Genomic DNA, 55,624 nt, shown 5'->3' with positions numbered 1-55,624 from the left:
TGCGTCGGGCCCGGCCCGCCGTATCGGTGACGGCAAGGGCGGCGGGAGCAGGCGTCCGGTCATGGCCAGCGCCGCGGCGCCGATGGGCACGTTCACCAGGAAGCAGGCCCGCCAGCCCAGTCCCAGGTGGTCGGCGGCCACCAGCGCACCGCCGATCACCTGGCCGCTCACCCCGGCCAGGCCGACGGCCGTGCCGTACCAGCGGAAGGCCGTGGCCCGGTCGGCGCCCCGGTAGAGCTCCCCGAGCAGCGTGAGGACCTGCGGCGCGAGCAGCGCCGCCGCGACGCCCTGCGCGACCCTGCCGGCCACCAGCCAAGCCGCCCCGCCCGCGAGCCCGCACCCCGCCGACGCCAGTGTGAACAGCGCCAGCCCAACACGGAACACCCGGCGATGCCCATACAGGTCGCCGAGCCGCCCGGAGACGATCAGCCCGGCCGCGTACGCCAGCCCGTACCCGGCGATCACGAACTGCACCGAGGCGTGGCCCGCCCGCAGGTCGGCGCGGATGGACGGGAGGGCCAGGTTCGCGACGAAGAAGTCCAGCGTGGTCACGAACACCGCGACCAGCAGCACGGGTAGGGCCGCCCAGCGGGTAGTCATGAGGGCTCCAAAGACCGAGGAAGGTAAGGGGAGGAACGTCGGCAAGAACACCGCAGCGCGGTGAACGGTTGCCCCTCACGCTGGAGCGCCGGAGGGCGGGAGATGCGAATCGGGTAATGTTGCACAAGTTGGTCAGGTTGTACAACATCTCCCGCCGGCCGCGTATCGTAGAGCCGTCCGGGCAGAGCGACCCCGGTGCAAAGCAGGAGAACACCCCGGAGGATCCACATGACCATTGAGGCGCTGGGCATCGCCGAAGCCCGCACCCAACTCGGCACCCTGGTATCCCGCGCCGTACACGGCCACCAGCCCACCACCATCCGCCGTTCCAACAGCGAGCGCGCCGTCCTCATCTCCGAGCAGGATTACGAGGAACTGCTACGCGCCCACCGCGAACTGGAGGCCGCCCGCGTGGCGGAGGCGATCGCCGCCCACGAGCGAGGCGAGCGCGAGATGATGACGTACGACAGCAAGGCCGCCCTGTACGCCGACCTTGACCTCCCAACCCCCGGCGAGCGCTCTTGAAACGGCTCCTCCACGTAGATGTCCCGGTCCGCGAGATCCTGAGTCATGCCGCGCCCGGCCTGCGCCTCATCATCGCGGACATCATGTTCGACCTCGCCGAGGACCCTGAGCCGCTCGCGGCCGTGCCGTATGGCGGCATTCCCCACGCGTTGGAGTTGCGGACCGACACTTTCCGCGTGGTCTACACCCACAGCGCGGATCACGTCTCCATCTGGGTCCTCCAGATCAACACCTGAGCCCAGAGCAGCCAAGAGCCCCCAGGAGCCTCCATACCGCTCCCCTGGATCTCACGAAGATCGCGAGACGCGTGACGTGCTGTCGGGCCGCGTGGAACGGTGAGCGGGCATACCGCGAATATCTGGCACGGGGACGGAAGCGTTGTTGGGTGGCTCCGACGATGGGCGCGGAGACCAGCGGGTCGCGCAGCACCCAGGCGAGAGCGACCTGGCCATGGTCACGCCGCGGGTTTCCGCGACCTGCTGCACGGCGTCGATGACAGGCTCGTCGTACGGACTGTCGAAGGACCGCACGACGTGGTCGGTCCGCCCGAACCACAAAACGCGGCCGCGATCCCCGGGCCGAAGGCATGGTCATCCGGCTGAATGTCGAGCACCTACCGGGTGGCGGCGAACCGAAGCCGGTCTGGCCCGCGCCGACGCCGTGCTCCGCGTCCTGCCCGACTCAGGCACCCACCGCCACACCGTCGACGTGGTCTACTGATCAGCGTGGGCGGCTGAGGGCGGCCTCGGCCAGATCCGTCCATGTCTCGGCCGAGGAGTGGGGCACGACCACCCAGTCCTTTACCGCCCTGCCCTGCCCCGAGGGGTCGAACAGCGACGCCCCGGGCAGCTCGAGCGCGGCCGTGTGCTCGGGGGTATCCCTGACCAGCCGGAACACCATCGCGCCGTCGCGCTGCAGGCTCGCGAACACCTTCCCCACCTGATCTTTGAGCGCGGGACTCCCCATCATGCTGGAGATCCGTACACCCAGGTCGGCCAGCTCGGCGCCGACCTGCTGGAAATCCTCTTCTGCGGTCATCGTCAGTCGGTCCCCAACTCCATGGCGGCGTGGTCGAGCAGGCTAGTCGTCCTGACGGCACCGATCAAGGCCGGATGCGGGGTGCCGACCATGCCGAGTCTCGCCGCCGGTCCTCGACCATACGCGATAGATCACCATCAGCGCCGGCCAGGGCAATTGTGAAAATCAGCGGTAAAAGACAAGCTTAAGGATCTGCAGCTCCAGGGTGGTCAGCCCTTGCCGCGCGCCTCGAACCGGAGGTAGAGGTCCTGCTTCTTCGGCACCTTGAGCAGGGTCTCGACGACCTTGCCCTTGAGGTCCACGATGCCCACGCCCTCGCGGGTCGGCGCGAGCAGATGGCGCTCGTCGTACCAGCCCACCACGGGACTCCAGACGGGGCTGAAGGCCAGCTTGATCCTGGTGACGGCCTTGCCGGTGGCCGTGTCCCACACGCAGGCGGACTTCTCCAGCGGCATGCAGGCGGTGACGAAGCGGCGGCCCGACGGGGTGAAGGTCCCCTGTCCCTGGGCCGCCGGGCGTCCGCGTACGTGCCAGGTCCGCTTGACGGCGCCTGTGAGGTCGTACTGGCGGATGGCGGATTTGCCGTTCTTGCCCCAGCGCACCACGACACCCTCGCCGTCGCGGGTCCACTGGAAGCCGCCGACGGTGATGAGGGCGTTCTCGATGCGGACGAAGCGGGCCTTCAGCGTGGGCACGTCGATCAGGACGATGCCCTCGGAACGAGGCTCGTACCCCGGCTCGAACACGTTGAGCAGCAGGTGACGGCCGTCCGGGGACCAGGTGGGCCAGAGCGTGCGCAGGTACTGGCCCTCCTGCTCGGGATCGGCCGGGACGGGCAGCTCCACGTTGGTCCTGTCGCCGGACTCGCGGTCCACGAACGCCATCCTCGGCGCGCCGGGGGGCCTGGCGTCGAGGGTCGCCGTCCAGCGCTCGTCGGGCGACACGGCGACCTCCCCCTCGGTCTCGACGAACGCGCGCTTGGCCGGATCCCAGACCCGCTTCTTGAGCGACGGCGTCGAGTAGGAGGTGAACTGAATCGGCCGACCGGCCATCTTGGCCACGACCTTGGCCGAGGTGCCCGGCAGCTTGCCGACCGGCGGCTGGGCGGGGGCGGGGGCCAGCGCGGCGGTCATGGCCAGGGCGGCGGCTAAGTTCGTGATCATGTCTGCTCCTGGAAGCTCGGGCGCGTCAGCGGATCCTACAAGATCACGGGGAAGCCGGAACGCGGATCAACGCACAGGCGTCGGAGGTCCCATCAGGACACCCCGGAGCCGTTCGCGGAGCACTGGAGAGGCGAACGGTCCGCCGGGCTCCTAGGGTGCGGTGCGGTAGAACTCGGCTGCGGCGACGGTGGCGGGGACGCCGAGTTCGGCGGCGACCGCGGTGATCGCGGTGGCGCCGACGGTGAGGTCGGCTTGGCCGTCGGTGGTGAAGTACGGTGCGATGAACTTCTCGTAGTGCGCTCGTATTTCGTCCGCGGTGTGTCGGCCGAGGAACGTCTGGAGATGCCGCACCGTGGTGTCGGGTTCGTTCTGGATCACCTGCAGGGCGCGCCGGTGGGCTCGTAGGACGGCCTGGACCGCAGGGTCGTCCGGCTGGATGTAGGTGGGGTCGACGGCCACGCCTACGGTGGGGATCTGGAAGTGGTCGCCGACCCAGGCCAGCACCTGCCAGCCGTGTTCGGCGGCCACCGCCTCCGGTGCCATGGTGCTGCCGACCAGGGCGGCGTCGATCCTGCCGTCGTGCAGCCGGCGCAGGTCCATGCCGTAGTCGCCGGGCGGGCGGACGATGGTGTGGATGTCGCGGTCCGGGTCGAGGCCGGCCTGGCGCAGCACGATCCGGGCGAAGCACCCGGGTGCGGTGCGGGGGGCGTGCACCGCAAGCCGTCGGCCGGCCAGGTCGGCCAGGGAGGTCAGGCCGGGGCGGGCGAGGAACCAGAACAGCGGGCGGTGGGTGTTGACATTGAGTGCGACCCAGGGGATGCCATCGGCCAGCCGGGACAGCAGCGCCCGGCCGAGCCCGATGGTGGCACCGTGGCGCAGCCGCTCCTCGTCCCAGGAACAGCCGTCGCGCAGCGCGACGTGCACGCCCTCCTCGGCGTCGTAGCCCTGCTGGTCGGCGATGTAGGCGACCAGTTCCTCGTGCAGGCCCCGCCCCACGTAGGCGAGATCGATCGTGTACATGGACGTTTTCCTTGATCGTGTCACCGCCATGCGCCCGCGCGGATCCGCGGGCCCGGCTGCTGAGGTGACGGCGTGCCGGGACGTATACGTCAGTACATGGACATCCCGCCGTTGACCGCCGCCGAGGTGCCGGTCATGAAGGCGTTGTCCTCGCCGGCGTAGAAGGCGACCACTTGGGCGACGTCGCCCGGGTGCGCCAGGCGGCCCAGAGGAGTAGCGGCCACCTGCCGCTGCTTTTGCCGCTCGTCGAGCACACCCGCCATGCGGGTGTCCTCCACCGGGCCGGGCTCGACGATGTTGACCGTGATGCCCCGCGGGCCCAGTTCCTGAGCGAGGTAGCGGGCGAACTGCGCCAGTGCGGCCTTGGCCGTGCCCAGCGCGATCATGCCGTCCCGGGGCGCGCGGCTGAGGCCGGTACCGAGAAAGATGATGCGTCCCCAGCCCTGTTCGGTCATAGCGGGCAGGACGGCTTTGGTGACCGCGAACGCCGCACGCATCTCGTCGTCGAGCTTGCCGCCCAGTTCTTCCCACGTCATGTCCTGGAACGGCTTGATCACATACGGGGTGAGCGCGTTGTGCACGAGCACGTCGATGCCGCCCCATGTCGCCTGGACCTGCTCGATCAGGCTCTCGACCGCGGCTGCCTCGCGCACGTCGGCCTGCACGGCCATGGCCTGGCCGCCTGCGGCCTCGATGCCGGCCACGACCTCCTTGGCCGCCGGGGCACTGCGGAGGTAGTTGACCACCACCCGCATCCCCCGCGCGGCCAGAAGGCGCGCGGTGGCCGCACCGATTCCGCTGCTGGCCCCTGTCACCAATGCCACCCTGCCGGTCGCTCCAGTCACGGGCCCACCTCCTTGGCTCCCTCACTCCTACGCTACCAAGGCACGCTTTCCGGGCACGTGGGGCTACGTGCCCGGATGCCGTGAAGCCCGATCGAGCGCCTGGCGGGCGAACTGGCCGGTCTGCCGCAAACCGCGCCCTCACCAACGCGACCAGCCGCCGTCACCTACAGTCAGGGGCGGCGACTACTGATCGCGCGTCAGGTACTGCCATTTGGTCATGCGGTTCCGCAGGTCGAGGGTGTCGGCGTTCGCGGAGAAGGTGCCGTTGCCACGATGATGGAACTCGCCCGCTCCTCGTTTGCCGGCATCGAACCAGGCGCGCTCGCCGCGGAGAATCCACAGGTTGTAGTCGTCGACGAGCCTGTCATCGGCCACGGTGCATTCGATGTTGGCGAAGCACTCCTGGACGAGAGGCGCCCGGACGACAGCCGCAGGTGCGGGAGTGAAGCCGAACTTATCCCATTTGTCGATGTCGCGGCCGGAGACGTTGCCGACGTCGGTCACCTGTTCGGCCAGGTCGATGGAGGGGACGGCGATGACGCACTCGCCGGTGGCGCGCAACGCGTCGAAGCTGTGGTCCCACGGGCCGAGGATCAGCCCGATGAGGGCCCCGTGCGCGATCGGCATGTTGAAACCGTTGGTCATCAGGTTGGCGCGCTCGCCGTCGAAGGTGGACACCATGATGACCGGTCCGGGCTCGATCAGCCGGTGCACGAGGTCCAGCGGGTATTCGGCGAATCCTGTGGGGCTCATGTCGGGCCTTTCCTTGTGCGCTAGTGGGGGCCGATGGCTGGTCGGTGCTCAGGCATCGGCCTCCCTTCTCAGGGTCGCCGCTTGCGCTAGATGGCCTGGGCGGTGGGCAGGATGGTGATCTCGGTGAGGTTGACGTGGCGGGGCACGGCGGCCATGAAGGCCACGGTCTCGGCGATGTCACTGGACTGCAGGACGTCGACCTGGTCGATCAGGTCGGCCATGAGCTTGCCGGCGTCGGTGACCACGGCCACGCGGCCGGCGAGCGGAGTGCCGATGAGCAGAGCAGACATGTGTCGTACCTTCTTCTGGCGATTGACTTCTTGAGATCGGCAACGGTCGGTAGTGGCGTCCGGCGCCACGGATGAGCTCAGCTGATGCGCGGGTCAGGCGGCGTCGGCGTGCGCGGTGGCCGCCGACTTGGCCCGCCAGGCGTTCAGGTCGTGGTGGATCTGCTCGAGCTTGACCTGCAGCCGATCGATGGTGTCGGGCCCGAGGTAGAGGTGCCGGGGCAGGATGCTCTGGCCGGTGACCTCGTAGATCAGGGCCGCGCTCTTGATGGGGTCGCCGAGCTGGGTGTGGTTGGCGTCGTCGACCCAGTCGAGGGTGACGTGCGCCGGGGTGCCGTCGTAGTCGGCGATCCGCTCGCGCGCCAGCGACAGCGAGCTGGCGTCCAGGAAGTCGGTACGCAGCACGCCCGGTTCGACGACCATGGACTGGATGCCGAACGGCGACATCTCCGCGGCGAGGGCTTCGCTGATCCCGGCGACGGCGAACTTGGAGGCGCTGTACAGGCTGACTCCCGGCTCGCCTTCGAAGCCGGAGCGCGAACCGATGTTGACGATCTTGCCTGAGCCCTGGCGGCGCATACCGGGCAGCACGGCCCGGGTCATGTTGATCAGGCCGAACACGTTGAGGTCGAACAGCGAGCGGGCCTCGTCGTCGCCGATCTCCTCCAGGGCGCCCAGCAGGCCGCGGCCGGCATTGTTGACCAGCACGTCGATGCCGCCGAAGCGATCTGTCGCGGCCTGGACGGCGGCGGGGATGGCGCCGCTGTCGGTGACGTCCAGGGCGACGGCGAGAACCTGGTCGGAGGTCTGCAGGTCACCGGGCAGCCTGTCGGGGTTGCGCACGGCGACGACCACGTTGTCCCCGCCCTTGAGCGCGGCTCGGGCGATCTCGGCGCCGAGTCCACGAGAAGCGCCGGTGATGAACCAGGTAGTCATGATGATGTCTCTTCCTTGTGCGTCTCTTGTCGAGAGTTCCGGCGGAGTCGGTTCCCGCCGCTGACAGATTCGAGTCTGTGCAGCTCACGGGGAGAGAAGAAGGCCGGGACTTTCCTGGGAGGAGCACACCTAGGAAGGGAACGTCGAGCGAGGGCCGGGCACGAACAGGAGGCGGCAGCGGTCAGGTGGCGTCGTTGTTGTGCAGCGTCCTTGCCATCGGCCGCGCAACTGAGGAGCGCAGGTGCTCGAACGCGGTCGCGGTCGAAGAGGCGGGCTGGGCCTGGTAGACGACGAGTTGCTGGTGCGGGGCGCCGTTGACGGTGAAGGCGGAGAACTGGATGTGCAGGTCGCCCACGCGGGGGTGCCGCAGGTGCTTGCCCTCCTGCGTCTTCGACTTCACCTCGTGGCGGGCCCACAGCTCGGCGAACGCGGGGGTGGCCGAGCAGAGCTCGTCGACGAGCTGGTTGACGCGCGCGGACTCCGGGTCGTGGCCGTAGGCGGCCCGCAACTCGGCCACGCAGGAGTGCGCGGCCCGCTCCCAGTCCCGATAGAACTCCCGCCCTGCGGGGTCGGTGAACACCATGCGGGCCAGGTTGTCGGTGGCGCTGAACCCTTCGTGCAGGGCGGTGGCCATCGTGTTGGCGGCCAGGATGTCCAGAGCGGGGCCCAGCACGAACGCCGGCGAGGTGGGCCAACTGTCCATCAACTGCAGCAGTTGCGGGCTGACCTGGTCATCGGCGGCGGCCCGGCGCTGAACAGGCGGCCGGATCAAGCGGTGAAGGTGCTCGGTGGCCTCCTCGTCCAGGCTCAGGGCGCGCGCCACCGCCTCGACCACCTGCGGCGAAGGGCTCGACTCCCGGCCCTGCTCGAGCCGCACGTTGTAGTCGCTGCTCATGCCGGCCAGCATCGCCACTTCCTCGCGGCGCAGGCCCTTGACACGGCGCCGCCCGTACTCCGGCAGGCCGACGTCCTGCGGTTTGAGAGCCTCGCGACGGGCTCGGAGGAACTCTCCCAATGGCGTGCTTTGCGGCATTTCGCCAGGCTAGATGATGAATGACCGATGAGCCATGACGTGTCTGGGTGGTGGTGGTTTCCTAGGAAAAGTTCGCCCTGGCAGTGGTGATCCCTTTGCTGCCGCTCTCGCCTAGCCTCGGTGCCATGGACGGTGCCGACACGAGCAACGCCTTGGGGCGCTTCCTACGCCGCCACCGCGCGTTGACACGCCCTGAACGGGCAGGGCCGCAGACAGCGGGCCGCCGCCAGGTGCCCGGGCTACGCCGTGATGAGGTCGCCAGGCTGGCCGGGCTCAGCACCGGCTACTACGCGCGCCTGGAGCAGGGCAGGCAGCGAAACCCCTCGTGGCAGACGGTGGCCACCCTGGTGCGGGCTCTGCGGCTGGACGAGCCGGCCGCGGCCGAGCTGTACCGGCTGGCCCGACCGGTCGTCGGCCGCCGGCGCCCGGCGCGCGTAGAGCGGGTAGCCCCCGAGGTGCTCCGGCTCATGAACGGCTGGACGGACGTCCCCGCCTACGTTCTGGGCTGGTCGCACAACGTGCTGGCGCGCAACCCGCTCGCCGCTGCCCTGCACAGCCGGTTCGCCCACGACGACAACATGCTGCGCATGATCTTCCTCGATCCCGCAGGGCGAGAGTTCTTCCGTGACTGGAGCGCGACGGCCCGCGCGGCCGTGGCCGAACTGCGCAAGATCGCGCTCAACGCGCCCGACGAGCGAAGCCTGGCCGAGCTGGTGGGCGAGCTGTCCATCAAGAGTCCCCAGTTCCGGCGCTTGTGGGCGGAGCAGAAGTCCGGAGAAACCGTGCGCCGCACGATCCGGCTCTCCCACCCGGAGGTCGGCGAGTTGTACCTGATCAGGGCAGTCTTCCTGATCGCCGGCGCGCCCGGCCAGCGCCTGGTCACCTACCAGGCCGAACCCGGCTCGGCGTCCGCGGACGCACTGGCCCTCCTGGCGACCCTGGCCGCGTCGGACCTCGGCGAGTGCGGCCCGTCCGCGTAACTCCTCACTCATGGCCCGCCCTTGGTCTCGCGCTTTACGCGCCTCCATCCTAGGCATGGCGCTCCCAGGAAATCAGCGGCCTTCTTCGCCCCGGGAGACGTGGACAGACTCGGATCTGTCAGCGGCGGAACCCCGCCGCGACCCACGGAGAGAAGGCCCCATGAACACCGACATCACCCTCGACCAGCTGCGCCGCCAGGACACCGATCGCGACCGGCGCGTTCTGCTGACCGGCGCCACGATCGTCACCATGGATCCAGATCTCGGCGTTCTGCCCAAGGGCGATCTGCTCATCCAGGGCAGCACCATCGCCGCCGTCGCCCCTGACCTGCGCACCGCCGGCGCTGCCGCGGGCGCGGTCGTCATCGACGCCACCGGCTCCATCCTGGCCCCCGGCTTCGTCGACACCCACCGGCATGCCTGGGAGGCGCAACTGCGCCGGATCATGCCCGACGTGAACGACCTCGGCGAGTACGTCATGTCCACCCTGTCCGGCATCGCTCCCGCCTATCAGCCGCAGGACATGTACATCGGGACGAAGCTCGCCGCCCTGACCGCCATCGACAGCGGCATCACCACCATGCTCGACTTCTCCCACAACTCGCGCACCGCCGCCCACTCCGACAGCGCCATCGAGGCCCTGATCGACACCGGCATCCGAGGTGTGCATGCCTCCATGCGGCCGCACTTCGGAGACTGGGACGGCCAGTGGCCGGCTGACCTGACCCGGCTGCGGGACAAGTACTTCGCCTCCGGCGACCAGTTGCTCACGCTGCGCCTGGCCACCCTGGCCACCGATGAGATCGCCGGCCCCGATCTCGCCTACGGGCCCGCGCTCGCCCGCGTCGCCCGCGAGCTCGGCATCGGCGTCAGCGTTGACGCCGTCTTCGGCATCCCCTCCTCCCAGGCCATTCTGCGCTGGTCGGCCGATGGGCTGCTCGGCCCGGACGTGACGCTCATCCACAGCACCGGCTTGACCGCCGACGCCTGGCGGGCCATGGGCGACTCGGGCACCACGGTGTCGCTCGCCCCCACCTCCGAGGCGCAGATCGGCCTGGAGACCGCGGTCCCGGCCGTCGACGAGGCGCTCGCGTCCGGCATCCGCCCCGGTCTGAGCATCGACGTCGAAGTGGCTCTGGCCAGCGACATGTTCACGCAGATGCGCGCCTTGCACGCGATCCAGCGGATGCGCGCGGTCCATGCCGCCTACGGCACCGGCGCCACCCCCGTTCGGATCGGCGTGGCCGACGTCTTGGACTTCGCGACCCTGCAGGGTGCCAGAACCGTCGGCCTCGGCGACGTCACCGGCTCGCTCACCCCCGGCAAGCAGGCCGACTTCCTCATCGTCGGCGCCGAGGACCTCAACAACATGCCGCTCAACGACCCGATCGGCACTCTCGTTCTCGGCTCAGACCCGCGCAACATCCAGGCCGTCTTCATCGCGGGCCGGGTGCGCAAGTGGGCCGGCACCGTCCTCGGTGTCGATCTGGCCGAGCTGGGTCAGGACGTGCGCGAGTCCCGCGACCGCGTCCTGCGCCAGAGCACCACTCACCTACTCGATCACTGAAGGAAAGTGTCCTGACATGCGTACTCCGGAACAGCTCAAAGTCATCACCGACGACAACGTCCGCCCCCTCCTGCTGACCGGCGGCACGGTCATCAGCATGAACCCGATGCTGGGTGACTGGGAACGAGCCGACATCCTGATCGGCGGTCCCACGATCGTCGGTGTCGGCCCCGGCCTGCTCACCGCCGCCGAGGACGACGGGATGATCATCATCGATTGCGCCGGCCGTCTCGTACTCCCTTCCCGCGCCGACTTCACCGGCACCGGCACCACCGGCACGCTGACCCCAGGCAACCGCGCCGACATCGCGGTGATCAGCATCGCCGACCCCGAGGGCACCCCGGACGGCCCGGCCATCGCCCGCGACGGCCATCTGGACGTTCTCCTGCACGACGGCCGCGTGACCGTATGGGACGGACGCCCGGCCGGCGACCCCCAGCCCGTCTCCGAGACCGCGCCACCTGAGGCCGGCGCCGACCACTCCTGCCTCGGCCTGTGGGTGGATGAGAACGACTTCGTCCGCCAGCGGCTCCTGCCCGACGGCCGCTACGACGAGGCCCGCGGCGACCGCCCCAGCGCCTACCGGGGACGGTACTGGATCAACGGAACCCGCATCGACTATCTCGACGACCTGGGTTTCTGGGCCTATGGAGAATTCCGGGACGGCGAACTGCACCACGCCGGCTACCGGTTCACCCGCCACTGACAGCCAGATGAGCTGTCGTCCGTGATCCTGATCGCCGTGCCCGGGTCGGCGATGGGCGGGCCGCCATCCGGCTACTGTTGCTCCGCATGACCCACACCGAGATCGAGATCACCGCGGACTTAGTACGGGATCTGCTGCGCGACCAGCACCCCGACCTGGCCGATTACCCTGTGAGGCTCGGCGCGCGTGGCTGGGACAACCAACTGTGGCGGCTCGGCGACGACCTCGCCGTCCGGTTGCCTTGGGCAACGGAATCCGCGGATGAGATGCTGCTCAAGGAGCACACCTGGCTGCCCGCCCTCGCCCCGCGCCTTCCCTTGCCGGTTCCCGTTCCGCAACGCCTCGGCGAGCCCTCGCCGCAGTTTCCGCGCCCCTGGATCGTCACCACCTGGGTGCCGGGCGAGCCCGCCGACCGCGCCCCCGTCACGCGCGGTGCGGAGGCGGCCGACGCCTTGGCCGCCTTCCTGACGGCACTGCACCAACCCGCCCCCGAACAGGCACCCGCCGGCCGGGACCGCGGAGGGTCGCTGGCCGACTACTCCGAGGGGTTCGTCAAGGGGCTCGCCTCGGCCACCGAGATGGGGCTGATCCCCGACCCGGACGCCGTCCGCGCTGTCTGGGACGACGCCGTCGCCGCGCCCGACTGGACAGGGCCGGCGCTATGGCTCCACGGCGACCTGCATCCGGCCAACGTCCTCACCGCGGACGGCACCATCTGCGGCGTGATCGACTTCGGCGACCTCTTCGCCGGCGATCCGGCCGGCGACCTCGCCGCCGCCTGGAACCTGCTGCCGGACGGCGCCGCCGACCGCTTTCATGACGCCTACCAGCCGGCCCCAGACGCCGCGACCCTGCGCCGCGCACGCGGATGGGCGGTACGCCGCGCCCTCGGCGGCATCCACGTCGGCGAGGCCGGTGTCCACGGCCGGCCAGGCGGCAAGGCCACATGGGGCCCACCCGCCCGGGCCGCCCTGCGACGCCTCATCGCGACGGCCCATCACTGATCCGCCCGGTCGAGGTGCTCGTCCAACCGGCGGGCCGCGCGGACGAGCCCGCTCGACCCCTTGCGGGTGGCGATGCCGGCGACCTCGGGGATCGTGCCGCGCGCCTCGGCCCAGCGGGCGAGACAGACGGCGAGCTCCAACGCCCGGGTGTGGGCGGCGTTGCCCCGCTCCCCCGGCCCCGGCAGGAACACCGGCAGCAGCCCACGCATGATCGCCCAGGCCTCCCGGTGTGCTCCCTTGCGCGCTATGTCCTCCAGGCCCGCGCAGACCTGGCTCATGGGGATCCCGATCCTGCGCAGGCACAGGCCGAGCTGCCGGCCGCACTCCTCGGCGGGCAGACACTTGGCGGCGGCCGCCCGCAGCAGCAGTTCCCGGCAGCGTTCGGCGTGCCAGCCGCGCTCAGCCAGCAGCATGCCGAACAGGAACGCCATCCCCTCCCCCGCGGGGCCGTCCTGGTAGCACAGCGCGGTCACGTACGTGTGCAAGTAGCCCGGGTGCTGCCAGCTGCGGACCATGTGCGGGACGAGCTGCATGGCCACCGCCTCCCGGTCGGAGGGCAGCACCAGCGGCCCCGAAGCCAGATTGCCGCCGGGCACGCTCCACGTCATGAGGGGCGGGTCGGACAGCAGCGCGTCCACCAGCGCCATCCCCGTCGGCTCCAGCCGGACGACGGCGCGCGGGAAAGGCGCCGGCCACCCCCGAGCCCCGAGAGGCGCATCAGCCCGCGGCCATTCCAGCCGCGTCTCGGGTTCGGGCCGCTGCCTCAGCCAGCGCTCCAGCGCGGCGCCCGCCTCGGAGTGGCGGGCCAGCCGGCCGGCGCGGGCGCTCACCTCGGGATCCACCTCGCGTGGCAGCCGCAGCAGCGCCTGCTGCAGGTCGGCGGGCAGGGGCCGCACACCCGCGTTCTGGTAGCCCTCGATACGATCGGCCAGCTCGGCGGGGTCGATGTGGCCGGAGATGCGCGTCGGAGTGGCCAGGAGGTACGGCGGCAGCGTCTCTTCCTTCAGCGCGCTGTGGATCTCGGCGCAGCGCAGGAGCATGGCCCAGTGCGACGGTGATACCAGCTCCCTGTGGGGCAGCCGTTCGTGCGGCTTGGCCTCCCGCGCACTCGGCTCGCGTTCGCGCACCGTGGTCCCCCGAGCGGGGAGACGCGGTTCCCGTCCGGGGTCGGTGGCCTCACGCAGCAGCGCCTCGGTCCAGTCGGCCAGGTTCGACCACTCCTGTCGGGTGTACAGGTCGGTCGAGCGGCGCGGATGCTTCCTGTTGTGGGGGTTGCGGACGAAGCCGTCGAGCCACCGATCGAGCGCGTATTCATGATGGAACTGGTCGAAATCGCCGGCGAGGTCTTCGATCGGGCCGGGGAAGGTCCGGCGGCTCGGCGCGCTGAACGCCGGCAACCCGACGGCCTCGAAGCCGCCGACATCGGCAGAGCTGGGCGGTGTCACGGCGGCGGCGCCGTACGCCTCGGCCAGGCAGGCCGCCAGATCCGGGGGCAGCACGCCCGCCGCCTCACGCACCGCTTCGGCTCCGGCCGGTGTGAACCGTCCCGCGTGCTTGACCGCCAGCCGGACCGACCGCTCCCTGACCTCGTAGGACTCACACAGGAACGCCGAGGCCAGCGCGGGCGCAAGCTGGTCGAGGTCATCGCCGGCCGCACGGGCTGCCTGGTCGAGCAGGGTGAGCCCGGCGCGCACGAGCTTGCCTTCGGGGCGGAACAGGAGCGCCGCCACCGCGTCGTTGACGTCCTCGCCGCTCAGCCCGCCCGCGCCGCTCAACTGCCGCAGGGCCAGCTCGGCGACCGGACCCGGAGCGGCGGGCAGCAGCCGCAGGTAGTCGCGCACACGTTCCGGGCCGTGCCCGGGCTCCAGCAGCTCGTGCAGGCGGACGAAGAACCGCAGGTCCGTCGCGCTGCCGCCGCGCAGGAACCGGCGCACGCACCCCTCGACCAGCGCCTCCCGCTCGACACGCCCGGCGTCGGCCAGGTCGCGCAGCGCGTGCAGCCAGGACCGGCGGCCGCCCTGCCCCTCTTCGCCTCGGTCGTCGCGCAGCACCCGGCCCACGCCCTCGGCTTCGAACAGCCGCGGGATCAGGTGCTCGGCCAGCGGATCGCCTTCGAGGTCGGGCGTTGTGGACACCCAGGCGGCCACCAGCGGCTCGTGGTCGGGAAGCGGGGCTCCGGTGCGGCGCAGCAGTTCCAGCGCCAGCGCGACGGTCCCGTCCCCCCACCCTCGGGGGGTGCCGCGCAGGCGTCCTGCCACGCGTACGGCAAGGTCGGCCTGCCACTCAGGTGGGCGCGCGGCGATGACCCGCAACAGCGGCTCCACGGGGAGGCCCCCGTTCCGGCCGGCGAAGTCGCGGCGGAAGATCCAGGTGGCGACCGCGGCCGCGCCGCCCAGCGTGCCCGCGCCCGCGACCATCATGGGGGCGATCCAGTCGTCGCGCATCGTCCAGTCGACGTCGCGGTGGTGGGCGTGGTAGGAGCCCGTCGACCACCATCGGTGGAACGCCTCCTCCTCGGACAGGCCACGGGCCACCTCAGCCGCGATGAACGTCTTGCGACCCTGCTGTTCCTCGGCTGTGGCCTGTTCCCGTAGACGGTCGAAGCGCTCGTGCGTGGCCTGCCGGGCAGAGCCGATGTGGCGGGGCAGCCGGCGGGCCACCTCGCGGCATCCGGCCGTATCCAGGCGTAACACCTCGTCTGCCGACCTGGACGCGTCACCCGCGCCGACGGCCTCCGCCACGCGCTCCCACCCGCTCACGCGCCCACCCCCGCGAGGCCGTCGCGCCGAGGGGCGCGGGGGTGCAGGGTGAGGAAGCGGGCGCCGCCAGGCGCCGGCACGGCAGCGGTCATGACCCAGACCATAGAGATCGTCCCCGACAGAAGCCGTCCGGGCCGCGCGGAGCAGCTACGGCCCGGTCTCCTCACGAAAGCCATGCTCGCCTGGGTGGCGGGCTCACCGGCCACGCCGCCTGCGCGGTCAGGCCATGACGATGTACTACACCTGGATGAAGCCGAGTTGCCGCAGCTGTGAGTAGATGTCGACGACGCCCCAGATGTCGGTGATCTGGCCGTCGGCAAAGCGGGCGATGAAGATCTCGTGGTAGGTGACGGACTTGCCGGTCGGGGGCATGCCCCGGTACTCACCGGAGTTGGTCCCGGTGACCGTCTGCCGAGCGACGATCTTGTCTCCCTCGGCGAGCAGGTCCTCGACCGTCACGTGAATGTCGGGGAACGCGCGCAGGAGGATGTCCCATATGCGCCTCTGTGCCTGCGGCGCGGTCACGTCGATCGGCTCCGCCGTGTGGAACCGCGCGTCCGGGTGAATGAACTCGTCGATCGCCTTCGAGATGACCTCCAGATCGCCGCTGTTGATGGCGTCGTGGAAGCGGTGGTACGTCTCCTTGTTGCGTACTTCCTGGGCTGCTGACATGTCGTCTCTCCTTGGACCGAGATGGTGCGCTCATTCGTCTCGGTAGTTAAAGACGAGATAGCCCCTCGGATTGTGATGCGGCGCCCACCTCACATTCGACGAGGCTGTCTTGTCGAACGGGTGCCCGACGCGAGAGCTACGTGGGCGAATGGATTCCCGAGCCGCTGCCCGAACCTATGGAGTGGCCGGGTGGCGCCACCGTAGCTGGCCACCTCGGCGCGCCGCCGCGTCGCGGGCTCCCGCGACTCCGACGGCCCAGCAGGCCGACAAGCTCCGCCCGTGGACGGCAGGCTGACGATCATCCGAGTCTTTCCTGTGGTTCGCCGGTGATCCAGTTCCAGCCGGTGATCGTAGTACGCATCAGACGGGCGGCGGTTGACAGGTGACTGTCGGCGCCCCAGAACAGGGTGAGTGCGCGACGGCAGTCGGGGCTGTCGACGGCGATCCAGGCGAGGGGGGCACGGGTGGTGGCCCGCCGCGCGATGGCGGGGATGAGACCGATGCCGAGTCCCGCGCTGATGAGGTCGGCTATGGCGCTGTGCTCATCACTCTCGCAGACGATCTTCGGTGTCAAGCCTCGGGCGGCGAAGAGCCGATCGAGGAGCCGGCGTTGCCAATGCCCCTGGCGTGCGGTGATGAAGGGCTGATCGGCGAGTTCGTCGATGCCCACTGAGGTACGGCCCGCCAGCGGATGATCCAGTGGCGTGGCCACCCCCACCGGCTCATCGAGCAACTGCGTCGCCGCCAAGCCCTCGGCGTGGATCGGCTGTGAGGCGACACACAGATCGACGTCCTGGGCCCGCAGGCGGCGGGCCATGTCCTCGGCCGGCATCCAGTGGAGTCCGACCTCGATGGTGGGATGAGCTCGCTTGTAGGCCGCCAGCGGTCCGGTGAGGGTGAGGAAGGTCTCCGACGCCAGCCTCACGGTGCCCACACCCTCGCTGGTGGCCTCGGCGACGGCTCGCCGCCCCGCGTCGAGCTCACCGAGGGAGCGTTCGACATAGCCGCGGAAGAGCTTGCCCGTGTCGTTCAGCCGGAGCCGGCCGCTCCGGTCGAACAGCGCCGTGCCCAGCTCACTCTCCAAGCGGGCGATGGTACGGCTCAGCGAAGGCTGGGCGACGCGCAGCTCGTCGGCCGCGCGGCTGAGGTGTTCCAACCGCGCCACCACCAGGAACTGCCTGAGCGTGTTCAGGTCCATCATGCCCTCCCGTGCATAACACCATAGCAATATTGATCTTAGGCAAGATAACTCACAAGCCATAGTCTCGACTGGTTCGCACATGGGACAAGGTGAGGAGGATCCCTCATGGCCAACCGCCTGGGATCCAGGACGACACCCGCGGGGTGGACACTACGGGCCATCGTCAGCGCGCACGTGGTGGCGATCGTCGGCCAGCCGGTGTTCGCCGGGTCATACCTGACCGGTGACTTCGACAGTCTGCGCCGGCACGCGGTCGGCGCCGACGTGGTCACCTCCATCGGCTATCTGCAGGTGATCGTGGCGATCGTGGTGTGGATTCGGCTGCGTCAGGTCTGGCCGTTCCTCGCCACGTCGGCGGTGGTGGCGGCCGAGACCGTGCAGTACTTCGCCGGGTTGGACGGCGCGCTGTGGTTGCACATCCCGTTGGGTGTGATGACCGTCGCCGCGCTCGTCGTGCTGTTCATCGCCGTCTGGCGCCAACCCTTGCCGCGGCGGCCGCGGGAGGCCCGCGATGCTTGAGCGTGGCATGACCAGGCGGCGGGTGCTGGGCATCGGCGGGGCGCTCGGGCTGATGGCGGCCACCGGGCTGTCGGCGTCGGCGGCGCTGGCGCGCAGGCCGTCGATCACCGGTGCCGAGTCACGCAGCGCCGTACCGCTACCGCTGCCTTTCCAGGTGCCGCTGCCGATCCCCTCCGTGCTGGCGCCGGTCAGCACCTCGGGCGGCGCCGACCGTTACACGATCACCCAGCGCGAAGCGAGCGTGGAGATCCTGCCCGGTGTCAGGACGCCGCTATGGACCTATGACGGCACCTTCCCAGGGCCGACGATCGAGTCGCGCCGCGGCCGGCCGGTCACCGTGACGCACCGCAACGAGCTGCCCGTGCCGACCGTCGTACACCTGCACGGCGGACGGACCCCAGCGGCTTCCGACGGGTACCCGACCGACCTCGTCCTGCCCGAGGGCTGGCCGGAGGCCGCCCTGCACGCGGGACACGGCATGCACGATCCACGTGCGGTGGTGACCAAGCTGACACGGGACTACACCTTTCCCCTGGACCAGCGGCCGACGATGCTGTGGTACCACGACCACCGGATGGACTTCACCGCCCCCGCGATCTGGCGCGGCCTGGCCGGGCTGCACTTCGTCCGCGACGACGCCGAGGACGCGCTCGGCCTGCCCGCGGGGCCACGCGAACTGCCTCTGATGATCACCGACCGGGCGTTCGCCGCCGACGGCGGCCTCGCCTACCCAGCCCTCGACCCCACCCTGCGGGAGCGGCCGGGCGTGACCGACCCGTATCTCGCCGGCGTCCTCGGCGACGTGATCTTGGTCAACGGCGCCCCCTGGCCCGTGCACGAGGCTGACGCGGCCCGCTACCGGCTGCGCATCGTGAACGCCTCCAACGCCCGGCACTACGAACTCGAAGCGGTCACCGACGACGGACATCGGCTCGACCTCGTCCAGATCGGCGCCGACCAGGGACTGCTCGCGGCGCCGGTCACCCACCGCGCCCTGCCGATCGCGCCGGCCGAACGTTATGACGTGATCATCGACTTCTCCGGCGTCGCGATCGGCAGCCGGGTCAGAGTCGTCAACCGGCTCGGCTCTGGCCGTACCCGCGACGTGATGGCCTTCCGCATCGCGCGCAACGCCACCGACGGCAGCCGCATCCCGCGCACGCTCTCGGACGATCTGCCGGCCTGGCGCAGGTCGGACGCCGTCAGGGTGCGCGAGTTCTCCTTCCGCACCGGGCGGATGCGCGGTGGTCACGGGTGGCTGATGGGCGGGCTGCCGTTCGACCCCGGCCGCTCCGATGTCACCGCCGGTCTGGGTGATGTCGAGGTGTGGCGGCTGGTCGCCGACGTTCATCATCCCGTCCACCTGCACCTGGTTGGCTTCCGCGTGCTCTCGCGCGGCGGCCGGCCGCCGCTGCCCCACGATGCGGGTCTCAAGGACACCGTCTCCTTGCGGCCGGGCGAGTCGGTGGAGATCATCACCCGTTTCGACGGTTACCGAGGCCGTTACCTCTTCCACTGTCACAACGCCGAGCACGAGGACATGGGCATGATGGCCAACCTCGAGATCATCTGACACTTCGGTCGATGGTTTGCTGGAGAGTTGATGATTCCAAGGATTGCGACGACCCGCCGCCTTTACATTGTAGATTAGTGCCCTTACGCGGAGGAGTCCGGATAGCCGTACCAGCCGCGGAGGCGGACGAAGCAGGCCAGGGTGAGGACCTCGCGGCGCTCCAGCCCGGCGAGCCCTCGCTTGAACAGCACGACCTCCTCCCGGCCACCGGTGCCGATCGGCTGCACCAGGCGCCCGCCGACCCCGAGCTGCTCGACCAGCGGCGCCGGGACCTGGGGAAAGGCGGCCGACACGAGGACGGCGTCGTACGGGGCACGCTGGGGCACGCCGCCGCTGCCGTCTCCGACGAGCAACTCCACGTTGCCGATGCCGTGGCGGGCGAGGTTTTGCCGGGCCCGCTCGGAGAAGCAGCGCCATAGCTCGACGGTCACGACGTCGGCGGCCAGGCGCGCGAGCAGCGCCGTCTGGAAGCCGAGCCCCGTGCCGATCTCCAGCACGTGCTTGTCACCGGACAGCGCCAGTCCCTCGATCATCCTGGCCGTTAGCGAGGGCTGGGTGGTCACCTGGCCATGCCCGATCGGCAGCGGGGCGTCCTGGTAGGCCGCACCGATCGCGTCGGCGGGCACGAAGTCCGCCCTCGGCGTCGTCCGCACCGCCTCAAGCAGGCGCTCGTCGCGGACGCCCGCCGCCCGGAGGTCGCGCGCCAGTGTCTGCGGAGAGCCCGCCACGCTTAGGCCTCCGCCAGGACGAGCATGCCGCCGGGCTCGCTGCAGATCCGCCCGCCGAAACCGCGTCCGGCCTTGTCGAGGGTCGCGCGCAGCCACTCGGCGTCGCCGGGTTCGGCGTGGCAGAGCCGCATGCGCCGGGCCCGCACGGGCGCCATGCGCAGGGCGGCGAGCCGTCCGGAGTCCGGATCGAGCGAGGCGAGGTAGAGCAGCCGCAGGTCGTCGCGGTACTCCTCGTACCCGCTGATCCCCTCGTAGTCGTCGATCAGGTCGCCGCAGCCGTACAGAACCAGTCGGCCGCGGTACACCTCGATCGGGCGCGGATGGTGCGAGGAGTGCCCGTGCACCACGTCGACGCCGCCGTCGATGAGCGCGTGCGCGAAGCGGACCTGTTCCCGGGAGACCGGATACCCCCAGTTGGAGCCCCAGTGGACGGAGGCCACCGCGATATCCCCCGGCCGCTTCTCCCCCCGTACCCGCTCGACGATCGCGGCCGCGGCGGCCGGCGACGGCTCCGGCACGAAGTCGACGCCGGAACGGTCCGGGGCCGCCGCCCACTCCGGTGGCACCCCGCTGGAGGGCATGCCGAACGCGAACACCAGCACGCGCCGGCCCCCCGGCAAGGGCACGGTCGCCGGGCGGCGCGCCTCGTCCAGGTCTCGTCCCGCCCCGGCGGCCGTGAGCCCGGCGGAGGCCAGCGCGCTGAGCGTCTCGGCGAGCCCGGCGCGCCCGAAGTCCAGCAGGTGATTGTTCGCCAGCACGCAGGCGTCGGGCCGCACCACGGCCAGGCACGGAAGGTTGTCGGGGTTCATGCGGTAGTGGATCGCCTTGTCCGGAGCGAACGCATCGCTCCTGGTCACGCTCGTCTCCAGGTTCACCACCCGGGCATCCAGCGAGTACGCATCCAGGACCGACAGCGCGTCGCCCCAAGGCCAGGAGAAGTCGACAGGGCGCGGAATCGGCCCGTTGACCGCCTCGGCGAGCTCGACATAGGTGCGCGCGTCGTCGATGTACGGCTCACACAGGGCGGGATCACCAGGATGCGGCAGGACCTGGTCCACACCACGCCCGAGCATGACGTCGCCACCGAGAAACAGGGTCACCAGGCCAGCGACCATGTCTCCATGCTAGGCGGCCAGGCGCCTGGGCATTGACTCGCATTCCTACAAGCAGTCAGCGCCGGCCGGGGTGCCGTAGGCGGCGGGGCGGCAGGCCGTTCACGAACGATGTGTCACCGGGGCCTGCCACAGTCCGACGATCGCGTCGATCAGGCTGGCGGCGAGGTCGTCCCAGCTCGGCTGGAGGGTGGGCGTGCCCGCGGCGAGGGCGCGTTCCCGCTCGACGCACATGTGCACGATCACATGACGTGCCATGGCCCAACGCACCTCACGCACCTCGGGCTGCAGATCGGAAATACACCGATTCAAGCCGTCCACGAGCAACCGCAGCGAGGGCGACGGGAGCGACTCCTCGATCGTGATCTGATAGAGCGCCGGATCGGTCATCACCTGGGCACGGAACCGCGCGTACCAGGTGGGACTGCCCTGGGCCGCCAAATGCCGGATGAACGGGCGCACCAGACAAGCCACCCAATCGCGGACATCCGTGGAACCGGCGGCATCGGCCACCATCCACACCCGCAGCTTCTCCATCTGATCGGCGTGTTTGCGGGCGATCGCGCGCACCAGATCGGCCTTCGTACCGAAGTGATAGCCCACCGCCGCGCTGTTGCCCTGCCCCGCCGCCTCACTGATCTGACGGTTCGACACCGCGTGCACACCATGTTCGGCGAACAGCCGCTCCGCCGTGGCCAGGATCAACTCCCGGGTCGCGCCGCCCCGCTCGGGCCGCGCCGTCCTACCCGCCATCACCGTCTCCTCGATCTCGACCGTCACCGCATCGCAGGTCACACTCGTCAAAATCAATCATACGGTTTAATTGAATCGGTCGCTTGGCTTACTTTGCTGCCTGCATAACCGTCCAGATAGAGGCTTCCCCACGCGCCAGGTCCTTGCCAGACCCGCTGATCCCAGGACATCCGCCCCGCCGCGATCGTGGCGGTCCCGGCCTTCGCCGGGACCGTGCTGTTCTGGATCTCGGCGGGGCTGGGCGCGCCGCGACGGCCGGGTCACCGGCGCACTCGGCTGGAACATGCCCGAACAACCCCGCCGGCACCGACAGGGACAGGCCAACAGCAGGACCCTCATCAACCGCAACTCGACTCCGGAGCAACGCGGACAAGCCCAGCAGCGGCTGGCCGGGTACCTGGACGGGCTGCTCGGCGAGAAGCTCGCCCGCCCTGGCGACGATCTGCTCTCGGGGCTGGTCGAGCGGGTCAAGGCCGGTGAGCCGTCCCGGCCGGAGGCCGCCCGCATGGGCGTGCTGATGCTGTTCGCCGGGCACGAAACCACGGCGAACATGATCACGCTAGGCACGCTGGCCCTGCTCCAGCACCCCGAGCAGCTGGCCCTCCTCCGTGACGGCGACAATCCGAAGCTGGTCGCCTAGCGGTCGAGGAACTGCTGCGTTTACCTGACGATCGCCCACGGCGGGTTGCGGCGGGTGGCACTGGCAGACATCGAGATCGCCGGCCAGGTCATCCGGGCCGGCGAGGGGATCATTATCGTCAACGAGACCGCCAACCGCGACCCGTCCATCTTCCCCGACCTGGACCTGCCGGACCTCCAGCGCAACGCGCGCGACGAGGACGGGATCGTGGTGCTGCTGAACGCCAACCCGTCGGCCGAGCGGCTGGCGGACGTCGAGCGGGCCGCCATGCTCTGCCCTGCCCTGGCCATCACCGTCGAGGAATGACCCTCGCGCCCAGGCAGGCTCTGATCGTGTCGTCGGCGCCCTTGGCTGGAACGGCCCACCGCGAGCGTAGACGCCACTCAGCAACTACAGCGTGGTGAGCGATCCGGTGCGCGCGCAGATCCTCGGCCACGCCTTTCGCCGGTATAGCGCAGGCCGGCGGCTCGACCACCCGGAGGTCGACCGCGCCGAGGTGGCCGCCAGTCTGGCCGCCGCCATCATCGCCGCTTTCACCATCGATCCGGTACGGCTGACGTCCGTCGGTGAACCGCTCGGCCGCTCCCCGGTAGGGTGTCAGGCCTCGCCCGGCCGGATCAGGCCGGTTTCGTAGGCGTGGATGACGATCTGGACGCGGTCGCGTAGCCCGAGCTTGGCCAGGATGTGGCTGACATGCGTCTTCACCGTGGCCTCCGTGACGTTGAGTGCGGCGGCGATCTCGCTGTTGGTGTGCCCTCTGGCCACCTGGGCCAGGACTTGGAGTTCACGTTCGGTCAGGCGATCCTGCTCCCCAGCCACGTCGGTGGAAGGGTCTGGCAGGTGGCGGGCGAAGGCGTCGATCAGTCGGCGGGTCACGTTGGGCGAAACGACGGCGTCACCCGCGGCCACCGCTCTGATGCCGGTGAGCAGGTCGGGCGGCGGCACCTCCTTGAGCAGGAAGCCACTGGCGCCAGCCTTGAGTCCAGCGAAGACGTACTCGTCGAGGTTGAAAGTGGTCAGCAGTAGGATCCTGGCTGGAGCGGCGGAGGCGACGATCTGGCGGGTGGCCTCGATTCCGTCCATCACGGGCATCCGCACGTCCATGAGGACCACGTCCGGTGTTACGGCGCGGGTCATCGTCACGGCCTGGGCGCCATCGCCGACCTCGCCGACCACTTCCAAGTCTGGCTGGGTCTCGAACACCATGCGGAAGCCGAGCCTGAGCATCGGCTGGTCGTCGGCCAGCAACAGCCGGATCACCCCGCCTCCACGTGCAGGAGCGTGTGGACGCGCCAGCCACCGCCGGGGTGCGGGCCCGCCTGGAGTTGGCCACCGTAGGCGGCGGCCCGTTCACGCATGCCGGTGAGCCCGTGTCCGTCCGACGCGGGCGCGGCGCCAGGCCCGTTGTCGATGACCTCGATCTCGGCGTGGGTGTCGCTGTAAGACAGCCGCACCTGTACGGCGGGGCCGCCGTGCTTGATCGTGTTGGTCAGCGCCTCCTGGACGATACGGAAGACGGCCAGGCCCGCGTCGGGAGGCCAGCTGCCCGGGGTGCCCTCGGTGGTGAGGGTGAGCTCGATGCCTGCCGTCCGGGTCTGGCCGAACAGGCGGTCGAGGTCGGCCAGTCCCGGCTGTGGCGACAGGTCGCCGTCATGGGTGAGGGCGAGCACGCGGCGCATCTCGGCCAGGGCCTCGCGCCCGGTCTCGGCGACGTGGGTCATGGTCTCAGCCGAGCGGGCGGGGTTGAGGGTGGCTGTGTAGGCGGCGCCGTCGGACAGGGCCACCATGACGGCCAGATTATGCGCGACGATGTCGTGGATCTCACGGGCGATGCGGGCCCGTTCCGCGGCCGTGGCCAGTGCCGCCTGCTGATCGCGCTCGCCTTCCAGGCGGTGGGCGCGTTCCCGCAGCTCTGAGAGGTAGGCCCGGCGAGTGCGGACGTATCCGGCCAGGAGCGAGGTCGCGATCAAGGCAGTGGTCAGCGCAGCCAGGTCACTGGTGGTGAGCTCACCTTGGAACGCCGCCGTGACCAGCAGGAGTTCGATCGCTCCCGCGGCGAACCACGACTGCGTCGGCGTGCCGTACCGGACCAGGGTGTAAAGCGCAACAAGGGCGGCAATCAACGGGAACAGCCCGGAGACGCCGGTCAGGAAGGCGGCCATCATGAGGGCGTACACCGCCCAGAAGATCACCGGGGGTGCCGCGCGCCGTAAGACCAGCGGTAGGCAGAGCGGGATGATCCAGCCCCAGCCGTCGTAGCCGCTCGTGACCAGGCAGGCCAGCCCCACGACGGCGGCCAGACCGGCGTCGGCGGCGCGAGGATGCCTCTCGGCCGCCGACCAGAACCGGTCCTTCATGCGTATGACCCTACTGTCCATATCCGGTACGGCTTCGCACGGCCACGACCACGAATGCCGCGCCCAAGACCGCCGCCGACGCCACCAGCAACGGATCTCCGCCCATGACGCCGAAGGAGGCGGTCGCCACGGCGTGGGCGGCGCCCGCGCCCATGACGCAGATCACGGCCGTGGCATGGGATGTCACCGGCACCCTGCCGATGGCCCAGGCCGCCGCAATCGCCACGATCGCGAAGTAGGACGGCTGCCAACCCCAGGCCACGCCCTCATCGGCGAGGATGGAGGGCGTCAGGATCGCCGCGAACAGCAGCGCGCCCACCACGAAGGATCGGACCGGGGCCTTGGGGCGGCCGGGGCCGAGCACCGGCGTGCGAGGGAGCCATCCCGCGCAGAACCAGAGCGCCAGCCCGACGATCATCACGACGGCGAGGTGAGCGTCGCTCACTGGCTGCGGGGTATCCCGGCCCACGCCGAAATACGCCAGTACGGCCATGACCAGGCAGAGCGCCGCGATGGTCACCACTAGCCACGTGGGGAGCCAAGCGCGTCCTGCCTGTTTCGGAAACAACCGCTCGACGAGCAGGACGGGAAGCGCAACGGAGAACAGTCCATGCCAGAAGGCGATGAATATGGTGAACGGGACCAGGAGCCCGCCCACCACCCCGTATCCGGCGTAACCATCGCCGGAGTGGCCGAAGGGGTGGAACAGGTCCAGCGAGAGCAGCCCCTCGTTGTAGAGGCCGTAGATCAGGCCGAGGCACCACAGACCGAGCGGCCCCACCCTCCTGCGCACCGCGACTTCCCTGATGATCAGGACCGGCAAGCCGTACAGAATCAGGACGTAGGACAGCAGCAGCGCCGGGTTGAGTAAGGCCACGACAGGGGTGGCGGAACTGATCACCTCGGCCAAGACCGGGGAGATCACCATCAGTGACAGCACGGGCCACACGGCCGCGCGCCTCAAGGTTTGGGTCATGACCGCGACGGTACGGAAGATCATGCTCGCGAGACGACGCTCTGACGACTGATCTCAGTCCGCCCCCGTGTGCGACTTGAGGAGGATCCAGGTCAGCCTGCCGGTCGAGAAGGTGGAGTTGCCCGATTGGTCCCGATGTGGGCTCGCTGGAGTTGTGATGAAGATCCGCGCCGTCGAGACCTTCGTGGCACATGCCGAGGAACTGCACTTCGGCCGCAGGGCGGAGCGGTGCACGGTTCCGGGTCACCAGGCGATCTGCCTCGAGACAACGGCTGCGAGCGACCTCGGCTGCCCGGTTGAAGTTTCCTGAACGGACATCCTTGAACCCCGTTCACAACCCCGCGATGTCGACTCACCTCCCGTGACCGCGGCTCGCTGCACGGTGCACGGTGCACGGTGCACGGTGCACGGTGTCACCCTGCTACAGGGTCGTCGAGATCGAGATGGACCTCCATATTCTCCAGCGGCGAGTCCAGGTCGTAGACGTAGTCGCCGAAGCGGCGTACGTTGTCCTCCTGGTAGGGAGACATGATGGCCACCTCGGCGCGATGCACCGTCTCACCCTCGCCGCGCAGCTGGTTGAGCACCAGGGACATGTCCAGCGTGGTCTGGTACATGACCAGGTCGGCGACCAGGGTGTTGAACTTGATCGCCTTCTCCTGTTCCTCCGGGTCGTTCTCGGCGATCACCCCGTTGTTGCCGAACCCGATCCACTTGGAGAAGTTGTTGTAGGACTCGACCATGTTGGTGGCCCGGGTGATGTTCTCCCGCAGCGTGGCGTCGGAGACGTACCGAAGCAGCACCATGGTGCGGATCACGCGGCCCAGCTCGCGGAAGGCGCGGTAGATCCTGTTGCGCTTGGAGTCGTGCCGCAGCCGCCGCAGCAGCGTGATGGACGACAGCTCGCCTTCGCGGATGGAGATGGCCACCTTCATCAGATCCTGCCAGTGATTCTCGATCAGCTGCCAGTTGATCGGCTCGCCGAACAGCGCGTCGATATGCCGAGAGCGGACGCCGGGCTCGGGCCGGTGGAAGGTCAGGTCCCGGAAGTTGCGGATACGCGGCAGCAGCTCGAACCCGAACAGGTGCGCCAGCCCGAAGACCGGGAACGACTGGCCTTGTGTGTCGGCATGGATCTCCTTGGGGGCCGCCTCGCTCTCCTGCTCAAGCAGCCCTTCGATGATGTAGACCGCCTCCCACACCCCGCACGGCACAAATCTGGAAAAGAGCGCGATGTAGTTATCGGCGATGTGGTGGTAAGCGACGCCTCCGTAGCCTCCGTACCGGATGGAACTCGGCGATGAGGTTGTCCACGTAGATGTCGTACTTGGTGCCGTCGGCGGCCACCGCGTTGCCCTCCCCCCACACCTTGGGCAGGTCCAGCCGCAGGTCGGCGTTGACCACGTCGGCGATCGCCTTGTTCAAGCCGGCCAGCGTGACGTGTTTGCGCATGGTGTAGGACAGTTCGTGTGCGCTGATGCGGCCGCCCAGGTGCCGGGCGGCTTGGGCGGCGCCCAGGTTGCAGCCGTAGGTGAAGGCGACCAGCAGGTAGCGCTCCAGAGGGTCGGCCAGCTTGGCCTCCGATCCCGACAGTGGCCCGAAGTGCCGGAACCAGCGCAGGTGCCGGGTGGTCCGGGTCAGGATCTCCAGCAGGGAGCGTTCCGGCAGACGGTCCTTGACGGCCGTGGATGCAGGCGCAGCTTGGTCACCGTAGCCCGCGGCGCGCTCTTCTTCGCCCGGTCATGTCCGCTGCGGCCGGTGGCCGGGTCTACTTTCAGCATCGCCAGCAGGCGCGCGTGGTCATCGAAGCTCATCCGGCCGTAGGCCAGGGTGAAGATGGCGCCGTTGGCCTCCGCGCGCATCTGAGAGGCCAGGTCATCCAGGGTGGAGAAGGCCGGGAACTCGCAGCTGTTCGTGGCTAGATCCCCCAACGCCACGTTGATCAGATCGGCTGGGTGATCCTTGGTTTTGGCCGCCTGCCGGATCGCCTGCTCGGCCAGCTTGCGCGCAGCGGCCTGATCGCCGTCCAGCCCCAGCCGGGAGCGCACCAGCGTCTTGTGGTTGCGTCCCGTCCGCTCGGCCACGTCCGTCATGCCGACCTGCTCCGGCAGGCCCGGCTCGTTCCGTACGTGCTCGATCACCTGGGCCGGGATCTCGGCCAGCCGCGGGAACCGTCCCAGCCGCTGACAGCACTTCAGCCACACCATCAGCGACAGCCGGGTCTCATCGCTGTCGGTCATCTCCCGCGCCCAGTCCATCTCCGCCAGGCTTGGCGAGTACGCCGCGCGCAGTTCGCGCTCGGAGATGGTCCGCTTGAATGTCAACGGCCAAGTGCTTTTACATGGCCACGGACACTTGAACCGCGGGTAGGCGGTCTTGTCGATCGAGGCCATCAGGCACAGCCTTCCCCAGCAGCCCCGATCACCACAGAATGGGTCACACTGTAGCCGACCGAACACAATGCGCGAGGCGGAACGCGGAATCTAGAGCCGGCACTCCTCCGCGTCCCGAGAGGTGACTTCCGAGATTACGTGCCAACCGTCGCGGGAGGTCGGCGCCAGGTACGGAGTGCGCAACCAGGACCCGCGGCAGGCATGCCCTGACGTTCTCAAGATCGACTCATGGCCGGTTTTGCCCGCATCTCGGCGGGACCCGGTAGAGGTTCAGGCCGACTTCCATGCCGTACAGACGTTGTTCCCTGCTGAGTACGAATGGCACCACCTAACAGCGTTGACATTGGCGCCTAATCCCCCGGCCCGACAAACGCCGGCCGTATTGGGAGCGTCATAACGTACGAGCTCCTCACCGGGACCGGACGGGTTGCGGTACCTCACCGTGGCCCAGGCTCCTATACGAGGACCAGGCCCAAGCTGCCTACAGACCTCCAGGTAAGTGTGGTTGTTCTTGAGGTTCAGGAAACCCACCTCATCGCCCAACCTGAAGTCGTGCGCTTGTGCAGGGGAGGCGGTCATGGTTAATGCCAAAACGGTTGCAGCGATGACCGCTGGCGCCATCCACATGTTCTTCGTACACATGGTCTTCTCCGTCTTCCGTTCTTACGAGGCGGAATCGTGTCCGACTCCATTGGCCGAGTCTGTGCTGACTGACATTCCTTCCTCCGGGGACGTCTATCGTGCGTATGCCGATTCTCGCCCGCCGGAAATGGACATAGCCAGGCCAGTAACCGGACATTGACCGGACAAAAGATCGAGTTACCGCTTCCGCGTCTCCACGCCGGCCGGCCGCGTCACAGCTTCGGGAGGAGCTTGTCCGTCCACAACGGACGACAAAAAACAAAGGCAAGGAGATTTCGCAACTCCCTGCCACTCTCAACATATAGCGCACCGGGGGGCTTGCGGCAAGACCCGGGTCGTGCCGCAGAATCGTCGGCCGAGGCCAGATCCTGCGGAAATCAGAAGTTCGCGAAGCACGTGTGACCTTCGCGGGATGTCGAACCGCCGACGGGACTCACGGTGCGGTCGCGGACACTCGGCGCGGAGGTACGGGTGTGCGCGCCGCCGGACTACGCGGAGCAACTGGCCGAAACGAAACCTTGCTGAATGGGGGGGTTCATGATCGACGTGATCGTCGCCGGCGGCGGACCGACCGGCTTGATGCTGGCCGGCGAGTTGCGGCTGCACGGCGTGCACGCGCTCGTACTGGAGAAGGAGACGGAGCCGACCGCGTACGTCCGCGCGCTCGGTCTGCACATGCGCAGCGTCGAGGTGATGGACCAGCGCGGTCTGCTGGCGCGGTTCCTCGCGCTCGGCCAGCAGTACGCGGCCGGCGGTTTCTTCGCCGGCATCACCAAGCCGTGGCCCGACCGGTTGGACACCGCGCATCCGTACACGCTCGGCATCCCGCAGACCACCACCGAGCGCCTGCTGGCCGAGCACGCCACCGAGGTCGGCGTCGAGATCCGGCGCGGCCGCGAGCTGGTCGGGCTGAGCCAGGACGAGCACGGGGTGACCGTCGAGCTGGCCGACGGCACGCAGGTGCGCTCGCGCTACCTCGTCGGTTGCGACGGCGGCCACAGCACGGTGCGCAAGCTGCTCGGCGTCGGCTTCCCCGGCGAGCCCGCCAAGGTCGAGACGCTGCTGGGCGAGATGGAGGCGACCGAGGATCCGGCGACGGTCGCCGCCGTCGTCACGGAGGTCCGCAAGACCCAACTGCGGTTCGGCGCCATCCCCCTCGGGGATGGGGTGTACCGCGTCGTCGCGCCCGCCGAAGGGGTGGCCGAGGACCGCACGGTTCCGCCGACCTTCGAGGAGTTCAAGCAGCAGCTGCGGGCCTACGCGGGCACCGACTTCGGCGTGCACTCACCGCGCTGGCTCTCCCGTTTCGGCGACGCCACCCGGCTGGCCGAGCGGTACCGGACCGGCCGGGTGCTGCTGGCCGGCGACGCGGCGCACATCCACCCGCCGACCGGCGGGCAGGGGCTCAACCTCGGCATCCAGGACGCGTTCAACCTCGGCTGGAAACTGGCCGCCGAGGTGGGCGGCTGGGCGCCGCGCGGGCTGCTGGACAGCTATCACACCGAACGGCACCCGGTGGCCGTCGACGTGCTGGACAACACCCGCGCGCAGATGGAGCTGCTGTCCCTTGAGCCGGGCCCTCGGTCGGTGCGCCGGCTGCTGTCGGAACTGATGGACTTCGAGGAGGTGAACCGGTACCTGATCGAGAAGATCACGGGGATCGGGGTGCGCTACGACTTCGGCGAGGGGCACGAACTGCTCGGCCGGCGGATGCGGGACGTGAAGCTGAAGCGCGGGCGCCTCTACGAGTTGATGCACGGCGGCCGCGGGCTGCTGCTCGACCAGACCGCCCGGCTCTCGGTGGCGGGCTGGGCGGACCGGGTCGATCACGTCGTCGACGTCAGTGAGGAGCTGGACGTGCCCGCGGTGCTGCTGCGGCCGGACGGTCACGTGGCGTGGGTCGGTGGAGATCAGCAGGGGCTGCTCAGCCGACTGCCCAAGTGGTTCGGCGCTGCCGTCGGCTGAGGCGGCGGCACCCAGGCGACCGTGGCCGGCCGGTCAGCTCCGGTCGATGTACCAGTTGCCGCAGAAGCTACCGAGTATCGCGGTGCGCGCGCAGGCCCGGGCCGCGTAGTGCCGTTGCTGGCTGGTGTTCCAGTTCAGGACGAGGCTGCTCTCCGAACTGGAGAACGGGCCGCACTGCTTCCAGCCGCCGTTCGCGTTGACTTGTTCGGTGGTGGGATACATGGGCAGACTGCTGGGCATTCCCTGCAGGCTGCGGTCCACCCAGACCTGCTCGCCCGAATAGCGGGGTGAGAGCCTGGCGTAGCTGTAGTTGAAGGCGCCGCCGTTCCACAACTGGAGGCGACGGTCGCCCAGATCAGGGCTCGAGCCGACGACGACCTGGTAGTAGTCGGGAATGCCTGACTGGTCGCACTCGGACGGGGTGGCGCTCGCGGCCGAGACCGGAACGACGGCCCCAGCCGCCGCGCCGATGATCACGGCTAGGAGGATCTTCACGAACCGGTTCGAGGTCATCGACTTTCCAGCACTCATGACTGTCCTTTCACTGGCGAATGTGCATGATCAGTTGGGATCGACCCAGAAGCCGTCCCGGTCCAGCAGCCGCTGATAGCGGACGAGCGCTCCGTATTTCCCTCCGGCGCCCTCGTTCTCGTCCTTGGGGACCATGGCCCAGCTGAACGCGCCGCCGCTCGTCCAGGCGCCCTCCCACGTACGCGCCATGGGATATTCGTCGCAGGTGTAGCCCGTGGGACGGGGCCGCCAGTCGGGGCAGGCGATGTCCCGGTTCTTCACGGCCTTGGCCTCGTCGGCCAGCCGGTGGAGCGGGGTGGTTCCGGGGGCCCCGGGGAGCCCGCCGGCCTGCGCCGTCCTGATGTGCGCCCTGACCTGCGGATAGTCGGTCAGCCCGTTGAGCGTGGGGAAGAAGGTCGGTATGACGCAGCCGGCGCCGCTGAGAATCCTGTCGCAGCGAATGTCCGGCGAGAGGTAGGGGCCCTTCTCGGGCGGGAAGACGTTGACGACTTCCGGGTCGCCGCCCGGATGCGTCACCTGCGGGTCGTAGGTGGTGTTAACCGTGCGTTTGCCGTTCGCGGGCACGTTCACCAGATGGGGTACGGGCGGGGTCAGGTATTGGGGGGAGTTCTCCGGCAGCGTGATCGCCGGGCCGAAGTCGCCCGCCGTGCAGCCGTAGGAACAACTGACCGCCAGACGGAAACTGATGGCGTCATCCGAGGTCAGCGCGCCTTCGGAGTTGAAGCGCACGATCGCGAAGACGTCGGTGAGTTCGAGGCTGTCGTAGAACATGGCGATGTAATGGATGTAGTTCAAGGTGGTGCGGCCGAGCAGGGCCCCTGTCACGGTGTCGTAGAGGCTGACCGTCGCGTAGTTGATCAGGCAGGAGGCGAATCGCCTGGTCTTCCACGCGCTCTTCGTCTGGTCGTCAGGGGCGTCGAGGCACCAGGCGGGCAGGGGCGGCGGGGCGGCGGCGCTCGCGGTGGTCAGAGCCGACTTGGGGGGCGATTCGGTCACCGGCCCGACGCACAGGACCTTCTTCCTGCCCTGGCGGGCGAGTGACGGTAATCGGTCCCTGATGCGGTCGCAGCTGTTGTCCGTCTTCGTCGGGGTGGTGGCGTACGCGTCGGCGGCTGGCGCCGCGAGCAGAGCGCACATGAACAGGAGCAGCAGCGTGATGGTTCTCATCCGAATAGTGCCCATGGCATCCCGTCAGGCCGGTGGGTGAGACCCTCTCAGGGAACCAGTCGCGGCAGTCCGGACGGCAGGCGCTCGACCGGCGGTTAGGCTGCGGGCGCGCGGACGTGATCACGTCCTGTGGACCGGCCGGAAGGGGATCGATGTTCGGCGACGCGCTGCGTGAGTTCCGGGTTCGGGCACTGCTCACACAGGAGGATCTGGCCGCGATGTCCGGCGTCAGCGAGCGGCAGATTCGTGAGATCGAGTCCGGCCGCGTCACGGTTCCCCGGGCCAGCACCGTCCGGGTGCTGGCCGACACGCTGAAGCTGTCCCTGGCGGACCGCGCCGCCTTCCAGCTCGCCGCGCAACCGGACGCCGGCCATCCGCCGGCGCCCGCGCAGTTACCCGGCGACGTCGACGGTTTTACCGGCCGTTCCGCGGCGCTGCGTGCCCTCGACGCGGCCACGACCGCGGTGGTCACCGTCTCCGGCCCGGCGGGCGTGGGTAAGACCTCGCTCGCGGTGCACTGGTCTCGCCTGGCGGCGCCGCGTTTTCCCGACGGCCAGCTCTACGTGGACCTGCGCGGCTTCTCGCACCACACGACGGTCGATCCCGCCGAGGTGATCCGCGGATTCCTGGACGCGCTCGGGGTGCCGCCCGACCGCATCCCCTCCGGCTTCGACGCTCAGACGGCGCTCTACCGCAGCCGGTCCGCCGGCCGCCGTCTGCTGGTCGTACTCGACAACGCCCGCGACGCCGACCAGATCCGGCCGCTGCTGCCCGGGGGCGCGGCCGCCCGTACGATCGTCACCAGCCGCCGTCAGCTCACCGACCTGGTCGCCGAGACCGGCGCCGCCACGCTGAGCCTGGACGTACCGAAGGTCGAAGAGGCGGTCGAACTGCTCAGCCACCGGCTGGGCACGGCCACCGATCCCGCCGGCGTGACGGCGATCGTGGCCGCGTGCGGACGGCTCCCGCTGGCGCTGGCGCTGGTCGGCGCGCGGGCACGGCTGACCGGCTTCCCGCCCTCGGCGATCGCCGCCGAGCTGCGCCACCCGGGCGGCCGCCTCGCGGCCCTGGAGATCGACGCCGTGTTCTCCTGGTCCTACGACGCGCTGAGCCCGGCCGCCGGCCGGCTGTTCCGGCTGCTCGGGCTCGCCACCAGCGCCGACATCGCGGTGGCGGCGCTGGCCGCGCTGGCCGGACGGGCGCTGTCCGAGGTCCGGCGGACGCTGGCCGAACTGACCCACGCCAGCCTGGTCACCGAGCACGCGCCCGGCCGCTACCGGACGCACGACCTGCTGCACGCCTACGCTCGTGAACGTGCCATGGCCGAGGAGTCCGAGGCCGCGCGGCAGGCAGCGCTGACCCGGCTGCTCGACCACTACACGCACACCGCCTATCACGCCGAACTGGTGCTGAACCCGGTGCGCGCGCCCATCCCGATGACCCTCGCCGCGCCCACGGACGGCGCCGAGCCGAAACGCGCGTTCGACCTCCCCGCCGCCCTGGACTGGCTGAGAACCGAGCAGGCGGTCCTGCTTACCGCGCTGCGGCAGGCCGAGGAGGAGGGCATGCACCGGCACGCCTGGCAGTTGAGCTGGGCGCTGGACACGTTCCTGAACGACCAGCGGCGCTGGCAGGACGAGGGCGCGGCGTGGGCGGTGGCGCTGCGCGCGGCGACCGCCCTGACCGACCGGCCTGCGGCGGCGCACGCGCACCGCTTCCTGAGCGCGGTGCACGGTCGCCTCGACCGGTTCGACGACGCGCACGACCACATGCGGCAGGCGCTCGACCTGAGCCTCGCCGCCGGACACCGGGCAGGCGAGGCGGAGAGCCGTTTCGTGCTGTCCTACGTCTATTGGCTGCAGGGTGACCGTGAGCAGGCGCTCGACCAGGCCGAGCAGGCGTTGTCACTCTTCATCGAGCTCGACGATCCGCTCTGGGCGGGCAAGGCCAGCCTCGCCGTGGGCTGGTATCTCTCCGAGATCGGCGCCTGCCAGGAGGCTCTGTCGTACCACGAACAAGCGCTCGAACTGCAACAGCGAGCGGGCGACCTGGCCAACGAAGTGGTCACCTGGGACACGCTGGGCGTGCTCCACCAGCGGCTGGGCGACCCGGAGTCGGCGATCAGGCACTACGAGAGCGGCCTGCGCCGGATCGGCACGATGGAGAGCCCGGGGTTGCGCGCCCAGTTGCTCGGGCATCTCGGCGACGTGAGCGAGGCCATCGGCGACTGGCAGACGGCCCGCGAACGCTGGTTGGAGGCGTACGAGATCCTCCGCGAGCTCGGCCACCCCCAGACGGGCGACCTGCGCCGCAAGCTTCAGTCGCCCGGCCCGTCGTCGTAGTCCTCGGCCTGCCTGTGGTTTTGGGCCGGAAGCGTCGTCTTCTGCCGCAAAATCGTTGGCATCGCCGTTCTTGAGCGGGCTAGCGTTACGTGTCCTGTCTGCGCTTGTGAGTCAGCAGCTTGGAGATGCGTTATGACTTCTCAGCTCGTCGCGCTCTGCTTCGATGCGAACGACCCCATCCGTCTCGCGCGCTTCTGGGCCGGATTCCTGGGCTGGGAGACGGCCGAGGACTCCCACGATGGCATCACGCTCCTGCCTAGCGATGACACCGGGTTCCGGATCCGATTTCTGGCGACCCAGGAGAAGAAGACCGACCCGAACCAGATGCACTTCGATCTGACGAGCACGTCACTCGAGGACCAGGAGCGGACGGTGGCGAGGGCGCTCGAACACGGCGCCCAGCACATCGACGTCGGGCAACTCCCGGAAGAGGGTCATGTGGTGCTCGCCGACCCCGAAGGCAACGAGTTCTGCGTCATCCCGCCGGGCAACAACTTCCTCGCCGACTGCGGATTCATCGGAGCGCTCGCGTCCGACGGTTCGCAGGAGGTCGGCTACTTCTGGAGCGAAGCACTGGGCTGGCCCTTGGTCTGGGACCAGGACCAAGAGACCGCGATCCGTTCGCCGCACGGCGGTCCGAAGATCACGTGGGGCGGTCCGCCTGTGAGTCTGAAGACCGGGAAGAACCGGCTGCACTTCGACCTCGCTCCTCCTGCGCACGGCGATCAGCGAGCGGAGGTCGACCGTCTCGTCTCCCTCGGAGCGACTCGAATCGACACCGGCCAGCACGGGGCCGGTCAGGTAGTGATGGTCGATCCCGATGGCAATGAGTTCTGTGTGTTGACCCCGTGACCAGGCCCGGGAGCGGATCGGGCGTCTCAACCGCTCCTCTCGGTGAGTCCGCGCAGGTCGGCGACTACATCGTTGGATTCACGACTGTCGGAATCGGGGTCCGTGGCCGCGCACCCCGCGCGAGAACGTAGACGAACAGGACCGCCGGCAGCACCGGCCTGCGGCCCGCACTGGTTCGGGGCCACCAGCGCCGGTCCCGTCGAGTTCCTGAGTCTCATCGGGAAACAAGGCGAACGCGTCCACGTCCGTGCGGCACCGAGACCCGGCCCGGCCGAAGTTAGGAAAGCTCCTAGCTGATCGGGACGGTGAGGCGGCGTCTGGTGGGTGGTGCCTCCTTGCGCTCGCCGAGGAGGGTCATGAGCTGGTCCATGGCCACCTCCCCGAGCTTCTCGCCGTCCACGTCGATCGAGGGGACGTCGCCCAGGCCGAGGCTCTCGACGACCATGCGCTCGGAGCTGACCACGACATCGCGGATGCCGCGGCTGAGCAGGGCGAACATGAGGCCGAGGCCGATCGAGGTCGCGTACGGGACCACGGCGGTGGCGCGGGCGGCCACCACGGCCTCCGCCGTCCCCACTCCGGCGGCGAACGTCGAGGGGTAGGGGCCGAGCATGGTCAGCGTCGCGCCGCTCAGCTCGGCCGCGGCGCGGATGGCCGCCTGGCGCTGGCGATCCTGCCAGGAGCCCGCCGGGCCGCCGATGTAGACGATGCGCTCGTGGCCCTTCTCGACGTACCAGGTGACGAGCGCGCCGAAGGCGGTGGCCGTGTCGGCGACCGCCGAGGTCATGCCCTCGATCTCGCGGTCGATGAGCACGGTCGGCTTGTACGACGCGGCGGCGCGGACGATCTCGTCCGAACCTCGGGGCGCGGTCAGCAGGAAGCCGTCCACCTGGTGCGCGAGATGCTCGACCGCGGCGAGCTGGACCGCGTGCTCCAGAGAGTGCACCGCGATGGTGAGCTGCATGCCCGAGTCGGCCGCGCGCGCCTGGGCACCGCCGATGATCGGGGTGAAGAAGGTGTTGTCGAGCGTGGGCACCACGACCGCGACCACCCCGGTCTTCCCGCGGGCCAGCTGGGTGGCCGCCCGGTTGGGGACGAATCCGAGCTGCTCAGCGGCTGCGCGGACGCGAGCCACCGTTTCCGGGGCGGCCAGGTCCGGCCGGCCCAGGGCGCGGGAGGCCGTCGCCTTGGAGACCCCGGCCAGCGCGGCGACGTCCGCGAGTGTCGGCACTGATCCTCCTTGAGTCGTCGTTACCCGGAATTCACACAGGGGTTTGTGCGCGGGGCCGCTCATAATCTATGGTCAGGCTCATGGAACCGGTTCCGCAACCGGTTCCATCCTCAGCGTACGCCACTGAGAAAGGACGCCGACATCTCCCGCACATCGGCCTTTCTGCTAGTGCCCGGTCTCGTCCTTCTCGTGGCAGGTTTCCTCATCCCCTCCGCCGCGATGCTCTTCGCGCCGCCGGACGTGCCGACCGGCAAGATCTTCGCACGCCTGGGCGAGATGCTCACGGACCCCTACGACCTGGAGGTGATCGGGCGCACGGTCGGGCTGGCCCTGGCTGTCACGATCATCTGCGTCGTCCTCGGCTTTCCCATCGCCTACTGGCTCGCCCGCTCGCCGTCACGCTGGAGCGGAGTCTTCCTGGCAGTGGCGATCTTCCCATTGATGCTGAGCAACGTGGTGCGGACGTTCGGCTGGCTGGTGATTCTCGGCTCCAAGGGGGCGCTCGGCCGGTTGCTCGTCCAGCTCGGCATCGTCGACGTGGCACCGCAGCTCCTCTACACCAAGCTGGCGATCGTCCTGGGCCTCACGCAGCTGTTCCTGCCGCTGGCGATCATCTCCTGCTACTCGGCCGTCGCCCAGGTCGATCCCGGCCTGGACGACGCCTCGCGCGGGCTCGGCGGGAGCAGGATCCGCACGATGTGGAACATCGTCATCCCGCTGACCATGCCGGGCATCGTGGTGGCCGCCACCCTGGTCTTCGCGGGGTCCGTCACCGCCTACACCACGCCCTATCTGCTCGGCGGGTCCAGCCAGCGGATGCTGTCCACGCAGCTCTTCAACTACGCCAGCACCACGGTCGACTGGGCCTCCGCCTCGGCGACGGCGCTCATCATGACGGTCCTGGTCTTCCTGGTCTCCGGGCTGTCCTCGCTGATCGGACGGAAGGGGGCCACCTCATGAAGCGGCCGATCACAGCGGCGCTCGCGGTCATCGGCTACGTCATCATGATCGTGCCGATCATCTTCGTGGTCGCCACCGCCTTCACGGCGGGCAGCACCCTGAGGTTCCCGCCCGACGGGATCTCCCTGCGCTGGTTCGACGAGGCGCTCGGCTACGAGCCGTTCATCGAGGCCGCGATCTCCAGCCTGGAGCTCGCCGTGCTCGCCACCGCGCTCGCGCTGCTGCTCGGCGTGCCCGTCACGCTCGCCGTCCACCGCGGCAAGCTGCCTGGCAAGGGGCTGGTCGAGGGGTTGTTCCTGTCGCCGCTCATCGTCCCTGAGCTGGTCGTCGGCCTCGCGCTGTTCCAGCAGCTGATGGTCGGCCTGGGCCTGGACAACTTCAGCACCCTGCTGGTCGGGCACACGGCGCTGATGCTGCCTTATGCGGTACGCGTGACCGGCGCCTCGCTCGCGCTGGCCGATCCCGTGCTGGAGGAGGCCGCCCGGGGTCTCGGTGCCTCGCCGCTGCGCGCGTTCTTCAACGTGACGTTGCCCGTCCTGCGGCCGGGGATCTTCTCCGCCGGGCTGCTCAGCATGGTCACGTCGGTCAACAACGTGCCGCTGTCGCTGCTGCTGCAGGGACGCGACTTCCGGACGCTGCCGGTGACGATGCTCGACTACGTACAGCAGTCCTATGACCCGATGGTCGCCGCCGCTTCCACCCTCATCCTGGCCGCCACCGTGGTCATCGCGGTGATCGCCGAGCGCACGGTCGGATTCGCCAAGATCTTCGGAGGGATCAACCAATGACCGCCGCCGCCGAGCTGATCGGAGTCACCCAGAGGTTCGGCTCCTTCACCGCCGTCGATGAGATCGACCTCGCCGTGCCGTCGGGGAAGCTGACGACGCTGCTGGGCCCCAGCGGCTGCGGCAAGACCACCACGCTCAGGATGATCGCGGGCTACTCGGCGCCGACGTCGGGGACGATCCGCATCGACGGGATCGACAGCACGCGCACGCCGCCGGAGAAGCGGAACCTGGGGATGGTCTTCCAGTCGTACGCGCTGTTCCCGCACATGACGGTGGCCGACAACGTCGGTTACGGGCTCAAGCTGCGCAAGGTGCCGGCCGCGGAAAGACGGTCGCGGGTCATGGAGACGCTCGAGCTCGTCGGGCTCGCGCACCTGGCCGACCGCAAGCCGAAAAAGCTCTCCGGCGGGCAGCAGCAGCGGGTGGCACTGGCCAGGGCGATCGCGATCAGGCCCAAGCTCCTGCTGCTCGACGAGCCGCTGTCCAACCTCGACGCCCGCCTGCGTGTCCAGATGCGGGCCGAGATCAGGCGCATCCAGGCGGAGACCAAGCTGACCGTCATCCTCGTCACCCATGACCAGGACGAGGCGCTGGAGATGTCCGACGAGATGGTCATCATGAACGAGGGCAGGATCGTGCAGCAGGGCTCTCCTCAGCAGATCTTCCCCCGCCCGGCTGACCGCTTCGTCGCCGAGTTCCTCGGCTACGAGAACTTCCTCACCGCGGCCGACGGCACCCTTCTGACCATCCGGCCCGAGCATCTGCGCCTCGTCGAGGAAGGTCCCGGCCTTGACGCGACGGTGGTCGACGTGGCCTTCCGCGGCGTCGACCTGCTGGTCTCGCTCAACGTGGTCGACCCGTCGGGCGCGACCGTCAGGCTGCTCGCCGACGTACGCGGCGGCGCGACCCTGACACCCGGATCGAACGTCACGGTGATCGCGCCAGACGACCATCTGGTCTCACTCCCCCGCTGAATTCCGCTGAATTCCGTTGAAAGAAGGAACCCCATGCCCACGCGCCGTGCCGTACTGGCCGCTGCCCTGACAGTGCTCGCCGCAGCCGGATGCTCCGGCTCCGGCTCCGGGGAGAAGCAGGCCGAGCAGCAGACCATCGTCGTCAGCACCTTCCCCTTCGGGGTGAAGGAGTTCGAGCAGGCGGTCGTCGCTCCGTTCACCAAGCAGACGGGCATCAAGGTCGAGCTGGACACCGGGTCCAACTCCGACCGGCTGTCGAAGCTGAAGCTCACCAAGGGTAAGCCGGAGGCGGACGTGGTGCTGATCTCCGACTACTTCGCGGCGCTCGGGCAGAAGGACGGCCTCTTCCAGAAGGTCGACGTGCCCAACATCAAGGAGCTCGCGCCGTTCGCGACCGAGGGCGCCTACGAGGGGCCGGCCTACACGCACCAGCTCAACGGGATCATCTACAACACCGGCAAGCTCAGTCAGAAGCAGGCCGCCGACTGGGCGCTGTTCGCGAACGCGGCGAACAAGGGAAAGGTCGCGCTTCCCGATATTTCGGTGACCGCCGGACAACTCATGATCTCTGGGGTGGCTGAGTCGTACGGCAAGGGCCCCTACGACATCGACGCCTCGTTGAAGACCCTGGCCGGTTGGGCGCCGAACGTCCTGCAGTTCTACACCTCCTCGACCGAGGTCACGAACCTGCTGAACCAAGGCGAGATCATCGCTGCCGACGCGCTGAGCGGCTTCGCCACCAAGCTCGTCACCTCGGGCGAGCCGATCGCCTGGACGGCTCCCGCCAAGGGCCGCTACATGGCCACCAACCGGGCGATGATCCCCAAGGGCGCGAGCAACCAGCCGGGAGCGGCCAAGTTCATCGACTACATGCTGTCGGCCGAGGCGCAGAGCGCCATGGCGAAGGCCGTCGGTGACCTGCCCACGAACCTGAAGGCCGAGATCCCGGCCGACATCGCCAAGGTGACGGGCGAGGCGGCGAAGGATCCCATCGCCGCCGGGTTCAAGACCCTCGACCCCGCCCAGCTCGTCAGCACCCGCACCACCTGGGTCGACCGCTTCACCCGCGAGGTGGCCGGCAAGTGAACCTTGACCTGATGCCCAAGGTCGATCTGCACTGCCACCTCATCGGCACCGTGCGCGCCGCCACCTTCGCCGAGCTGGCCAGGCGGGAGGGGCTCGACCTGCCCGACACGCCCGAGCGGATCTACGCGGATGTGAACTCGCTGCCGCCGGACCCGGCGCTCTACCTGAACACCCGGATCCCGGTTCCGCAGGGCAGGAGCGCGGACGAGCCCGAGGTCTCCTACTCGCTGTTCCAGGTGTCCTCGTGGGTTGTCCAGGTCCTGCGCGAGGCTGACGATCTCACCAGGATCACCTACGAGGCGTTCGAGAACGCCCACCGGACCAGCGCGACCAGGCATCTCGAGGTCTCCTTCGACGCGCTGACCGGGCATCAGGAGAAGCTCGGCTACGCCACGGTGATCGAGGCGTACGCCGAGGGCATCAGGATGGCGGAACGCGACTTCGGCATGTCGGGCAGGCTCATCGCGGCCGTCGACCGGAGCAAATCGGGTGAGGAAGCGCTCTCCTGGATACGTACGGTCGCGGACAACCCGCACGACTACGTGGCGGGGATCGGGCTGGACAACCTGGAGACCGCCGGGCCGCCCGAGCGGTTCGAGGCCGCCTTCCGGCTCGCCGGTGAGGCCGGGCTGCGCCGTACCGCTCACTCCTCCGAGCACGCGCCCGTCGCCGTCAACACGGTGACCTGCCTCGACGTACTCGGGTGCGACCGGATCGACCACGGCTACTTCGTCCTCGAAGATGATGAGGTCGTCGCCAGGGTCAGGGACGAGCAGATCCCGTTCACCGTCATCTCGACCACCTCGCGGCGCTCGTGGCGGCCGTGGCGGCGGGCGTCGATCGCGGCGATGCTCGAGGCCGGGCTCAACGTCATTCCCGCTTCCGACGACCCTGGAATGTTCCCGACGTCGCTGGCGAACGAGTATCGGATCCTCTCCGATCAGCTCGCCGTACCGGATGAGCGGCTGCGTGCGATGGCGCTGGCCGGGGTGGAGGCGTGCTGGCTGCCCAAGCCCGAGAAGGACGCTCTGCGCAAGCGCTTTGAGAGCGAACTCGCGAGCGCGGAGTAACCGGCATACCGCGTCTGGTCCGTGGCGAGACGGGCGCAACCCCGCATCTGACGCTGCTGCTGGTCACAGTCCTCGTCGAAGGGCCGTGACCAGCAACGACGGCAACCGACCTAACGGCGGTGTTCGCTGAAGGACTCCACCGTCCGCGTTGCGCCGCCGAGAGCGCCTCTATGCGGCGACGACGCAGAACTGGTTGCCCTCGGGGTCGGCCAGCACCACCCAGCCGCCGTCGCCGAACTCGCCCGCGACTTCCCGCTGATGCTCGACGCGACGGTCCTTCCGCCCCGGCTGGTGGCCCGCACCCGGGTACCGGTGGATGCGGCGCTGGCCGGGCTGCTCGCCGTCGTCGCCGAGGCCGTGGCGGCCGGCACGTGGACGCGGCTCAAGGCCTGCCGGGAGCCGAGCTGCCGGTGGGCCTACTACGACTACTCCCGCAATCGGCGCCGCACCTGGTGCTCAATGGACCTCTGCGGGAACCGCGCCAAAGCCCGCGCCTCTCACCACCGCAAAGCCACCGCGCGCCCTTGATCGCGGGCCCCTGACCGGCGGAAGTCCCTCTGACCAGAAGCTTGGTGGTGGGCCGTCAACCTCGGCGGTCCGAGGCGGACGAGTCCAGTTCGGCGGCTCGGCGGAGGTCCTTGGGGCGGCCTATGGCGCGGCGCATCCGGATCAGGTCGTTTCGGGAGACGTAGTGAACTTCCAGGCCGCCCGGGTCGACTGCGGTGATCGCGCGGTCGAGGAACTCTCGGACGTGAAGGGTGCCCCAGGGGAGCGCCGGGGTGCAGCAGTCGCCGCCGGCTCCGGGTGAGGTGAACTGCACTTTGGGGCGGAGAAAGGAATCCGGGTGAGGCGCCAGGGGGATGCCCTTTTCGTCGGCGAGTTGGGCGTTGACGGAGGTGAAGGCGGCGGCCAGGGCCGGGGCGTGGGCCGGGGCCCCGTCCCAGAGCAGGTCCAGATCGCCGGTCAGTTCGGTGGATCCGTGCATGATGCCGGCGACCTGCCCGATCACTACAGCCTGGACGCCGTTGCGGTGGAGGGCTTCGAGCAGAGGGAACGGGTCGAACCTGAGGGCATCGTCCGTGCCGATCGTGCCGACGTCGTCATCGGCGTCCTCGTGACCCAGGCCGGTGGCCGCCCGGTTCAGGGCCAGCTCACGGGTGCGGCGGGCGGCGGCACGGAGTCGTTCCAGCGGCTCGTCGATCATCTGATTCATGCAACACCCGGCCGCACTCCTGGCGCACTCGAATTTCCCAAGCGGCTGTGGTGCGGCGACCTGCCCGGCGCCGCTGGTGTTCTGAAGCTCACCAGGCGGGTCGGCGATCTATACGGCCAGGCCGCCGCGACACATCAGCAGGCCACAGTGCGCGCTGCCGTCAGCGGCTCACGCGTTCGCCGCTCGTGGGCGGCCGAGAGGATGAGGTAGGCGCTGGCCGTCCAGGTGTAGGCGCGGTCGCGCAGGCCCTCGCCGGTGCGGGCGTCGAAGTTCTCCGCGAAGCCTGACTTCTCGCACAGCGAGCGGAAGCGGGCGCTGATCTCGTCGGCCAGGTCCGGGTATCCGGCGCGGCGCAGGCCGTCTTCGATCAGGACGGTCGAGGGCGCCCAGATGGGGCCGCGCCAGTAGCCGTCGTCCTGGTAGCACTCAGAGGTGGGCAGCTCGGTGGCGGGACCGAACGCGGTCAGGTGCCGCTCGATCCGGGCGGCCAGCGCCGCGCGGACGGGTTGCGGCAGCTCCTCCCCCAGCGTGATCGGCATGAGGTCGAGCAGGCTGGAGCTGGACCAGGTGCGTCCGGAGCGCACTCCCCGTGCGAGGAACCGTTCGCCGTCCCACAGCTCGGTGAGCAGGGCGTCGCGCATCCGGTCGGCCTGCTCGGTCCATCGGGCGGACGTGTCCGGGTCGGTGGCCAGGCGGGCCAGCTGGCGCAGTTGTAGCACGAGGAAGGAGGCCAGGTCTGCGGTCTCGACGATCCGCTCGTGGTCGAAGGTGGTGGCGTTGTCCCAGCCGCTGTCGTTGCCGTGCTGGTAGTGCGGCAGCTCTCGGCCGGGGGCGCGGCGGGCCTCGAGCCAGAACGTGGTCCAGCCTTCCAGCAGCCGATAGGTCTCGCCCGGATCGGGCGCGGGAGGGAGGTGGCGCAGGGCCCAGCCGTGGATGGGCGGTTTGACGAAGTTGTAGAGGATCTCGGAGTGGGTGACGGAGTCGGGCAGCGCGCCCGCGGCGTCCTGGTGGTCGAAGGGCAGCCGGAACTGGTCCCAGGCCAGCTCGGGCAGGCCATCGGCGAGGGCGAGGGCATTGAAGCAGTGGTCCCAGCTCCACACCTTGTCCATCCAGTGCTTGGACATGAGCACGGCCGGCCGGGTGACGAACCCGGCGGGGCGCACGGTGGCCGACCACAGCACGTAGGCGGCCAACTCGGCGGCGGGTGTACGGTCGCCGCGCCAGGGCGCGACCGCCGCGGCGAACGCGTCGAACTCGGCTCGCGCCGCCTTGGCCACCTGGTCGAAGGCATCCGTGCTCGCGTAGGGGGCGCGAGCGGTCTCGTACTCCTCGATGGCGATCTCCCACGCCTCGTCGTCCGGCAGGACGACGCCGCGCTCGGCGGTGCCCAGCGCCTGGGCGCCGAGGGGTTCGGCCCGCCCGCTGATGAGGGTGATCCGGTAGCGGCGGCCGGTCTGGTAGACGGTGAAGACGTAGGAGTCGTCGCGCGGGTCCTGGTAGAAGTACGGGCCGCTGAAGGGCGTCAGTACGGGATCGGCGGCCAGCAGGCGGAGCCCGAGGCCGCGGCCTTTGACGCGTACGGTGTCGGGGTTGTCGTAGACCAGGTCGATCCGGCCGTCGTCGTGGCTCCAGGTGAGCTGGTGCGGGGTGGCGGTGATGGCGCTCTCGGCGGCGGGGATCAGCCGCAGAACCGCGTGCATGCCGGTCTGGTGCGAGACCAGATGCACGTCCTCGGCATAGGTCTTCTCCGCGATCACGGGCGAGAACCCGAACCAGGATCCGTGGTAGCTGAACGGGATTTCCCGCAGGGAGAACACCGGGCCTGAAGCGGCGACGGTCATGAAGTGAGGGTCCCTTCTGCGAAGGTCAGTCTTTGACGGCGCCGGCGGTGACGCCCGCGGCGACGTAGCGCTGGGCGACGACGAGCAGGATGGTGGCCGGGATGGAGGCGATCACGGCGGTGGCCATGATGGCGTTCCACTCCTGGTTGTTGTTGCCGATGTAGCGGTAGATGCCCAGCGTGATCGGCTGGTGGTCGCCGCCCTGGTCGAGGGTGGAGGCGAAGATGAAGTCCGACCACGCCCACAGGAAGGCGAACAGCGACACCGTGATGATCGAGTTGCGGCTGACCGGCAGCACGATCGAGGTGAACGTGCGTACCACGCCGGCGCCGTCGGTGCGGGCCGCCTGCAGCAGTTCCTCGGGGATGCCGGACATGAACGTGGTCAGAATGAGCACCGCGAACGGCACGGCGAGGGTGGAGTCGGCCACGATCAGCCCGGGAACGGTGTTGAGCACGCCGGTGGTGAGGAAGATGGCGTAGAAACCCATCGCCATGATGATCCCGGGGATCATCTGCGCGATGAGCAGCACGAAACTGAGTGCCCCGCCGCCCCGTGGGCGCAGCTTGGCCAGCGAGTACGCCGCCGGCGCCGCGAGCAGCAGGGTCAGCGCCACCGTGCCGAGCCCGACGACCAGGCTCACGCCCAGGTAGGGCAGCTGCTGGTCCAGTACCGCCCGGTAACCGTCCAGGGTGCCGTTGACCGGGAACCAGCTCGGCGGGGTCTTGCGCATGTCCTGGTCGCGGGTGAACGAGACGTTGATCATCCAGTAGATCGGGAACAGCATCACCGCCGTGAGCATCAGGCCGATCGCGGTCTTGAGGTGCCTCATGCCAGAGCCTGCCTGCGCTGCGCGCGGATGTAGATCAGCCCGAAGACCAGCGCCGTCACGATGAGCAGGTTGCCGACGGCGGCTCCGGGCCCGAACGAGGGCACGAGGTTGCCGAACCCGAGCCGGTAGGACCAGGTGGCGAACGTGGTGGAGGCCCCGCTCGGCCCGCCCTTGGTCATGATCCAGATGATGTCGAACACCTTCAGCGTGTAGACCAGGCCGAGCAGCAGCGTGATCGCCGACACGGGACGCAGCAGCGGGAAGGTGACCCGCCAGAACCGCTGCCAGCCGTTGGCCCCGTCCAGCGCGGCGGCCTCGTAGATGGCCGGCGAGATCGCCCGCAGCCCGGAGTACAGCACGACGAGGTTGAACGGGATGCCGATCCAGATGTTGGCGATGATGACCGACCACAGCGACCAGTCCGGCGAGGTCAGCCAGTTCACCGGGCCGATCCCGGCCCACGACAGCACCACGTTGACCACGCCGGAGTCGCTGTTGAGCATCCACGCCCAGGTGGAGGCGGACACGATCAGCGGCAGCAGCCACGGCACCAGGAACAATCCCCTGAGCGTGGCCGAGAGCCGGAAGTTCTTCAGGAAGAACAGCGCCAGCGCGAGCCCGATGGCGAACTGGAAGGCCAGCGAGACCAGGGTGAACACCACCGTGTGCCACAGCGCGGGCCAGAAGGTCGCATCGGCGAACACTTTGGCGTAGTTGGCGAATCCGGCGAACGGGGCGTCGCCCTGCACGAAGGAGCGCACGGTGTAGTGGCGCAGGCTCAGCTCGACGTTGCGGTAGAGCGGGTAGGCGTAGAACACCAGCAGGTAGAGCACGACCGGGGCGAGAAACGCCCATGCCGCCCACTGGCTGGAGCGCGCGCGTGCCCCCCGGTGGCTCCGTCCCGTCGCCGGTACGGAGCCGCGGGCGGCAGGACGCGCCTGCGTCTGTGTGATTCGGCTCATGCTGCTACTGGATCGCGCTCGCCGCGGCCGACTGCGCCGCGGCCATGGCCTCCTGGGCAGACTTGGACCCGCTCAGCGCCGCCTGCACCGCGCCCCACATGGGCTCGGAGATCTTCGGGTACTTGGTGCCGAGATCGTCGCTGGTGCGTCCCTTGGCCGCCTTGACCGCCTCCACCCACACCTGCAGGTCGGGCGTGGCCGCCATCTGCTTGGCCTGCACCTCCTCGGTGGGCGCGATGTAGGACAGGGTGGTCGTCGTGGTGAGCGAGTTGCCGGCGCTGGTCAGGCAGGCCACCAGCTTCTGGGCGGTGGTGTAGCGGCCGGTGTCGGACTGCACGGGGATGCTGACGAACTCGCCGCCGGTGGGGGCGGGCGCTGTGGCGCCGTCCTTGCCGGGAACCGGAATGATGCCGTAGCCGAAGCCGGTCTTCTTGGCGTTGGCGAGCTGCCAGGTGCCGTTCTCGGCGAAGGCGAAGTCGCCGGTGGCGAACTCCTGCCAGCTGGTCGTCTGGGTGTTGTTGATGACGGAGTTGGGGGCGTAGCCCTTCTTGAGCCAGTCGGCCCACAGCGCCACGGCCGAGACGCCCTCGGGCGAGTCGAGCTTGGTGAGGTTCGCGCCGGAGCCCCAGAACCAGGGCAGGAACTGGAAGCTGCCCTCCTCGGTGCCGATCGCGGAGAAGGTGATGCCCTTCTTCCCGGCCGCTTTCACCTTCGTCAGCGCCGTCGTCAGCGAGGCCCAGTCCTTCACCGAGGCGATGTCCACCCCGGCCTTCTTCAGTACGTCCTTGTTGTAGTACAGAGCAAGGGTGTTGGCGCCGATCGGTACGCCGTAGGTCTTGCCGCCGCTCTGGCCGGCCGCCAGCAGGTTCGGCGCGATCGCCGTGACGTCGAGCTTGTTCTCCTCGGTGGTGGTGAGCACCCCGGCCTCGGCCAGCGTGGAGACCACTGGATTGTCGACGATCAGCACGTCCGGCGAGTTGCCCTGCTGAGCCGCCAGCAGCGCCTTGTTCGTCAGGTCGCTGGTGTCGTAACCGGTGCGCTCCACCTTCACCCCGGCGTCGGTGCCGCACGTGTCCAGCAGCTTCACCCACTCCGAGCTCTTGTCGTACTGCGGGTACGGGTCCCAGATCGTGTAGGTCCCGCCCCCGGCGGCCTGGCTCGCGCTCGCCGAAGCACCGCTGGCGACGCCGCCGGACGATGACGAGCAGGCGACCAGCCCGCCCGTGGCGGCCAGTACCGCCAGACCTACACCGGCCGTACGCCGGCTCCTTGCCGCTGATCTCATTGAGCTGACCTCCGCTGACAGGCGTTACACGGCTGTTTCCGATTGAAGTCGAATCGATTCGCCGAATCGGTTCGACCGAACATAGGCCCGCTCCACCGCAGGAGTCAATGGAGATGTACGAGGCGGCACATCCTCGTCACGGAAGCAGCGGCGTACCACTTCATGAACCGATTCGACCTACGATGGTCGCCGACCGGCGGATCGGACGAGGAGCACGGGTGAACATCGGAGAGATCGCCAAGCGGGCGGGCGTGTCGCGCAGCACCGTCTCATACGCGCTCACCGGCAAGCGCCCGGTGTCGGAGGAGACCAAGCGCCGCATCCAGACGGTCATCGACGAGCTGGGCTACCGGCCCAACGCCTCCGCCAGGGCGCTGAAGGAGGGCCGCACCCGCACCATCGGCCTGGTCATCCCGCCGGCCGGCCAGCGCCTGACCGACATGCAGCTCGGCTTCGTGGCCAGCGTGGTCGACGCCGCCGCCCACGCCGACCTGGACGTCCTGCTGTCACCCTCGGGCGGCGAGCACGACCGCTCCTTCGAGCGGGTCGTCACCGGCCGGCGCGTGGACGGCGTCATCCTCATGGAGATCCGGCTGGAGGACGACCGGGTCGTCCGGCTGCTGCGCAGCGGCCTGCCGTTCGTCGGCATAGGCCGTACCCGCCACCCGGAGGCCATGTCCTGGGTGGACATCGACTACGAGACGCTCATCGCCAAATGCGTCCACCACCTGGCCGATCTCGGCCACCGGCAGGTGGCGCTGGTCAATCGCAGCGCCGAGCTGGTCGCCGCCGGATACGGCCCCGGCCACCGCGCGCAGACCGGCTTCGACCGGGCCGTCGCCGAACGCGGCCTGAACGGTGTGCGGGTCTGCTGCGCCGACGACGCCCAGGCCGGACAGTCCTGCCTCCGGCAGCTCCTCGCCGAGCACCCGGCGTTGACCGCCGTCGCCACCATCAACGAGGCGGCGGTCTTCGGGATGTACCGGGCGCTGGCCGAAGCGGGCTTGACCGTGCCCGGGGACTTCTCCATCGCCGGCGTCGCCGCCCAGCACTGGGCCGAGAGCCTGCACCCCCCGCTCACCGCCGCCGACGTACCCGCCGACGAGATGGGCGCCCGCGCCGTCGAGCTGCTCATCCAGCGCATCGCCGACCCCGGCACCCCGCACCGCCATCTCCTGGCCGCCCCGCCGATCTCGCTCCGCAGCACGACCGGGCCCGCCCGGCCACGCGCCTGACGACTCGCACGTCTCCGGCTCTTGACCATCGGACCAGGAGGCGCCTATCGTTCAGTCGAATCGATTCGACTACGTCAACGCGCGTCCCTACGACGTGGTCGCCGGTCGCCGAACCGCCTGAAGCGCGGTCAGCCCTTATCCTGGGGTGCCGCTCAGGCCGGACGGTCACGGAGGATCGGGAGACTCGTGAAACAGCGGAAGTTCCTCGCGGCCCGCATCGACCAGTGGTCACGAGAGCACCCCAGGCTGCTGGACCTGATGATGGCCGGCTTGATGTGGCTGGTTTTCGGCCTGTCGAGTGCTCTTGCCGGGCTGCCCGCCTTTCTCATCGCCACCGCGGCCATCCTCCCGCTCGCCGTACGGCGACGCTTCCCGGCCACGGTTCTCGCCTGGTCGGCCGCGGTCTTCGCCGTCCAGCTCATGGTGGTGCCGATTCCGTTGCCGGCCGACATCGCGCAGGCGATCGTCGTCTACACCGTTGCCGCACATGTCGCCTCTGTGCAGATCCGCCTGCTCGCCCTCGGTGCCGCGCTCGCCGGCAGCGTGCTCGCGGGCCTCCGATGGAGCACCCCGCCCGCGTACCAGGAGAACGTGGTCAAGAACGCTGTGTTCCTGGGGATCCTCTTCGTGCTGATCTGGGTCGCGCACGTGGTCGTGGCGAGGGCACCAGGAGGGATCATCGTTCGAGCCGAGGACGACGGCGTCGGCGTCCGGCACGCCGACGCGACCGCGGACCACTCCCCCCTACGCGGCTACGGACTCGACGGAATGCGAGAGCGCTTGCGCGCCATGGGCGGAGTGCTGGAGGCGGGTCCACGCCAGGGCCGCGGATTCGTGGTCGACGCCACGATCCCCGTCGCCGCGCTGTCGCCTTCCACGCGACCTGCGGCATCGGATGCCGTGTGATGACTCCCCAGCACCTGATCCGCATCTTCTTGGTGGACGACCAGGAGCTGGTACGGACCGGATTCGCGATGATCCTCGACGCCACCCCGGATCTGCGGGTCGTCGGATCGGCCGGCGACGGGCAGTCGGCCCTCGACGCCCTGCGGCGGCCCGAGCACCGTGCGGACGTCGTCCTGATGGACGTTCGCATGCCAGGTCTCGATGGGGTGGAAACCACCCGGCGGCTGCTGGCCACGCCCGACCCGCCACGCGTCGTCATGCTGACGACGTTCGACGACGACGAGCTCCTCATCGCCGCCCTTCGCGCGGGCGCAGCCGGCTACCTGCTCAAAGACGCGGGCGCGGCGGAACTCCTGGCGGCGATCCGGGCCGCCGCCGCCGGGGAGGCGCCCGTCGCGCCGAGGCTCGTACGTCGCCTGATCGACTCGTTCGTCCTCGCGCCGCCGGTGACCGAATCCGCCGGCCACTCGCCCGCCGCCGCGTCCAGGCTGGAGCGTCTCACCACCCGCGAACGCGAGATCCTCGCCTCGGTCGGCCTGGGACTCACCAACGCGGAGATCGCCGCGCGACTGCAGTTGGCGGAGTCGACCGTCAAGACGCATCTCGGCTCGGTGCTGCGCAAGCTCGAGCTACGTGACCGGGTGCAAGCGGTCATCCTCGCGCAGACACAGGGACTGACCGGCGACTCGCGGCTGACCGGCTGATCCCGATCGCGAGGACGCAGGCCGCCGTGCCGGCGAGGACGAACAACCCGGTGTCACCAGCCAGGTACTCACGCACCACCACGGGCTGCTCGGTCGAGACCGCGTACTCCAGCAACAGGGCGAAAGTGGCGTTGTGCGCGAAATGGGCCAGCACGACCGGCCACACGCTGCCGGACATGACGCGCAGGTAGCCGAAGAGGAACGAGAACGCGATCACCGAGCCGCCGAACAGCAGCAGCACCAGGCTACGGTTCCCGTCGCTGTGGTAGTACGGCGTGAGCAGGATGTAGGGCAGGTGCCAGGCGATCCAGACCAGCCCGACGACGAGCATCGCCGAGCGCTCGCCCAGGAACGCGAGCCGTGGCTGCAGGTAGCCCCGCCAGCCGATCTCCTCGGCGAACGCCAGGATCGGCCCGGTGATGGACATCGCGATCACTGACTGCAGCCAGTCGCCCTGTGGCGCGGAGAACCGGCCGAAGCCGAGCGCGACCGCGCCCGCGGTGGCGATCAGGCAGACGCCGACGGTGGCGGCGACCGCGAGCGGCCAGGTCCACAGACCGAGCCGCCCCATGCCGAGCCGGCGCCATCCGTCTCTGGAATAGCCCTCTCGCGTGATGACGAGCAGCATCGCCATCACGACGAGCAACGGCGATACGGCGAGGATGAGCCCTCCGGCGATGTTGGCGGTGGCCAGGGAGATCGTGAGCGTCAGGACGATGAAAACGATCGACGTAGTGCGATCGGAGAGCTGTTCGAACACGGACAGACCTTCTTTCGGGGAAACGGCCTGGCCCAGTGTTCAAGATCGCGCCGCCCCCGCCATCCACCCACGGTCCGTATTTCGGCCGCTCTTCGCCCGGGCCCTCCCCCCACGGGACTAGTGCTCCAGCCGCACTCATCGATCTTCGAGCTGGTCGGCGCGTCGCCTCACATTGTGCGGGGCTGTGTCGTCGTACCGATGAACCGAACGCGAAGGAAGGAAACCGATCATGGAACCCGTGAAGGTCGCGATCATTTACTACAGCGCGACAGGCACCGTGCACGCCTTGGCGCAAGCCCTCGCCGAGGGCGCGGAGAAGGCCGGCGCACACGTGCGACTGCGCAAGGTCGCCGAGACGGCCCCACCTGAGGCGATCAGCACCAATCCGGCCTGGGCCCAACACCTCCAGGACACCGCCGACGCCACCGAGGCCGGCCACGACGACCTGGAGTGGGCCGACGCGGTGCTCTTCGGCACTCCCTCCCGCTTCGGCAACCCGGCCAACCAGCTCAGGCAGTTCATCGACACCACCGGTCCCCTGTGGTTCCAAGGCAAGCTCGCGGACAAGGTGTACTCGGCTTTCACCGCCTCCAACACCGCCCACGGCGGACAGGAATCCACCCTCCTGGCACTGGGAAACACCTTCTACCACTGGGGCGGCATCATCGTGCCCCCCGGCTACACCGACCCCATCCAGTTCCAGTCAGGAAATCCCTACGGCACCTCCCACGTGGCCGGCGACGGCCCACCCAGCGAGGTGATCTTGCAGGCGGCCCGTCACCAGGCCCGCCGCGTCGTCGACACCGCGGCCGCGCTCAAAGCCGGCCGCGCCGCCTGAACACCGACGTGGCCGGTCACATTCCCGTGGGCCGCGTCGTCGGATTACTGAAACCACAAGGACCGTCGCCAGGCGAGCCGGTCATAATTCTTGAACGGAGAATGCGATGACTACGAACGATTCCGAGGTCAGGGCGTTCTTGGACAGTCGAGTCGATGCCTGCCAGAAAAAGGACATCGATCGACTCATGTCACATTATTCTTCCGACATCGTTTATTACGATGTCGTGCCCCCTCTCCAGTTCGCGGGAGCCGATGACGTCCGCGGCAACTTCGTGCGGTGGTTTGATGAATACGATGGCCCCATCGGCCTGGAAACGCACGACCTCACCGTTGTGACGAGCGCGGACGTCGCGTTCGCGCACATGCTTCACCTGGACAGCGGAACCCGCAAGAACGGACTCCAGACCGCGATATGGATACGATCGACCGTTTGCTGCCGACGGTCGAATGACAAGTGGTTGATCACGCACGAACATATCTCAGTGCCGATCAACCCCCAGAACCTTCAAGCCTGGTTTCCGCCGGGAATGTGAGCCAGTCTGATCGTTCGTCCGCGAAACGTGCTTCACACCTGGGCGAATGAGGATGTCTGACGTCCTGGTCCAACCCGGATTCGAAAGCGATTTTCTGATGGACGATCCTGCCGGGCCGGGCCCGCCGGCGTGGTGGTGTGCGGCGATGGCAAGAACGCCGGTGACCGTCCGATGATGCGGATCCGGCCTCGGCACGCCGCCTCGCCGACACCATTCGGGCAGGCTGGATGGTGGGCCGCGACGGGACCGGCGGCTGAGGTCTCCGCTCAGCCGGAACAAGGGCTGGTCTTTCGTCAACGCCGCTTCGGGGGTCTGCGGTAGGTGGTGACCTTTAGATGGCGGCGAACAGCATGGCGATTCTGCCGAAACGGTAGCGGCGCACGGGAACACCCTCGGGCAGGATCCGACAAAGGCGCCCAACCCTAGCGAGCCACCACCGAAATGATCAAGTGCCGTGATGCCCGTGCAGAAAAGCGGTCGGCGTTGCCGTTCCCGGCGCGATCACCAGGGCCACCCCGGTCGGCAGCCGGCGGTCATTGGGGAATGGCGACCAACACGCGACCGCGGCCGCCGGCGTCGACGTGGTCGTGGGCCTTGGCGATTTCCCGCAGCGGGTAGCGGTGACCGACGTCGACCTTCAGCGCGCCGACGGCCGCCGCCGCGGTGAGGTCGCGGGCGGCCTGCCGCTTCGCCTGGACGGGGAAGTCGTCGCTGCCGAGCAGGCGCAGGGTGACGTTGGCGAACAGCATCGGCCAGAACGGCAGCCGGGTGCTGTCGGCGTGGGTGGCGTAGGCGGCGATGACCGCGTCGTTGGCGACGATCGCGGCGTCGAGGTCGGCGTTCTCCGACAGGGCGACCTCGATGACGCGGTCCACGCCGTCCGGCGCGTGCTCGCGGATCGCCGCGGCCGGGTTGTGCTGATCGAGGGCGATGGCGTGGGAGATCACGGCGGGGTCGACGCGCTCCAGGTCGCTCCCGCGGGTCACGGTCCCGATCACGGTTGCTCCGCCCCAGGCCGCGAGCTGGGCGGCCATCGAGCCGACGCCGCCGAGCACGCCGTGCACGAGTACGGTCTCGCCGTCGACGGGGCCGTCGCCGAAGACCGCGCGGTGTGCGGTGATCCCGGGGATGCCCAGGCAGGCGCCGAGGTCGTCGCCGAGGTGACCGGGCAGGGGCACGGCCAGGTGCGCGGGAACGACGGTGTACTGGGCGGCGGTTCCGGAAGGCCGGTAGGACTGCGCGCCGTAGGTCCACACTCGCTGCCCGACGCGGCGGTGGTCCACTCCGTCGCCGACGGCGTCGACGACGCCGGCCGCGTCGCTGTGCGGGATCACCCGCGGGAAGGGCATCGAGGAGCCGAGCCAGCCGCGGCGCTTCTTGGTGTCGCCGGGATTGACGCCAGAGACGTGGACCCGCACGCGGACCTCGCCTGGTCCGGGCTGCGGATCGGGGAGCTCGCCCGCCTGGAGCACCTCGGCGGCCGGGCCCTGCCGGTCGTACCAGGCTGCGAACATGACGGACCTCCTGCTTTCCAGGACAACCCTGTGACTACCGAAAGTAACTATAGGGGTGTTATGTGGGGTGATTTCCGACTGGGGCAGTCCGTCAGGTCTGCCACAGGGTCGACAGCACCACGTGCAAGGCGGTCGCGCCCAGGACGCTGATCACGGCGTTGCGGGTTTTCAGGTGCAGCCCGATCGCGACGGCCAGGGCCAAGGCGGCGGACACGATGGCCGACCAGGTGGGGTGGACGGTGCGCAGGGTGTACAAGGTGAGGATCAGCATGATGCCGGTGGGCAGCTGGCAGGCGAGGTAGCGCAGGACGGCCGAGCGGCGCAGCGGGGTCAGGACGGCGAAAGGCACGGCGCGCAGACCCCAGGTGACGGCGGCGCTGACGGCCACGGCGGCGGCCAGGTAGAGCGGGCTGGGCACGGGTTTTCACCCTTCCCTGACTGAGGCGGCGGCCGGGGGCACGGGGCGGATGTGATCGTCGGGTGCGGGTGAAGGTGCAGGTGCAGGTGAAGGCGCGAGTGAAGCGGTGCGGCGGCGTGAGGCGTAACGGATCAGCAGGCCTCACCTCCGGCTCGTAGGCTCCCGACCTGTGGATCTGTTGGGGCCAGCGGGAGGTCACGCTTGGCGACGCGGGCGTTCGCGGACGAGGAACTCGGGGGGCGTGGTGTGCCGCCACGGGCCGTGGTCGAACGCGGCGCGCGCGACGCGTACCGCGCGATCGACGTCGGAGGGCCCGGCGAGCGCCGCGCGGCCGATCAGCTCTTCGGTGAAGGGACAGATCACATCAGTGGTACGGCCCTTCTCCGGCTCGACCCACTCGCAGTCCACGTAAAGAAAATCACGTACGACCTGCTCGGCACCGATGTACGACTCCTAATACAATGTCCTAAAAATCGGCAGGCTTTTAGGGTTTCGTCCCGTCATCAGGAGGCCGTGATCGACGCCAGAGCCATCATCGCGCACGCCGGCGAGCTCGGCTTCACCGTCGAGGACGTCGAGCTGGACGAGCCTCGGGCGGACGAGATCCTGGTAAGGCTGGCCGCCTGTGGCGTCTGCCACACCGACCTGAGCATGCGACGGGTCTGGCCGCGCATCCCGGGCAACGAGAAACGCTCTCCCGTGGTTTTCGGGCACGAGGGCGCCGGCATCGTCGAGCGGGTCGGCTGCGGCGTCACGAGGGTCCGGCCGGGTGACACCGTGGTGCTGAGCTACCGGAGCTGCCGCGCGTGTCCCGAATGCGCCGCCGGCCATCC

57 protein-coding genes and 2 pseudogenes (2 of these 59 cut by a window edge) are annotated in these 55,624 nt (G+C 69.2%); 27 read left to right on the top strand and 32 right to left on the bottom strand.

The genetic code is table 11. The features are described from left to right. Nucleotides 1-600, bottom strand: a pseudogene (locus AB0F17_RS25910) (MFS transporter) (its annotated part extends 609 nt beyond the left edge of the window); the annotation flags it as partial. 228 nt (nt 601-828) lie between these two features. Here AB0F17_RS25910 and AB0F17_RS25905 point away from each other — a divergent pair. Continuing rightward, nucleotides 829-1,125: a type II toxin-antitoxin system Phd/YefM family antitoxin gene (locus tag AB0F17_RS25905; protein ID WP_358027354.1), complete on the top strand. Its 297-nt coding sequence runs from the start codon at nt 829-831 to the stop codon at nt 1,123-1,125. After that, the gene (locus AB0F17_RS25900; RefSeq protein WP_358027351.1) at nt 1,122-1,361 is read left to right on the top strand and encodes a hypothetical protein; all 240 of its coding nucleotides are present in this window, start codon (nt 1,122-1,124) and stop codon (nt 1,359-1,361) included. The genes AB0F17_RS25905 and AB0F17_RS25900 overlap by 4 nt, the downstream gene beginning before the upstream one ends. Nucleotides 1,362-1,845: 484 nt before the next feature. On the opposite strand, the gene AB0F17_RS25895 is transcribed toward AB0F17_RS25900, so the two are convergent. The 8 genes from AB0F17_RS25895 to AB0F17_RS25860 form a co-directional block, all read right to left on the bottom strand. Next, nucleotides 1,846-2,163, bottom strand: coding sequence for a hypothetical protein (locus AB0F17_RS25895; protein WP_358027349.1), 318 nt, complete (start codon nt 2,161-2,163; stop codon nt 1,846-1,848). Between the two features lie 209 nt (nt 2,164-2,372). After that, nucleotides 2,373-3,326 carry a hypothetical protein gene (locus AB0F17_RS25890; protein WP_358027346.1) on the bottom strand — a complete coding sequence of 318 codons (954 nt, stop codon included), beginning with the start codon at nt 3,324-3,326 and terminating at the stop codon, nt 2,373-2,375. Nucleotides 3,327-3,476: 150 nt separating this feature from the next. Next, entirely contained in the window at nt 3,477-4,346 is an 870-nt protein-coding gene (locus AB0F17_RS25885; RefSeq protein WP_358027344.1) for an ABC transporter substrate-binding protein, read from the bottom strand. Between the two features lie 89 nt (nt 4,347-4,435). Next, nucleotides 4,436-5,191, bottom strand: coding sequence for an SDR family oxidoreductase (locus tag AB0F17_RS25880; RefSeq protein WP_358027342.1), 756 nt, complete (start codon nt 5,189-5,191; stop codon nt 4,436-4,438). 183 nt (nt 5,192-5,374) lie between these two features. After that, a complete protein-coding gene (locus tag AB0F17_RS25875; RefSeq protein WP_358027340.1) occupies nt 5,375-5,944 on the bottom strand; it encodes a flavin reductase family protein in 570 nt (189 codons plus the stop codon). Between the two features lie 86 nt (nt 5,945-6,030). Further along, nucleotides 6,031-6,234: a hypothetical protein gene (locus tag AB0F17_RS25870; RefSeq protein WP_358027337.1), complete on the bottom strand. Its 204-nt coding sequence runs from the start codon at nt 6,232-6,234 to the stop codon at nt 6,031-6,033. A 93-nt stretch (nt 6,235-6,327) separates the two neighbouring features. Further along, nucleotides 6,328-7,167, bottom strand: coding sequence for an SDR family NAD(P)-dependent oxidoreductase (locus tag AB0F17_RS25865; protein ID WP_358027335.1), 840 nt, complete (start codon nt 7,165-7,167; stop codon nt 6,328-6,330). 181 nt (nt 7,168-7,348) lie between these two features. Beyond that, nucleotides 7,349-8,200, bottom strand: a complete 852-nt coding sequence (locus AB0F17_RS25860; protein WP_358027332.1) for a helix-turn-helix transcriptional regulator — start codon at nt 8,198-8,200, stop codon at nt 7,349-7,351. Between the two features lie 125 nt (nt 8,201-8,325). Here AB0F17_RS25860 and AB0F17_RS25855 point away from each other — a divergent pair, with 125 nt between their 5' ends. From AB0F17_RS25855 to AB0F17_RS25840, 4 genes are all read left to right on the top strand, one after another. Continuing rightward, nucleotides 8,326-9,180, top strand: coding sequence for a helix-turn-helix transcriptional regulator (locus AB0F17_RS25855; RefSeq protein WP_358027330.1), 855 nt, complete (start codon nt 8,326-8,328; stop codon nt 9,178-9,180). 160 nt (nt 9,181-9,340) lie between these two features. Continuing rightward, nucleotides 9,341-10,747: an amidohydrolase family protein gene (locus AB0F17_RS25850; protein ID WP_358027327.1), complete on the top strand. Its 1,407-nt coding sequence runs from the start codon at nt 9,341-9,343 to the stop codon at nt 10,745-10,747. A 16-nt stretch (nt 10,748-10,763) separates the two neighbouring features. Next, entirely contained in the window at nt 10,764-11,453 is a 690-nt protein-coding gene (locus tag AB0F17_RS25845) for an Atu4866 domain-containing protein (RefSeq protein WP_358027326.1), read from the top strand. Nucleotides 11,454-11,539: 86 nt separating this feature from the next. Continuing rightward, complete coding sequence (locus AB0F17_RS25840) at nt 11,540-12,457, top strand: aminoglycoside phosphotransferase family protein (protein WP_358027323.1); 918 nt, start codon at nt 11,540-11,542, stop codon at nt 12,455-12,457. Here AB0F17_RS25840 and AB0F17_RS25835 read toward each other — a convergent pair. The 3 genes from AB0F17_RS25835 to AB0F17_RS25825 all read right to left on the bottom strand — a co-directional run bounded on the left by AB0F17_RS25835 (nt 12,451) and on the right by AB0F17_RS25825 (nt 17,086). Next, nucleotides 12,451-15,216 carry a DUF6493 family protein gene (locus tag AB0F17_RS25835; RefSeq protein ID WP_358027321.1) on the bottom strand — a complete coding sequence of 922 codons (2,766 nt, stop codon included), beginning with the start codon at nt 15,214-15,216 and terminating at the stop codon, nt 12,451-12,453. The genes AB0F17_RS25840 and AB0F17_RS25835 overlap by 7 nt on opposite strands. Nucleotides 15,217-15,453: 237 nt before the next feature. After that, on the bottom strand, nt 15,454-15,888 hold the full coding sequence (locus tag AB0F17_RS25830) for an ester cyclase (RefSeq protein WP_358027319.1): 435 nt from the start codon (nt 15,886-15,888) through the stop codon (nt 15,454-15,456). A 298-nt stretch (nt 15,889-16,186) separates the two neighbouring features. Next, a complete protein-coding gene (locus tag AB0F17_RS25825) occupies nt 16,187-17,086 on the bottom strand; it encodes a LysR substrate-binding domain-containing protein (protein ID WP_358027318.1) in 900 nt (299 codons plus the stop codon). 108 nt (nt 17,087-17,194) lie between these two features. Here AB0F17_RS25825 and AB0F17_RS25820 point away from each other — a divergent pair, with 108 nt between their 5' ends. Beyond that, complete coding sequence (locus AB0F17_RS25820; RefSeq protein WP_358027315.1) at nt 17,195-17,608, top strand: hypothetical protein; 414 nt, start codon at nt 17,195-17,197, stop codon at nt 17,606-17,608. Then, the gene (locus tag AB0F17_RS25815) at nt 17,601-19,181 is read left to right on the top strand and encodes a multicopper oxidase domain-containing protein (RefSeq protein ID WP_358027312.1); all 1,581 of its coding nucleotides are present in this window, start codon (nt 17,601-17,603) and stop codon (nt 19,179-19,181) included. Before AB0F17_RS25820 ends, AB0F17_RS25815 begins: the two co-directional genes overlap by 8 nt. An 83-nt stretch (nt 19,182-19,264) precedes the next feature. Here the strand turns inward: AB0F17_RS25815 and AB0F17_RS25810 are convergent, their stop codons facing one another. From AB0F17_RS25810 to AB0F17_RS25800, 3 genes are all read right to left on the bottom strand, one after another. After that, on the bottom strand, nt 19,265-19,909 hold the full coding sequence (locus AB0F17_RS25810) for a protein-L-isoaspartate(D-aspartate) O-methyltransferase (protein ID WP_358027309.1): 645 nt from the start codon (nt 19,907-19,909) through the stop codon (nt 19,265-19,267). A 2-nt stretch (nt 19,910-19,911) separates the two neighbouring features. Then, nucleotides 19,912-21,024 carry a CapA family protein gene (locus AB0F17_RS25805; protein ID WP_358027306.1) on the bottom strand — a complete coding sequence of 371 codons (1,113 nt, stop codon included), beginning with the start codon at nt 21,022-21,024 and terminating at the stop codon, nt 19,912-19,914. 99 nt (nt 21,025-21,123) lie between these two features. Next, a complete protein-coding gene (locus AB0F17_RS25800) occupies nt 21,124-21,774 on the bottom strand; it encodes a TetR family transcriptional regulator (protein ID WP_358027879.1) in 651 nt (216 codons plus the stop codon). A 283-nt stretch (nt 21,775-22,057) separates the two neighbouring features. Here AB0F17_RS25800 and AB0F17_RS25795 point away from each other — a divergent pair, with 283 nt between their 5' ends. From AB0F17_RS25795 to AB0F17_RS25785, 3 genes are all read left to right on the top strand, one after another. Beyond that, complete coding sequence (locus tag AB0F17_RS25795) at nt 22,058-22,414, top strand: hypothetical protein (RefSeq protein WP_358027304.1); 357 nt, start codon at nt 22,058-22,060, stop codon at nt 22,412-22,414. A gap of 54 nt (nt 22,415-22,468) precedes the next feature. Next, nucleotides 22,469-22,720 (top strand): hypothetical protein, encoded by a 252-nt coding sequence (locus AB0F17_RS25790; protein WP_358027302.1) that lies wholly within the window; start codon nt 22,469-22,471, stop codon nt 22,718-22,720. A gap of 91 nt (nt 22,721-22,811) precedes the next feature. Then, nucleotides 22,812-23,048: a hypothetical protein gene (locus AB0F17_RS25785; RefSeq protein WP_358027300.1), complete on the top strand. Its 237-nt coding sequence runs from the start codon at nt 22,812-22,814 to the stop codon at nt 23,046-23,048. Here the strand turns inward: AB0F17_RS25785 and AB0F17_RS25780 are convergent. From AB0F17_RS25780 to AB0F17_RS25770, 3 genes are read right to left on the bottom strand one after another with little or no spacing between them, the layout of a single operon-like run. Continuing rightward, the gene (locus tag AB0F17_RS25780; protein WP_358027297.1) at nt 23,012-23,674 is read right to left on the bottom strand and encodes a response regulator transcription factor; all 663 of its coding nucleotides are present in this window, start codon (nt 23,672-23,674) and stop codon (nt 23,012-23,014) included. The two genes, AB0F17_RS25785 and AB0F17_RS25780, sit on opposite strands and share 37 nt — an antisense overlap. Continuing rightward, on the bottom strand, nt 23,671-24,771 hold the full coding sequence (locus AB0F17_RS25775; RefSeq protein WP_358027294.1) for a sensor histidine kinase: 1,101 nt from the start codon (nt 24,769-24,771) through the stop codon (nt 23,671-23,673). The genes AB0F17_RS25780 and AB0F17_RS25775 overlap by 4 nt, the downstream gene beginning before the upstream one ends. 10 nt (nt 24,772-24,781) lie before the next feature. Further along, nucleotides 24,782-25,747: a hypothetical protein gene (locus AB0F17_RS25770; protein ID WP_358027291.1), complete on the bottom strand. Its 966-nt coding sequence runs from the start codon at nt 25,745-25,747 to the stop codon at nt 24,782-24,784. A gap of 157 nt (nt 25,748-25,904) precedes the next feature. Here AB0F17_RS25770 and AB0F17_RS25765 point away from each other — a divergent pair, with 157 nt between their 5' ends. Further along, nucleotides 25,905-26,057 carry a hypothetical protein gene (locus tag AB0F17_RS25765; RefSeq protein WP_358027289.1) on the top strand — a complete coding sequence of 51 codons (153 nt, stop codon included), beginning with the start codon at nt 25,905-25,907 and terminating at the stop codon, nt 26,055-26,057. A gap of 103 nt (nt 26,058-26,160) precedes the next feature. Here AB0F17_RS25765 and AB0F17_RS25760 read toward each other — a convergent pair. Together AB0F17_RS25760 and AB0F17_RS25755 are read right to left on the bottom strand one after the other, a co-directional pair. Beyond that, a pseudogene (locus AB0F17_RS25760) lies at nt 26,161-27,340 on the bottom strand (transposase). Between the two features lie 44 nt (nt 27,341-27,384). Further along, nucleotides 27,385-28,071 (bottom strand): DUF4158 domain-containing protein, encoded by a 687-nt coding sequence (locus AB0F17_RS25755; RefSeq protein ID WP_358027286.1) that lies wholly within the window; start codon nt 28,069-28,071, stop codon nt 27,385-27,387. 1,248 nt (nt 28,072-29,319) lie between these two features. Here AB0F17_RS25755 and rox point away from each other — a divergent pair. After that, nucleotides 29,320-30,747, top strand: a complete 1,428-nt coding sequence (rox, locus tag AB0F17_RS25750; protein ID WP_358027284.1) for a rifampin monooxygenase — start codon at nt 29,320-29,322, stop codon at nt 30,745-30,747. Between the two features lie 33 nt (nt 30,748-30,780). Here the strand turns inward: rox and AB0F17_RS25745 are convergent, their stop codons facing one another. Beyond that, nucleotides 30,781-31,278 carry a hypothetical protein gene (locus tag AB0F17_RS25745; protein ID WP_358027281.1) on the bottom strand — a complete coding sequence of 166 codons (498 nt, stop codon included), beginning with the start codon at nt 31,276-31,278 and terminating at the stop codon, nt 30,781-30,783. Nucleotides 31,279-31,308: 30 nt separating this feature from the next. Further along, nucleotides 31,309-32,445, bottom strand: a complete 1,137-nt coding sequence (locus AB0F17_RS25740; RefSeq protein ID WP_358027279.1) for a hypothetical protein — start codon at nt 32,443-32,445, stop codon at nt 31,309-31,311. Between the two features lie 32 nt (nt 32,446-32,477). On the opposite strand from AB0F17_RS25740, the gene AB0F17_RS25735 reads away from it, so the two are divergent. Together AB0F17_RS25735 and AB0F17_RS25730 are read left to right on the top strand one after the other, a co-directional pair. Further along, complete coding sequence (locus AB0F17_RS25735; protein ID WP_358027277.1) at nt 32,478-34,787, top strand: tetratricopeptide repeat protein; 2,310 nt, start codon at nt 32,478-32,480, stop codon at nt 34,785-34,787. A 132-nt stretch (nt 34,788-34,919) separates the two neighbouring features. After that, a complete protein-coding gene (locus AB0F17_RS25730) occupies nt 34,920-35,639 on the top strand; it encodes a VOC family protein (protein WP_358027274.1) in 720 nt (239 codons plus the stop codon). A 289-nt stretch (nt 35,640-35,928) separates the two neighbouring features. Here AB0F17_RS25730 and AB0F17_RS25725 read toward each other — a convergent pair whose 3' ends face one another. Then, nucleotides 35,929-36,870, bottom strand: a complete 942-nt coding sequence (locus AB0F17_RS25725; RefSeq protein WP_358027272.1) for a LacI family DNA-binding transcriptional regulator — start codon at nt 36,868-36,870, stop codon at nt 35,929-35,931. Between the two features lie 189 nt (nt 36,871-37,059). On the opposite strand from AB0F17_RS25725, the gene AB0F17_RS25720 reads away from it, so the two are divergent. The 6 genes from AB0F17_RS25720 to AB0F17_RS25695 all read left to right on the top strand — a co-directional run bounded on the left by AB0F17_RS25720 (nt 37,060) and on the right by AB0F17_RS25695 (nt 42,276). Next, nucleotides 37,060-37,830, top strand: coding sequence for an ABC transporter permease (locus tag AB0F17_RS25720; protein ID WP_358027270.1), 771 nt, complete (start codon nt 37,060-37,062; stop codon nt 37,828-37,830). Next, complete coding sequence (locus AB0F17_RS25715; protein ID WP_358027267.1) at nt 37,827-38,618, top strand: ABC transporter permease; 792 nt, start codon at nt 37,827-37,829, stop codon at nt 38,616-38,618. Before AB0F17_RS25720 ends, AB0F17_RS25715 begins: the two co-directional genes overlap by 4 nt. Further along, a complete protein-coding gene (locus AB0F17_RS25710) occupies nt 38,615-39,592 on the top strand; it encodes an ABC transporter ATP-binding protein (protein ID WP_358027265.1) in 978 nt (325 codons plus the stop codon). Before AB0F17_RS25715 ends, AB0F17_RS25710 begins: the two co-directional genes overlap by 4 nt. Nucleotides 39,593-39,625: 33 nt before the next feature. Further along, nucleotides 39,626-40,678, top strand: a complete 1,053-nt coding sequence (locus AB0F17_RS25705; protein ID WP_358027262.1) for a polyamine ABC transporter substrate-binding protein — start codon at nt 39,626-39,628, stop codon at nt 40,676-40,678. Next, a complete protein-coding gene (locus AB0F17_RS25700; protein WP_358027259.1) occupies nt 40,675-41,748 on the top strand; it encodes a hypothetical protein in 1,074 nt (357 codons plus the stop codon). The genes AB0F17_RS25705 and AB0F17_RS25700 overlap by 4 nt, the downstream gene beginning before the upstream one ends. A gap of 258 nt (nt 41,749-42,006) precedes the next feature. Further along, nucleotides 42,007-42,276: a CGNR zinc finger domain-containing protein gene (locus tag AB0F17_RS25695; protein WP_358027256.1), complete on the top strand. Its 270-nt coding sequence runs from the start codon at nt 42,007-42,009 to the stop codon at nt 42,274-42,276. 55 nt (nt 42,277-42,331) lie between these two features. Here the strand turns inward: AB0F17_RS25695 and AB0F17_RS25690 are convergent, their stop codons facing one another. The 5 genes from AB0F17_RS25690 to AB0F17_RS25670 all read right to left on the bottom strand — a co-directional run bounded on the left by AB0F17_RS25690 (nt 42,332) and on the right by AB0F17_RS25670 (nt 47,881). Then, entirely contained in the window at nt 42,332-42,961 is a 630-nt protein-coding gene (locus AB0F17_RS25690; RefSeq protein ID WP_358027253.1) for a hypothetical protein, read from the bottom strand. A gap of 134 nt (nt 42,962-43,095) precedes the next feature. Continuing rightward, nucleotides 43,096-44,802: a trehalase family glycosidase gene (locus AB0F17_RS25685; RefSeq protein ID WP_358027250.1), complete on the bottom strand. Its 1,707-nt coding sequence runs from the start codon at nt 44,800-44,802 to the stop codon at nt 43,096-43,098. Between the two features lie 25 nt (nt 44,803-44,827). Next, a complete protein-coding gene (locus tag AB0F17_RS25680) occupies nt 44,828-45,634 on the bottom strand; it encodes a carbohydrate ABC transporter permease (protein WP_358027247.1) in 807 nt (268 codons plus the stop codon). Further along, on the bottom strand, nt 45,631-46,596 hold the full coding sequence (locus tag AB0F17_RS25675; protein WP_358027245.1) for a sugar ABC transporter permease: 966 nt from the start codon (nt 46,594-46,596) through the stop codon (nt 45,631-45,633). Before AB0F17_RS25675 ends, AB0F17_RS25680 begins: the two co-directional genes overlap by 4 nt. 4 nt (nt 46,597-46,600) lie before the next feature. Further along, nucleotides 46,601-47,881 (bottom strand): extracellular solute-binding protein, encoded by a 1,281-nt coding sequence (locus AB0F17_RS25670; protein ID WP_358027242.1) that lies wholly within the window; start codon nt 47,879-47,881, stop codon nt 46,601-46,603. Between the two features lie 218 nt (nt 47,882-48,099). Here AB0F17_RS25670 and AB0F17_RS25665 point away from each other — a divergent pair, with 218 nt between their 5' ends. The 3 genes from AB0F17_RS25665 (at nt 48,100) to AB0F17_RS25655 (ending at nt 50,726) form a co-directional block, all read left to right on the top strand. Further along, complete coding sequence (locus AB0F17_RS25665; protein ID WP_358027240.1) at nt 48,100-49,116, top strand: LacI family DNA-binding transcriptional regulator; 1,017 nt, start codon at nt 48,100-48,102, stop codon at nt 49,114-49,116. A gap of 186 nt (nt 49,117-49,302) precedes the next feature. Beyond that, a complete protein-coding gene (locus tag AB0F17_RS25660) occupies nt 49,303-50,022 on the top strand; it encodes a hypothetical protein (RefSeq protein WP_358027238.1) in 720 nt (239 codons plus the stop codon). Next, complete coding sequence (locus AB0F17_RS25655; protein WP_358027235.1) at nt 50,022-50,726, top strand: response regulator transcription factor; 705 nt, start codon at nt 50,022-50,024, stop codon at nt 50,724-50,726. Before AB0F17_RS25660 ends, AB0F17_RS25655 begins: the two co-directional genes overlap by 1 nt. Here the strand turns inward: AB0F17_RS25655 and AB0F17_RS25650 are convergent. Beyond that, nucleotides 50,674-51,486 (bottom strand): CPBP family intramembrane glutamic endopeptidase, encoded by an 813-nt coding sequence (locus AB0F17_RS25650; RefSeq protein WP_358027233.1) that lies wholly within the window; start codon nt 51,484-51,486, stop codon nt 50,674-50,676. The genes AB0F17_RS25655 and AB0F17_RS25650 overlap by 53 nt on opposite strands. Nucleotides 51,487-51,715: 229 nt before the next feature. On the opposite strand from AB0F17_RS25650, the gene wrbA reads away from it, so the two are divergent. Next, nucleotides 51,716-52,324 carry an NAD(P)H:quinone oxidoreductase gene (gene wrbA / locus AB0F17_RS25645; protein WP_358027231.1) on the top strand — a complete coding sequence of 203 codons (609 nt, stop codon included), beginning with the start codon at nt 51,716-51,718 and terminating at the stop codon, nt 52,322-52,324. A gap of 106 nt (nt 52,325-52,430) precedes the next feature. Next, nucleotides 52,431-52,859 (top strand): nuclear transport factor 2 family protein, encoded by a 429-nt coding sequence (locus AB0F17_RS25640; RefSeq protein WP_358027228.1) that lies wholly within the window; start codon nt 52,431-52,433, stop codon nt 52,857-52,859. A gap of 533 nt (nt 52,860-53,392) precedes the next feature. On the opposite strand, the gene AB0F17_RS25635 is transcribed toward AB0F17_RS25640, so the two are convergent. From AB0F17_RS25635 to AB0F17_RS25625, 3 genes are all read right to left on the bottom strand, one after another. Next, the gene (locus AB0F17_RS25635; RefSeq protein WP_358027226.1) at nt 53,393-54,373 is read right to left on the bottom strand and encodes an NADPH:quinone reductase; all 981 of its coding nucleotides are present in this window, start codon (nt 54,371-54,373) and stop codon (nt 53,393-53,395) included. Nucleotides 54,374-54,464: 91 nt separating this feature from the next. Further along, entirely contained in the window at nt 54,465-54,791 is a 327-nt protein-coding gene (locus AB0F17_RS25630; RefSeq protein WP_358027224.1) for an AzlD domain-containing protein, read from the bottom strand. A 195-nt stretch (nt 54,792-54,986) separates the two neighbouring features. Continuing rightward, the gene (locus tag AB0F17_RS25625) at nt 54,987-55,199 is read right to left on the bottom strand and encodes an aldehyde dehydrogenase family protein (RefSeq protein ID WP_358027221.1); all 213 of its coding nucleotides are present in this window, start codon (nt 55,197-55,199) and stop codon (nt 54,987-54,989) included. A 105-nt stretch (nt 55,200-55,304) separates the two neighbouring features. Here AB0F17_RS25625 and AB0F17_RS25620 point away from each other — a divergent pair, with 105 nt between their 5' ends. Then, nucleotides 55,305-55,624: the 5' end (the start) of an NAD(P)-dependent alcohol dehydrogenase gene (locus AB0F17_RS25620; RefSeq protein ID WP_358027219.1), read on the top strand. It continues 790 nt past the right edge of the window; the window shows 320 of its 1,110 coding nt (coding positions 1-320); the start codon lies at nt 55,305-55,307; its stop codon lies off the right edge, out of view.

The organism is Nonomuraea sp. NPDC026600 (assembly GCF_040638335.1).
Lineage (GTDB): Bacteria > Actinomycetota > Actinomycetes > Streptosporangiales > Streptosporangiaceae > Nonomuraea.
The sequence above is the reverse complement of the archived record's forward strand: the minus strand, read 5'-3'. Positions and strand labels throughout refer to the sequence as shown.

Coding starts and splice junctions, on each gene's coding strand:
- AB0F17_RS25865 (WP_358027335.1), bottom strand. CDS start 7,167: ATGACTACCTGGTTCATCACCGGCGCTTCTCGTGGACTCGGCGCCGAG.
- AB0F17_RS25685 (WP_358027250.1), bottom strand. CDS start 44,802: ATGACCGTCGCCGCTTCAGGCCCGGTGTTCTCCCTGCGGGAAATCCCG.
- AB0F17_RS25675 (WP_358027245.1), bottom strand. CDS start 46,596: ATGAGCCGAATCACACAGACGCAGGCGCGTCCTGCCGCCCGCGGCTCC.
- AB0F17_RS25680 (WP_358027247.1), bottom strand. CDS start 45,634: ATGAGGCACCTCAAGACCGCGATCGGCCTGATGCTCACGGCGGTGATG.
- AB0F17_RS25805 (WP_358027306.1), bottom strand. CDS start 21,024: ATGGTCGCTGGCCTGGTGACCCTGTTTCTCGGTGGCGACGTCATGCTC.
- AB0F17_RS25820 (WP_358027315.1), top strand. CDS start 17,195: ATGGCCAACCGCCTGGGATCCAGGACGACACCCGCGGGGTGGACACTA.
- AB0F17_RS25860 (WP_358027332.1), bottom strand. CDS start 8,200: ATGCCGCAAAGCACGCCATTGGGAGAGTTCCTCCGAGCCCGTCGCGAG.
- AB0F17_RS25765 (WP_358027289.1), top strand. CDS start 25,905: ATGAAGATCCGCGCCGTCGAGACCTTCGTGGCACATGCCGAGGAACTG.
- AB0F17_RS25775 (WP_358027294.1), bottom strand. CDS start 24,771: ATGAAGGACCGGTTCTGGTCGGCGGCCGAGAGGCATCCTCGCGCCGCC.
- AB0F17_RS25870 (WP_358027337.1), bottom strand. CDS start 6,234: ATGTCTGCTCTGCTCATCGGCACTCCGCTCGCCGGCCGCGTGGCCGTG.
- AB0F17_RS25705 (WP_358027262.1), top strand. CDS start 39,626: ATGCCCACGCGCCGTGCCGTACTGGCCGCTGCCCTGACAGTGCTCGCC.
- AB0F17_RS25895 (WP_358027349.1), bottom strand. CDS start 2,163: ATGACCGCAGAAGAGGATTTCCAGCAGGTCGGCGCCGAGCTGGCCGAC.
- AB0F17_RS25640 (WP_358027228.1), top strand. CDS start 52,431: ATGACTACGAACGATTCCGAGGTCAGGGCGTTCTTGGACAGTCGAGTC.
- AB0F17_RS25690 (WP_358027253.1), bottom strand. CDS start 42,961: ATGAATCAGATGATCGACGAGCCGCTGGAACGACTCCGTGCCGCCGCC.
- AB0F17_RS25875 (WP_358027340.1), bottom strand. CDS start 5,944: ATGAGCCCCACAGGATTCGCCGAATACCCGCTGGACCTCGTGCACCGG.
- AB0F17_RS25800 (WP_358027879.1), bottom strand. CDS start 21,774: ATGGCGGGTAGGACGGCGCGGCCCGAGCGGGGCGGCGCGACCCGGGAG.
- AB0F17_RS25795 (WP_358027304.1), top strand. CDS start 22,058: ATGCCCGAACAACCCCGCCGGCACCGACAGGGACAGGCCAACAGCAGG.
- AB0F17_RS25855 (WP_358027330.1), top strand. CDS start 8,326: ATGGACGGTGCCGACACGAGCAACGCCTTGGGGCGCTTCCTACGCCGC.
- rox (WP_358027284.1), top strand. CDS start 29,320: ATGATCGACGTGATCGTCGCCGGCGGCGGACCGACCGGCTTGATGCTG.
- wrbA (WP_358027231.1), top strand. CDS start 51,716: ATGGAACCCGTGAAGGTCGCGATCATTTACTACAGCGCGACAGGCACC.
- AB0F17_RS25815 (WP_358027312.1), top strand. CDS start 17,601: ATGCTTGAGCGTGGCATGACCAGGCGGCGGGTGCTGGGCATCGGCGGG.
- AB0F17_RS25840 (WP_358027323.1), top strand. CDS start 11,540: ATGACCCACACCGAGATCGAGATCACCGCGGACTTAGTACGGGATCTG.
- AB0F17_RS25770 (WP_358027291.1), bottom strand. CDS start 25,747: ATGACCCAAACCTTGAGGCGCGCGGCCGTGTGGCCCGTGCTGTCACTG.
- AB0F17_RS25885 (WP_358027344.1), bottom strand. CDS start 4,346: ATGTACACGATCGATCTCGCCTACGTGGGGCGGGGCCTGCACGAGGAA.
- AB0F17_RS25740 (WP_358027279.1), bottom strand. CDS start 32,445: ATGAGAACCATCACGCTGCTGCTCCTGTTCATGTGCGCTCTGCTCGCG.
- AB0F17_RS25890 (WP_358027346.1), bottom strand. CDS start 3,326: ATGATCACGAACTTAGCCGCCGCCCTGGCCATGACCGCCGCGCTGGCC.
- AB0F17_RS25710 (WP_358027265.1), top strand. CDS start 38,615: ATGACCGCCGCCGCCGAGCTGATCGGAGTCACCCAGAGGTTCGGCTCC.
- AB0F17_RS25715 (WP_358027267.1), top strand. CDS start 37,827: ATGAAGCGGCCGATCACAGCGGCGCTCGCGGTCATCGGCTACGTCATC.
- AB0F17_RS25905 (WP_358027354.1), top strand. CDS start 829: ATGACCATTGAGGCGCTGGGCATCGCCGAAGCCCGCACCCAACTCGGC.
- AB0F17_RS25825 (WP_358027318.1), bottom strand. CDS start 17,086: ATGGACCTGAACACGCTCAGGCAGTTCCTGGTGGTGGCGCGGTTGGAA.
- AB0F17_RS25655 (WP_358027235.1), top strand. CDS start 50,022: ATGACTCCCCAGCACCTGATCCGCATCTTCTTGGTGGACGACCAGGAG.
- AB0F17_RS25695 (WP_358027256.1), top strand. CDS start 42,007: ATGCTCGACGCGACGGTCCTTCCGCCCCGGCTGGTGGCCCGCACCCGG.
- AB0F17_RS25635 (WP_358027226.1), bottom strand. CDS start 54,373: ATGTTCGCAGCCTGGTACGACCGGCAGGGCCCGGCCGCCGAGGTGCTC.
- AB0F17_RS25845 (WP_358027326.1), top strand. CDS start 10,764: ATGCGTACTCCGGAACAGCTCAAAGTCATCACCGACGACAACGTCCGC.
- AB0F17_RS25850 (WP_358027327.1), top strand. CDS start 9,341: ATGAACACCGACATCACCCTCGACCAGCTGCGCCGCCAGGACACCGAT.
- AB0F17_RS25745 (WP_358027281.1), bottom strand. CDS start 31,278: ATGAGTGCTGGAAAGTCGATGACCTCGAACCGGTTCGTGAAGATCCTC.
- AB0F17_RS25830 (WP_358027319.1), bottom strand. CDS start 15,888: ATGTCAGCAGCCCAGGAAGTACGCAACAAGGAGACGTACCACCGCTTC.
- AB0F17_RS25730 (WP_358027274.1), top strand. CDS start 34,920: ATGACTTCTCAGCTCGTCGCGCTCTGCTTCGATGCGAACGACCCCATC.
- AB0F17_RS25670 (WP_358027242.1), bottom strand. CDS start 47,881: ATGAGATCAGCGGCAAGGAGCCGGCGTACGGCCGGTGTAGGTCTGGCG.